Raw genomic sequence first — 57,671 nt, 5'->3', positions numbered from 1 at the left:
ATGGAATATAAAATCCCGTACACATCGCCGAAGTCATCGACGACCACTGAGGAATTGGCGCCCGGAGGTAAGTTACCTTGAGCATCGCCAACTTTTCTTCGTAATTCATCCCACACCTGAGGCAGGGTTTCTTTGTCATAACTGTCTTTAATTTCGACAGTAATAATGGATTTTCCCGGAATAGATACAGATGTAACTTTATCGAGCTGTCCAAGCTGCTGAATAGAACTTTCCAGTCTATCTGTGACTTCTTCAGTGACTTCTTCTGCTGTAGCGCCCGGGTATGTGGTAATTACCAGAGCCTGTTTGATAGTAAATTCCGGATCTTCTAATCGCCCCATGGACTGGTATGCGAAAAGCCCCCCAACAATCAGTATTGCAGTGATAGTAAGCGTAGTTACGCGCTTACTAATCGCCCATTCTCCAAGACTCATGACAGCTATTCTCCAATCTCGCCCTGCAGCACTCGCACAGGTTGTCCTTCTTTAAGGTAGTGCACACCTGCGGTCACAACCTGCATACCGAAATCAAGACCCGACTTCAGAATATACTGCTCCTGCAACATGTCTCCAAGTTCAATAGAAACACGTTTTACGGTGCTATCCTTCTGAACAACCCATACAAACGGCGTATTGTCTTTATCTACAGCAACGGCATTAACCGGTACGCGGACACCTTCAATTTTGCTGTTTGTATTACCCGGCAAGTACCCGATAACTTCTGCGGTCATGCCGGAATAGATGCTCACACCATCGGGCTGTGGCAAGGAAACTGTCACTGTGTAGGTACGTGTCTGTTCGTTAGCAGTAGTTTCAAATTCTTTAAGTTCACCTTGGAACAGTTTGTTAGGCATTGCTGCAAAACGAACAGAAGGCTTTTTGAGCATTGAAGAATTTGCCCGAATAATAGCGATAACCAATTCGGGAACCTCAACTTCTACGTCAAGGCTTTTAACATCGTCCAAGCGCGCAATACGTTGCTGCGCCTGCACGTTTTCAAAGTTCTTTACATATGTCTGTGCAACCACACCATCAAACGGCGCACGCAGCACTGTATATTCTAAATTAAGACGAGCCTGTTCCCGCTGCTGCTCAAGGTTTTTCACTTGTGCACGTGCATTTTCAAAAACACTACTGGCGCTGTCATATGTTGCCTTGGAAACAATATCGTCCTTCAGCAACACAGAGTTACGTTTAAAGTTGAGAACAGCCTCCTGCAACGATGCACGGGCACCGAGCAACTGTGAGTCCAACCCTCTCAACTGAGTCTGAAAATCGCTGGTATCTAATGTAGCGATCACCTGTCCACGTTTCACGCGCTCACCGGCTTTTACTATAATTTCACTGAGCTGACCTGCAACGCGAAAGCCTATTTCAGCTTTCTCACCGGCAACTACGGTTCCCGGGAAGGCTCGTTCTACAAACTCAGCTCCCCCGCTTACAACTACAGCTTTTACTGGTTTTATAACGACTGCTTCTTTTGTCATTTCTTCGGCATTACAGCCTGAAGAACCAACAATGCGAGTCCAACAAGGACAAAAATTAAACTTCTAATTCTAAACTTTTCCATGAAATGCTCCCCAGCAAATGCAGAATAATGCTCCTCGAAAGAATTACTCTGAAGTCATGAATTTATAAGGCTAAACCAACGAATGATATAGATTGGTCATTCCATAACATCTTGGTTCGTAATAATTAAACACTGCCGAAGGTCTTTTTACTGGTTGTTTCTGCCTCAATGACCATTAGCTTTTTAAAATATTGCTTCGTAGAGGCATTAGATAAAAAACCAACATTAAGCAGTCATTACGGTGAAACAAGTTTGGTGATAATGTGCAGATTTATTTGGTTCGGCAGCATATTTATTTAGCAAGCTGCGTGCCAAGAAAATAACTTTGAAAAAACAGCAAGTTACTTCTTAAAGTTATTTTATATCATCTATAACTGTTGTATTTGACAGTACGCCTGTTATATTTAACAGAACAGAAGAAAACTATCACATACGATAGATAAAAAGGGGCTCCTATGCCACCACCAGACTTTTTTAGAAGTGTGACGAATATCATTTGTTCAACGCTTGATCTGCAAAATGCAATTTCCAACCTCTACCAATACCTTCAAGAAAATTTACCTGTAAACACGATCGGTTTTGACATCTACGATGATGAAAATCGTATCCTGCATAACATTATTTCATTACATGAAGGCAAAACACGCCCTATTGCAGACCTTGTTATCAGTAAAGAAGTCCATGATCGAATCATGGTTGAGGCTGCAGATGAGACTATTCTTTCTGGATATACTGCAAACTCTTCCGACGAAGAGATCACACAACAAGTCAGCAAGCGTATAGGGCATAAACATTTTTCCGGTGTCATTTGTTATCTACGTATTGATGGAGAACTCCTTGGTGTAGCTACTTTCCTACGCTCCAAGCCGTATGCTTTTTCTGAAAAAGAAATAGAAGCCCTATCTTCCCTTGGCGACCCACTCGCCATTGCCATGGTCAACGCGCTTAAATTCGATGAATTAAAAGCCGTTAAGGACCAACTTCAGGACGACAACAAATTCCTGCAACGAGAGCTCGCCAAAAAAGCTGGTGAGACCATTATCGGCGCACGCACAGGCTTGAAAACGACCATGAATATGATCTCTCAAGTCGCAAACACAGATGTGCCGGTTATGCTGTTAGGAGAAACCGGTGTTGGTAAAGAAGTACTGGCAAACGCCCTGCATCGCATGTCTCCCCGACGCGACAAACCGTTCATCACGGTCAACTGTGGAGCTATTCCGGATTCTCTCGTAGACAGCGTCCTTTTCGGACATGAAAAAGGTGCATTCACTGGTGCGGCACAGCAGCGCAAAGGTCGCTTTGAGCGAGCCAACGGTGGCACATTACTTCTTGATGAAATCGGCGAACTACCGCCGGATGCTCAGGTTCGACTCCTTCGGGTTTTGCAAGAAAAAACCATTGAACGCGTTGGCGGTGACACTGAAATACCCATTGATGCCCGAATCGTTGCAGCCACACACAGAGATTTAAAAAAGCTGGTGAACGAAGGAAAATTCCGCGAAGATTTATGGTTCCGACTCAGCACATTTCCAGTTGTTATTCCGCCGTTACGTGAACGCCAAGTGGATATTCCATTACTGCTTGCCCACTTCCTGAACAGCTGTTCTGCAAAGCTTGGGGTACAGCAACCAGCTGTCACTCCCGAAGGAATAGAAAATTTGACCAATTACCGTTGGCCGGGGAACGTGCGTGAGATGCATAACGTTGTTGAGCGCCAGATAATTTTAGGACAAGGCGCTCCCCTAACCTTCTCAACGTTGACCTCACCAGAAACCACCATAGGGTCCTTTCCTCAAACCACGTACAACATCGCGCCCACAGCACTTCCCGCCGCAACGTCCGTGACTCTAGAGACACAGGGAACATTTCCTACGTTGGATGAGGTGACGCGCATGTACATTGAAAAAGCACTGCGTCATTGTAAGGGTAAGATTGAAGGAACTGAAGGAGCCGCCCAGATTTTGGGAATCAACGCCTCCACCCTGCGCCATAGGATGCGTAAGCTTGACATTTCGTTCGGTAAAAAAAGATAACTCAAAGCATCCCCGCTTATACATCAGCACAAGCGGGGATGTTTTTTATTACAAAAACTTTCGTATTATTGTCTTGATGGACAGGATATCCATCTCTGCGTTCCCGATTAAGTGACAAAAAGGCATGTCACTACCAAATCCAGCCTAAGGAACGGTTCAATCAAAGTTGTGCCTTATGACTAAAGCTCGTTATAGCTGTTGGCCTATCGAGAGACTTTTCAGACAACGGCTCTGCTAGAGAGTATCAAGCAGAGACAAAATTTCAGATGGTTCGAGTCGGACGGTGTAATCCGTATCTAAGAATGTGTACAAAATGCTTCCGTCCGTATCTATAATATAGACAGCCGGAATCGGCAGTTCCCATTTGTCGTTGCCGTTCGCTTTTTCAAGATCAAGATTAAAGCTCTTGTATGTATCGCGTAACGCATCATCTAAAGAAAAAACAATCCCGAACTGACGGGCAATGCCGTTATCTGGGTCAGTCAATACTTCAAACGGGATCGCAAGCTTGTCTTCATCGGAAAGCGAGTTGTCAGGCAACTCAGGTGAGATGGCTATCAAGGTTGCGCCGCGGGCTTCGATATCTTTTTGAACATCACGCAATGCCTTCAACTGAAGGTTGCAGTATGGTCACCAACCGCCTCTATAGAAGCAGATCACCACGCGTCTGTCTTTGCGCAGTGTTGCAAAGTCCACAGAGTCACCCTGAATATTTTTTAATACAAAATCAGGAGCCCGATCTCCAACATGCTTAGCACCATCAAGAAGACCTGAATCCTTGAGGTGTTGTGCAGACTTTTTCATCACTTCCTGAGCTGAAGGAGGAGCCATCTTTGTGAACTCTTCTCTTCGAGCGTCAAGTTTCTCTGATAATCTTTCAACCATGTCTATGTCCCTTCTTCACTGTGTGTTTCACTACATTGGGATAATAACATTCCGGTATCGCAACACGTCATAAAGCTCTGTCAGATTAGCAACAGTAATGGTCGGCTCAACGCCCCATGGGTCAAAAACACTTGAGGCTGAACGACGAATCCACACTGACTGTAATCCGGCAACTTTTGCGCCGATAACATCAAACGGGTTAGAAGAAATGAGCCAGACCGTATTCAAGTCTGGTAATGACAAAGAGCTCCCCTGAGAATGGGTATCTGATTCGTCCTCGTCGTCCATACCGGATTCTACATAATGCAAACAACCACGTTCTGGAGCATTCAAATCTGATATTTGCGAAGGAGAGTCTGCCGCCTCATTTCCTTGCTTTTTAACTACGTCTGGATTCTCAAGACCGGCCTTATAGCGTGCAATACTTTCGACCAGATACATATACGCAATACGCGATGGCTTGAACATTTTGATCGGGTCTACGCTTATTACATCCTGCAAATAAGGGTGAATATCGGCATACGTCAGCACGGCATTCACATCCGCTGCTGTACCATTACTAAAAGCAAAACAATCTGCATCGGTCAGAGCAAACTTAGGCATAGCGGTCGACACATCATCAAATGCCGGAAGCGACAGGTTACGAAGGAATAAAGCTTCCTTTTCTTCGGCTGTAAACGAAACGCAGAATTCTTCACACGTATACTCAAAAGCATACCGCATACACTGCGAAAAAGGCTTATACCATCGCATCAATCCCATTCGATACGAATACTCCAGCTGTTTATTCCGCCATTGTTTGGCAAAAAAAGCAGCACGCTCGCCCAATTTTACTTCAAGCAGCGTAATGATATCCGTTGTATCGACAAGGGTTCCGTATACATCAAAAACAAGGGTGTGCATTGCTACTCCTGTCATCTCGCTATCTTCTAAATCAGCTCTCACAATACCACAGCCAACTATCGCCAGCGATGTTTTTTTGATTGCGCGGCTCGATTTCATACTATCTTCGTAGTAAGATCTGCACCGTTCTAGCTAATTCTCTTAACTCAAAAGGTTTTAATAGTACCTTCCAAATTCCACTCTTTCCTTCGGTGATGGAATCAATGGCATCAGAATAGCCGGAACATAAAACAATTGGCACTTCAGGTCGCAGTGCATGGATTGCAGCTGCCAATTTATCACCTGTGAGGTTTGGCATTGTCTGATCAGTAATAAGAAGGTCATATGCATACGGGTCTGTCTGAAATGCTTCGAGGGCTGCGGATGGATCGCTAAACGAACGGACATCGTATCCTAAATCGTTCAGTGCCTCGGAATAGACATTAACAAGATCAACCTCATCATCAACAAGCATTATGCTTCCGTCACCGTCAGTAATAAGTGCAGCTGTTGTTCCTTTTTCTGCCTGCTCCCCTTTGCTGTACGGAAGAAGGATGACAAAGCTTGTTCCTTTGCCTTCAGTACTCTCCACTGCAATATGACCACGCATACTGGTGATAATACCGTGTACCATAGAAAGCCCCATTCCTGTACCCTCACCCTTAGGCTTGGTGGTAAAGAACGGATCAAAAATACGCCGTACATTCTGCGTTGAAATCCCCTCGCCTGTGTCTTCCACAGTCAGAGAAACATACTGCCCAGTTGGTAATCCCATCAGGCGAGCTTTTTCGGAGAATAGCTGCATATTGGATGTTGTAATATTGAGAGCGCCACCGTTTCTACGCATGGCATATCCGGCATTTGTTCCAAGGTTCATTACAACCTGATGTAACTGACTGGCATCTGCCATGACCGTGCAGTCATCGGAAAGTGTACTCTTTATTTCAATGGTAGAAGGTAATGAGGAACGAAGAAGCTGTAAGACCTCTTCTGCCATTGCAGAGACATTTACAAGTACACGCTCCGCTTTTCGACGACGGGAAAAGACAAGAATCTGATGCACCATTGCCCGCGCCCTTTCAGCCACCTGCTGAATCCGCTCAAGATTTATGTGCGCACGGCTTCCCTCATCTGTTGAAGGTAACGCAAGCTCTGCATAACCGGAGATTGCTGCAATAATATTGTTAAAGTCGTGCGCAATACCGCCAGCCAAAGTGCCCAATTCCTCAAGCTTCTGACTCTGCTTCAGATGTTCTTCCATCTTCCGCTTTTCTGTGACATCACGAATAAGCTCAATAATGTTTATTAGCTTTCCTGCTTCATCAAAAACAGGGGTCGCTGTAACTTCCGCAGCAATTTCCTCACCGGTTTTCTTTACATAGACAGTTTCACCACGCCATACAGCACCGCTACGCAAGACAGTCCACAAATCTTCAAAAAATTCCTGCGGGTGTTTTTTCCCTCGTAACAAAGAGATATGCCGTCCAAGCATTTCTTCTTCTGTATACTCAGTAAGGTGCAGTAAGGACGCATTCACATATTCTAAGATGCCTTCTGTATCCAAAATAAAAATGCCGTCTTCTGCCTGATCCAATGCCGCCAGAAAACGAGTTCTATCTTGCAATTCCCGTTTCAGCTCTTTCGTTCGTTCATTCACGCGCAGGCGCAATGTTCTGTTCCAGAGGATAATTCCCACAAAGGCAAGAATGGTAAAAGATGCGACACTGACGATAATGTACCAGAGAAAACGACTGGACATGAACGCGGAGAGATAATCCTGCTGTAGGTGAACCCAGCGTTTTAAAATACGCTGTCGTTCAACTGGCGTGATGCTATCCAAAGCCTTCTGAAGTATGTCCGCAAGAATAGGCAGATCGGAACGCACACCCATTCGATAATACAAGCGATAGTCGGTATATCCCGCCACACGCAGGTTTGTGATTCCTTTATCTTCAATAAAGTAACTCGCCTGAGGAAGGGAGATGATGGTTGCATCAATTTCATTAAACGAAACGTGCAATAATGCGGCAAGATAGTTGTATGTGGTTTGAACATGGATATTAGGATAAAATTTTTCCACATAAGAAAGAACATCATACCCTTTAGGAAGTGCCAAATCCATTTTCTTTTCACTTATGAGGGAAAGCGTAAGTGGATCTTTCTCGCTTCTGTTCGCAAGAATAGCTGTGGACAGTTCAAGATATGGGTTCGTAAACAGCATAAAGTCAGTATTGGCAGGATTACCCGCAAACGCCGCAATCACATCGACTTTTCGTTCTTTCGCAAGCTTCAGCAGTTCCTGCATATTCGCAGTCTCTACCACTTCAAACTCTATGTTTAGATCTTCAGCAACTCGGTGCATGTAATCTGCAACCATCCCCTGATACTCGCCCCTGGCATTTACAAACTCCAGCGGGCGCGTATCCGGTGTCACCGCGAGTACGATAGGACGGTCGAGTTCTGCCAACCAGTTTCGTTCTGTGTCGGACAACGGATCAGTAAGACGTGTATTTTCATATAAATACAAATACACCGGAAACGTCGCACATAGTGCCAACACTAACATGAGCACCAAATACACCGGATTTGCTTTTCGCAAAGAAGAGAAGAGTTTACTAATCATAACAATATATTTTGTAAAAAGGTTACTGGTATTGCATACTAACTATCTATACTACTTCTATAACAGTCTGCGTTACCGTTCTATTTTTCATTTTTGTACATTTGCATCGTATGACGTATTATATTCAGATAGCTTGATTAATACAGTACTGTCGTTTACTAAAGCTTGCCTTACAGATTGCATATTCCATATAAAAGCTAATGTAGAGTCTACAGTACTTCTATATGTTTTCGCATCGCACAGAGTTTGAGAAACGCTGGAGCCGTGATGTTTCGTATATTGATCATTGATGATGACCCCAACATTTCCGACATAATATCACAACTGGCTGAAGACAGCGGATATGCACCATCCACCGCCAGTAATCTTACTGACGGTCTTATGGTACTGCAAAGCGAGTCATTCGACCTTGTGTTTCTTGATGTACGTCTGCCAGACGGTAGCGGGCTGGACGCCCTACCGCGTATTCGTTCCTCTAAAGGACAGCCGGACGTAATCATTATCACTGGTGCAGGCGACCCTGACGGCGCAGAACTTGCGATTCAAAACGGAGCTTGGGACTATATAGAAAAGGGAAGCAGCTTAAAGCAGATTACTTTTTCTATGGAACGCGCGCTTAGATTCCGCGAGCGTAACAAAGAATGGTCTGAACGCATTATCAAACGAAAATCGCTCATTGGTGACAGCCCCGCCCTACATTCTGTTCTGGAAAACCTTTCCGTAGCTGCCACTGGTGACGCCAGCGTCCTTATCACTGGTGAAACTGGCACCGGTAAGGAAGTTGTTGCTCGCACTGTTCACGAAAATAGCAATCGCGTAGAAGGCCCCTTTGTGGTTCTCGACTGTGCATCTATTCCTGAAAATCTTGTGGAAGGCGAACTCTTCGGACACATCAAAGGGTCATTTACAGGAGCTACCACATCCCAGAAGGGTGTTATCGAACAAGCAGACGGGGGAACTCTCTTCTTAGATGAAGTTGGCGAGCTGCCTCTTCCTACTCAGTCTGCTTTCCTGCGCGTGTTGCAAGAAAAACGCTACCGTCCGATCGGGTCTACTTCTGAAAAAACAAGTAATTTCCGCCTTGTTGCAGCAACAAACCGTAATCTTGAAAAAATGTGCGAAGATGGCACATTCAGAACAGACCTGTATTACAGACTAAAATCCTGTTCCATGGAAATCCCGCCTCTACGGAATCGTCTTGAAGATGTTCCGGCACTTGCAGAATTCCACACGGCGCGGCTATGCGCTAAATACAGCACTTCCACCAAAACGCTCTCAAATGAGCTCATCGCCATACTTATGCATTACGAGTGGCCGGGCAATGTTCGTGAACTAGTGCAGACACTTGAACGTACTATTATGCGTGCAAAAGGCGAACCAACGCTCTATCCTGAGCATCTTCCTGTAGACATCCGTGCACGTGCTGCCGGTAAAATGCTACGCCCTGCGGAACAAAAAACACCTTTCCAAGAGAAGAACGATTCCAGCATGCTGGAACCAGTGCCTGCAGATGTTATTTCATCCCTCTTCAGTGATGAGTTCCCTGCATTCAAAGCTTTTCGTACTACCTGCATCGCACAGATTGAAAAGGTATACCTTGAAAATCTTATCCGTCAGGCCAATGGTTCCATTAAAGAAGCGTGTAAACTTTCCGGCCTGTCACGCACCCGCCTTTATGTTCTGATGAAAGAACACGATATCTCCAAATAGTCCTACATTACGACCTGTCCCTACCAAAGAGTGAGCGAGAAACAGCTAACTGTTCACTTTTACGGAACATTTTGTTTGTTTAATCAAACAGAATTCTCTCAAAAACTTACTCTCCCACCATTTTGAAAGCAGAAATACCTACTTTCAACCCACTAACAACACACTGCATCACCCTACATACAGCCTCATTACAGACCATAGACAGCAAATTATCACATATAACAAATTCTAAATCTCCTAAGATCGAACTCAGTGTTCCGTTTTTGTGAACACAAAGGACAGACTGTCCCGCTTTTGTGAACATTTAATTCTATATTTCATGTTACTTTTCCAAAGGTAATACCTCACATTTAAACCAACTGGCTAGAAACATGAGGATTTGTAAACATGGCACACTCCAAGCAAAGAAAGAGTCCGTGAGGAGACACACTCACTTGAGAGGAGTGCTCTGAGAGAGCTCAGAGTCTTATCAAAATTTTTCAGGAGTTACTGTAATGAAACGTATTGCTGCACTTATGCTTTGTTTTGCAGCTGCACTTGGTCTTACCGCATGTACCGGCGGCGATGATCAGGCAGCACCTACAGGTAAGAAAACCGAAAAAGTTGTTCTTAAGTTTGCTACCCAGCATCCAACAGAACACATGGCTCAGAAATCAGCTGAGCGCATTAAAGCTCGTATCGAAAAAGAAACTGATGGCCGCATCGAAGTTAAAATTTACCCAGCTAACCAGCTTGGTGATGCAAGCCAGCTTTATGAAGAAATTATCCGTGGCTCCATTGACATCGCCCACATCACCGTACCTGACCAGTTTGACGCTCGTCTCGGTGTAGGCTTCCTTCCTTATATTGCTCGAGACTATGAACAGGCTCGTAAGGTATACGATAAGGATGCGTTTCTCCCGAAAGAAATGGCAAAAATGCATGACGCTCTCGGCGTAAAATTCCTTGGTTACTACGGTGAAGGTTTCATCGGCGTAGGTACTGTTAAGCCGCTTGAAAATGCTAGCAAACCTGGCGTAGAAAAAGGCTTCATGATCCGTGTACCTGGTCTCGACGTATTTAAATTCGGCGCAGAAGAACTCGGCTTCCGTACTTCTTCCCTGCCTTACACCGACACCTACTCTGCATTGCAGACCGGCGTTGTTGACGGCTGGCTCGGTGGCCCTCCAAACCTTAACTACCTCGGCTTCCGCGATGTAATTAAGGAGTACTACCAGTACAACGTTAACTTTGAGTCTACTCAGTACGTAATGAACAAAAAACTCTTCGAAGGCATGAGCCCAGAAGATCAGAAAATCGTTGCAACTGCATTTGGTGATGAATCACAGAATTCATTCCTTATGGCTGAAAGCGAAGACGAAATGTACCGTAAAAAGCTTTCTGAAGCAGGCATCGAAGTTATTATGTTCACCACCCAGGAGCTTGAGCAGATGGCAGACTACGTTCGTGCAAAAGCATGGCCGCGTCTTGAAAAGAACCTCACTCCTGAACTCCTCAACGGTATTAAAGCTTCTTACTAGTAAGACAGCACTACTAACTAAGCTCTAACCTTACACGGCGGTGCGGTATACCGCACCGCCGAATTTTTCTGAGTAGTTCAAGGGACACACAAGATGAATAAAACTCTTCTAAATGCTCTAAGCATTCCGTGGAAAGGACTTGGCCTTTTCCAAAAATTTGTAATGGCAAGCACCAGCATCATTATTGTTTGCATGATCTGTTACACCATTATGATTCGCTATATTTTCGGCTCTGACTTTTACGGTTCTGAAGAACTTATCTCTATGCTGGCCTTCTGGCTCTACTTTATGGGTGCCGCACAGGGGAGTCGCGAAAAAAGCCAAATTTCAGCAGACCTGCTCTCCTGCTATATCCGAAACCCGCACCTTAGAGGTGCAGTTCTTCTCCTAAAAGATGCCATCACCTGTGCTGTGTGCATACTCTTTACCGTCTGGGCACTACAATTTGTATCCTGGGCACTGGTAATGAACCCAAGATCCCCTGTATTCCGCCTGCCAATGCTTATTCCACAAGCTGCAGTTGGTCTGGGTTTTGTTCTCATGTCTCTGTACCATGTCACATATTTCGTACAGGATCTTATCGCATTTATTAAAGGCGACAGATTCGGCTGCTCGGGGGATTTTTAAATGTCTATTCCTATCGCAATAGCAATCGCTATTTTGGTATTTACACTGTTCATCGGCGTGCCAATTCCGTTTGCGTTCTTTAGCTCTGCTGCATACTTAATTTTTCAGGGTGGCTACGATCCTAGCTTCCTGCTGCCATACGGCTTTGCAAAAATGAACTCTGTTGTTCTACTAACCATCCCGCTCTTTATTATGGCAGGTGGTGTTATGGACAAGGGGGGCATCGGGGACAAGCTTATTGATGTTGTCGATGTTATTGCCGGTCGTATTCGCGGTGGGCTTGGCGTAGTATGCGTTATCACTTGTGCTATCTTTGGTGCAGTATCCGGTTCTTCTTCCGCAACCGTATCCTGTATCGGCTCCATCATGATGCCTAAGCTCAAGCGTGCAGGCTACCCTACCGGACATGCTGCGGCGCTCCTCGCAAGCTCCGGCGTACTTGGTATCCTTATTCCACCTTCCATGCTTATGATTTTATACGCGTGGATGGGTAACCAGTCCGTTCTGGCCTGCTTCCTCGCAGCATTTGTTCCGGGTCTTATCCTTACTACTCTGCTCAGCCTTGTTAACTTGTACATGCTGCGTAACAACAAAAATATTCAAGTTGCAGATCACGGTGACCTTGCAACCACAAGTAAACTCTTTGTAAAAAAGAGTGTTAAGGCTTCTCCAGCACTCATGATGCCTGTCATCATCCTCGGTGGTATCTACGGCGGTATCATGACTCCTACAGAAGCTGCTGCGGTTGCTGTACTGTATGCTATCCCTGTTGCTATGTTTGTATACCGCGGGCTTAAAGCACGCGACCTCATGAAGACTCTTATTGAATCAGCAACAACCACAGGCGTTATTATGGCTATGACCTTTGCGGTTATGATCCTTTCCCGCCTGTACATTATGGAAGATCTACCTTCTCAGGTAATGTCTGTCCTTACTTCTGTATCCGAAAACAAATATGTCATCCTTATGATGATCAACGTGTTCATGCTCATCATGGGTATGCTCATGGACGACGTTTCCGGTATTCTGCTCGGTACTCCACTGCTGTTGCCACTCGTAACTCAACTTGGTGTTGACCCAGTTCACTTTGCTGCCATCATGGGTGTTAACCTCGGTATGGGGAACGTTACACCACCAACGGCACCATTGCTTTACCTTTCCGGTCGAATATCCGGTGCCCGTGTAAACACAATGCTTAAACCGACCATTATTCTGATTCTATTTGCATGGCTGCCTACACTGATTATTACCACTTACATTCCAGAAGTATCACTCTGGCTTGTTAAACTGGCCATGGGTTAAGGAGTAGTCCTTATGCAGAGCATCAAAGAATTATATCGTATCGGCCTTGGTCCTTCCTCTTCACACACAATGGGACCAAAGTTTGCTGCAGAACGCTTTTTAGCCGCTCATCCACAGGCTGCAAGTTACAGAGTACATTTGTTTGAAAGCATGGGTGCCACAGGCAAAGGCCACCTTACAGACTGGGCCATCCTACAAGTTCTCGGTGAAGAACGTACCGAGATAGTATGGCGTCCAGAGGACAAACTTCCTGACCATCCGAACGGAATGATTTTTGAGGCTTTGGATGCTGATGGGAACATAACCGCCGACTACACCGTTTACTCAGTAGGGGGTGGCGCGTTATGCGAACCGGGCTCTGAAGGAGAAACCACTCCGGCAGTCTACGATCTCACGGATATGGCTTCCATCATGGAGCATTGCTCTGATGCTGGCCTTACCTACTGGGAATACGTCGAGAACTGTGAAGGAAAGGAAATTTGGGACTTCCTCAAAGAGATTTGGGAAGTTATGTCCACCTCTATTGAGAATGGACTCTCCAATCAGGGAGTACTTCCGGGTTCCATCGGTTTACGCCGTCAAGCATGGAACTACCTCAAGAAAAGTAAACTTGCCGGAAGCGTATTACAGCAGACAGGGCTTGTGACAGCGTATGCCTTAGCAGTTTCAGAAGAAAATGCTGGTGGCGGAACCATTGTTACAGCACCGACGTGCGGATCATGCGGTATCGTCCCTGCCGTTTTGCGGTATCTTAAAGAACATCATGACTCCACGGAAAAAGATATACTGCGCGCTCTTGCCACTGCCGGACTCTTCGGTAATGTCATCAAGCACAACGGTTCTATTTCCGGCGCCGAAGTCGGCTGTCAGGGTGAAGTCGGTTCTGCATGTTCCATGGCTGCTGCGGCTGCCACCCAGCTTTTAGGTGGCACCATCAAGCAAATTGAATATGCCGCAGAAATGGGTCTTGAGCATCACTTAGGACTCACCTGCGACCCAGTTGACGGGCTAGTACAGATTCCCTGCATTGAACGTAATGCCTGTGCGGCAACCCGTGCACTTTCTCTCGCGGAGATGACCCTTTTCTCAGACGGCTCCCATCATATTCCGTTTGATGAAGTAGTGGCTGTTATGACCAAAACCGGTCATGACCTCCCGAGTCTCTACCGTGAAACCTCTACCGGCGGGCTTGCTGTTGCCTATGCTGACAGAAAGTCCTGTCGTGGCTGCAAAGGCTGCGACTAATAAAAGATACACTTCTTAGGTTACCTAAGACATATAGAGCACGCAAAGGCGCCATCGGGATCATCCGCCCGTTGGCGCTTTTGCACGTGAATTGGATATGACCAAGAGAGATTGCGACGTCTGATAAAAGACTGCGAGGAATATGACAGGAATGACAAACTTGAAAAGTACTCAGAAATGAACTTCTAAAAGCTTTCATGAAAGTCCATAAAACACGAATGAGACCGGTGATGGTTCACCGGTCTCCCCCATTGGCTCACTCAACGTTGCGAGAAGAGTTAGCTTTCAGCCCCTTGCATGGGCATGATTTGGCATTAATACAAGTCTGCTGAACTTGTACTAACTATTATTCGTGCAGCCTGTAGATGTTTGCTTCTACCGTCCGTTATTGCTGAGAACTAATCAGCCACGTCGTATTCAGATTCCACCACATAGAAAGGGCAAACAACTAAAGGCAACAAATTTGTCTAAAAAATTAGCGCAGGAATAAAACAAAACATGAATTTTATTCAAAAATGTCATTTCTGCTGTAAATCCTGTTTAGCCCTATCTTTTCAAAATAGTCAACACCTGCAAAAGCACATTTGACACCGATAATGAGTACTTATTAACCTGCAAACCATTACCCGAAATACAACCCTCTGACTATTCTACACTTTTTACCCAAAAACCTTCCTCGTACGCTTTTAACTTTTTTGTAATTTATTTTATAACAAACAAGAAAAGCCCACTGTAACCAGTGGGCTTTTCATTTTTTTCATGGCAACTAAACGGCATAACCACTCGTTAAAACAAGCGGTGATCTTAGCTACTTCACATTATTCTTTAGTTCAAACAGAACACCGGCGAAAACGTCCGATATATTCTTTTCATCAAGCCAGCGAACATCGCCAGTATGCAAGTCATACACACCACCAGCAATCTTCACATCACCATTAGTATACTTATCGCGAATAAGCTGACTCTGCATGAATAAGTCATGCAATCCCTGCCAAATATTCTGCTCAACAGAAGCATCAAGGACGCTCTGTCCTTTCAGTTCAGTTTCTCTATTAAGAACATTAACAACAGCAGGTTTAATTCTTGCGAGAATCGCATGGATGCTCGGAGTAAGCTCGGCTTTATCGCCAGCCAACTTATCAATAGTCGCCTGTACAGCACCACATTTCGTATGCCCGAGAATGACGAGTAGTGGAGTTTCTACAACCCCGACACCGTATTCTACTGATCCTGTTTGATCGATACCGATAACGTTACCGGCAGCACGGACAACAAAAGTGTCCATTATACCGACATCGAATATACGTTCGACAGGCACACGGGAATCAGAACAAGCTACCACAGTCGCAATCGCGTGGAAGTTCTGATCAAGCTCCTTAGCCATAATTGTATGCTCATAGCTCGAGCGCGGGTGTGCCGATTCGTTTGAAACGAATCGCTTATTCCCCTCTTGCAAGGCCTTGAGCGCGCTTTCTGGAGTTCTATCGCGCATATTCGCCCTCGCTTCATTTATTGTGAAACACATCATACAACAAATTGCCAATGTATAGCACAGTACTTTTTGCATACGATCCTCTTGTTATTGCGGCAGGATATTAAAAAGTTTCCCAACCCTCATTGGGGAACAAAATCTCTACTCAACGCAAGTTTCAGTATGCAAAAGTTCGTTGTGATACCCTTATGATTAACAGTAGACAACCACCAAATACTAATCTGGCTAATTTGTTGTATGCCTTCAGACACAAAAAAAGCGTCCTTCATTTGAAGGACGCTCTGCTAAGTTCAAATCTTAGAAAGTGAGTCCCGGTAATTCAAGGTACATTTTGTAGCTGTCATCAAACGGCGTGAATTTTGCCTTGAAGATCAACCTAAAGCATTGATGATTATAAATCAAAGAATAACTTTGCTCATATGTCTCATTATTTTCAAAATCATATTCATAGTACGCTACAAAATTGAAAGGATTAAAATAGCTTACAGCCAAAGTATTTTTCCAAACATTAAGATCTTCTAAATCTGTTCCGGCAAAATCTTTGTTTGTCTCAAGATTATTTCTAAAATCAACGCCGGTTGAAACTTCGCCATAGTCAGGCGCAGTCAAAGTCAGTGTATGATCATGACGATTCAACTGGTTATCGTAGTATGAATAGAATGTTCGGGAAGAAAATGTAACATAACGCCAAGGGTAAAAGCGAAGTTCAGCTTCTAAGTCATTCCAAGGGCGGCGTTCATATTTTGAATCATAAATAAGGACTTCTTCATCACGCTTTGCTTCTTCAAAGTCATAAGATTGAAGCAGGCGGAACCATAACAGTTCATCAAAAGAAGTTGAGACAGAAGGATCAAGACCCTTCTCTTCGTTTCCGGATACAATAGCGGCTTGTTTTCTCGTGATAAGGTTTACGAGCGAAACGATAAGTTCTTCTTCATTACCAAGTCTATCTACGAAATCATACATAGGGGTATCACTCAAGTTGCTACCAGAAACATGTCGGTACTCAAAGCGAGGCTGAATAGCGTGCTTAAGGCCAATAATTTCTGATTTGCCTGCATTTTCCTGAGTAATAGCCAAAGTTCGATCATAGCTATAAACTCGAGCAAGCTCTGTGTAACCAGTGACGCCATATTTCATAAGAGTACGGTTAGTCCTACTATCATCACCGTTGGCACTTGGTAGAGGATCACGCTCTCCAGTGTTATACCAAAGCTGTTGCATTCCGACTTCAGGAGTAATTGTACCGTAGGAAGTAACAATTGGCAGACCAATCATCGGCATAACATCAATACGGTTACCGTCAGTACCCTCTTCGCGGGCAAACTGTACGGACTGAAAATCTGCAGTTAATGTAAGCGGCACCGCTTCTAAGCCAGGCACTCTGTTCTTGAAAAGATATGTATCAAATTCTGGTAAACGCTGAAGAGTGGTATCAGTAGAATGCTTATCATTCCCATGCCCCAATGCGGAGTTCTGGTTATATTCACCAAGCAACGCAGCACCAAAACGGTTCCAGTCACGAGTAAACAACAATCTACTTGTACGAATTGGGTCACTAATATCGTTCAACGAACGACCAAAACGCTCTTCCAATGCACTTTGTGAGTCATCAAACCCAGCGGTTGTTGAGTTAAACTCTCTAAGCATATCCTGATCAGAAACAATATCTAGATCTGCTTTGAATTTCCATCGTGGATCAGCAAATTCACCGCCAAACATACCACGAACCCAGTATCGGTTCTCATTGGTACGCAACAGTCCATCATACCCGAAGTCGCTTGCGTCAGCAGCATCATCAACTGTGATGGCATCATTCAGCCAATCAGCACGCATCCAAACTTGATTCTCTTTAGAAGTACGCGAGCGATATTCAACACCCGGCATAAAACCACGTTTACTCATGTACTGCGAATAGACAGTCAAGTCGCGTTCTTGATCAATAGCTAAGAAATATGGAAGAGTTGCCCAGAATCCTAATCGGCTTGTGCTGCCGAAGTCTGGACGAAGAAATCCGGATTCACGACGGGTTTTTACAGGAAGAACAAAATACGGAATACCAAAGACGGGATAGTCACGAATCTGAACATCCGCGCCTTTAATGACAGCGTACCCTTCTAATTCAAGAGTAGCTTCTGATGTATCTAAGGACCATGCTGCTTGTCGCCATCACAGACTGTAATTGTTGCATTATTAAAGGTGTACGAGTCACCCAGGTTTTTCTGAATTTTTTCACCGGTGAAATAAACGTGAGGTCCTTGCATGAAGACCTTGCCGTTTTTCATCCAGCCAACCTTCTTACCTAAATCAAATTCGGCTGTTTCAGCAGTCAAATTATCATTATTCATAAAAATCTTAACATTACCGGATAAATATACCCAGTTTGTAGCGGCATAGTATCTAGCAAAGTCGGCCTTAAGGTAATCATTACCTTGCTTAAGAACGACATCCCCTTCGGCTTCGACGACTTCCGCGTCATTCAGCGTTGATACCTTCTGTGCGGACAACTGCCATTCGACAGCTTCCTGATCTTCATTGGTCGCGGTTAGCGTTGCACTCTCCCCGACTGTAACAGTCAATATAGTAAAGGCACACAAAAAAAGGACAACAACTGCTCTGCGAAGCGATACTAACATACATTTTTCCCAGCGATTTCAGATAGAAAACCCAATCTATTACCCACTATCAAGGTAACCACGTACAACAGCGTCAAAGCTATACCACAGCTTAACAAGCAGGGAAAGCATATAAAGCATGCGCTATAACCAGAAAAAACTTGCACAGCAAGGCTCATCACGCCTTCATACATACTTGGTCAGTTTCTAGAGCTACACGGTGTTTTCTACTTAGAATTTTTTTGCTGTTTTGATGCATTTTCTCATGCTCATAAGGTGACAAATTTATAGCCATCTGCTATCTTTTCGCTCACAGAATTGGGTTGACAGAATTCACCCTCTGCTTTATTAACCCTCGTTCTGCCTTGCTCCCCTATTGTAGAGGGCGGGCCAACAGTCCATAAGGAGATTGGAATGAGAAAATTCGAAACACTTTTGCTGCTCTCCCCTGAGTTAGCAAGTGATGCTCGCGAAACTTTGCTGAGCACTCTTACTGGTGTTATCGAGCGCGTTGAAGGCAACGTACTCGAAGCTGACCACTGGGGCATGCGTGATCTCGCATATCCAGTACAGAAATTTATGCGCGGCTACTACGTTCGTCTTGAGTTTGAAGCTCCTGGCACCGCTGTTGCCGAACTTGAGCGTATCATCCGTATTACAGATGGTATCTTCAAGTACGTAACTGTTAAGCTTGAGGAGGCAAAATAAGATGGCTTTTAAAAGACGTTTTACTCCACGCCGTAAATTCTGCCGCTTCTGTGCAGACAAAGATCTTCCGTTGAACTACAAGCGCGCGGACATCCTCCGCGACTTTATCACCGAACGTGGTAAAATCATCGCTCGTCGTATCACTGGCACATGTGCTTTCCACCAGCGTGCTCTCACCCGTGAGATCAAACGCTCCCGTCAGATGGCACTTCTCGTGTTTACGTCCACTCACGCTAGTGACGTGAAAAAGAAAAGTACTTTATAGGAGATTTGTAATGAAACTTATTCTCCGCGCTGACGTAGAGAACCTTGGCGTTCTCGGCGATGTTGTAGAAGTTAAAGCTGGCTACGGTCGTAACTACCTCGTACCTCAGGGTCTTGCTATGGTTGCGACTGCATCTAACATGAAAGTTTTTGAGCTCGATCGCAAAAAACTTACAGACCAGATGGAAAAAGTACGTGGCGCAGCTCAGTCTCTGGCAGAAAAACTGGAAGCAGCTGAAGTTGTCATCGAAGTTCGTGTCGGTGAAAACGACAAGCTTTACGGTTCTGTTACCGCAAGCAACATCGCTGATGCTCTTGCAGTACTCGATCTCGAAGTAGATCGTCGCCGTATCCTTCTTGATGCTCCAATCCGCGTTCTCGGCGATTACACTATCCGTGTACGTCTCCACGCTGGTGTTGTTGCTGATGTTAAGGTTACAGTTAAAGCTGAAGGCCGTTTCATCGAAGAAGAAGCTCCAGTTGAAGCTCCTGTAGAAGAAAATGATGCAGAATCCTCCCTGGAATCCGCAGAATAGTTCGCAGAACAGCTTTCATACCGATACCTTCGCCCAACAGGGCGAAGGTTCGGTTTCCGATGCGTTTGAAAATGTATCGGATGAATTGCTGCGCAACGTCCCTCCCCACAGCATCGAAGCCGAACAGGCTGTGCTCGGGGGTATTTTCTTACGTGCGGACGCTCTTAACACCCTCGTAGATATCGTCACCGAAGACGACTTCTATGCCCCTGCCCACAAAATACTCTTTGGCGCCATGATGGAGCTACACAGACAGAGTGTTGCTGTCGACCCCGTAACCGTGGGTCAGTATCTGCGTGACAAAAGCTTACTCGAACAAGTTGGTGGCGCAGTTTACATTGGCGAGCTCGTCAACTCCATCATCAGTGCAGCAAACGCTGAACACTACGCTAAAATTGTTCGTGACAAATCCCTGCAACGCAGCCTTATCGAATCTTGCTCTGATATCATCGGCAAGTGTTACGATCAGGGAACAGAAGTAGATAAACTTCTGGATGAATCCGAACAGTCTATTTTCGCAATTTCTGAAAGAACCTCCGGTCAAACATTTATTGATTCAAAAACACTCATCAACAGAGTGTTCGACCAGCTTTCTATCCGTATCGATAGTAAAGATCTCGTAACTGGTGTTACGACTGGTTTCTATAACCTCGACAAAATGACCGCAGGTTTACAGCCTACTGACCTCATTATTATCGCAGCCCGCCCATCCATGGGTAAAACCGCGTTTACGCTTAACCTTGCCGTTAACGCTGCACTTGAAAGCGATACTCCTGTTGTGTTCTATTCCTTGGAAATGGGTATGGATCAACTCATGGTTCGTATGCTGGCAACCGTTGCCGGCGTTGATATGAACAAACTGAGAACAGGCCGCGGGATTGATAATGACGACTGGGGACGTTTGCACTACGCAGCAGACGTACTTGGAAAGGCACCAATTTACATTGATGACAGCCCGTCCCTTTCTACGCTTGACCTTCGTGCTCGTACACGTCGTTTGAAAGCAGACAAGAATATTGGAATGGTTGTTGTCGACTACCTTCAGCTCATGCGCTCAAGCCGTAAGACAGATTCTCGAGAACTGGAAATTTCAGATATTTCCCGTAACCTCAAAGCTCTTGCTAAAGAATTGCATATTCCTGTGGTGGCACTTTCACAGCTTAACCGTAAGGTTGAAGAACGTGCGGATAAACGCCCTATGCTTTCTGACCTCCGTGAATCCGGAGCGATTGAACAGGATGCTGACGTTATTATGTTCATCTACCGTGACGCTGTGTACAACAAAAAAGAAGACCGAGCAGACATCCACTCCGCTGAAATCATTATTGGTAAACAGCGTAACGGTTCTGTAGGTACTGCACAGCTCCAGTACAATGGTCAGTTTACACGATTCGAAAACCCTACAGATCTCTACCCTTCTGAAGAAATTCCTGAAGACGCAGGTATGTAGCGTTCTAAGATGTTGAAGGTACCTCCCTTCACACACTCAAAAAAAAGAATAAAAAGCCAGCATGTTTATACATGCTGGCTTTTCTCATATGCATAATAATAAGTAATTACTTATAAAATTTCTCAAAAACTTATTCTTCACACTCTATAACTCGACTATTTTTCCAATTGCTTTTACTTAGTGCAAAAGGAAAATATGTTTCATTTTTGACGTGCTCAATGTAACCGCTCAATTCATCAGCCCAACTACCTCGTTATGCAGCACAACCCTACGCATCATACCTACCTGTAACCCCAATAAATCAAATTTATGTTTGCAATACGAGAACTATACGTAGTGTTAGCCATTACGACTTTTCTATCTTCAGCAGTACTGTTTCGGCTTCATAACAGTACGTACTCCACGCACGGTATCCTGCACTGCGCCCTAGGAATGTCTGCATGCAGCATCGGTGAATTACTCATCATATTGAGGGGGTATGTCCCGTTCTATGTCTCGGTTATTGGAGGGAATGGATTGGGACTTTTGGGCTTACTCTTGCTCTGGATTGGTATTAGAAATTTTTTCAATCTTTCTGTTGGCTGGCGGATATATTTATTTGGGCTATTAAACCTGCTTACCGCCTCTTTGCTTCTTTACTGGTTCTCGGTAATTGAATTCAATGTCGCTATCCGAATCGGTGCCTTTAACGCGTTAGTGTTACCATATACAATTTTCATTGCACATAACGCCCTCACCAGCCAAAGCTCTTACCGTGGTGCGCGAGCTTTGGGTATCCTTAACATACTAGGCTCCATCGTCTGTTTTTTGCGCATTGTTACTTCGCTGTCTGCTCCTCTCTACAAAAGCTTTTTTGCATCCGGCTTGGGAACTGCTGTATATATAATATGGCTTATGCTCTATGTCATACTTATGGCGGCAAGCATTACTATGCTTGCTATTGAAAAAAAACGTAGTCACCACTCCCATGCGGGTGCTCTTATTCTCTAAAAAGTTTTATTTCTCATATCCGTGGTGAAGAATGTCTTCTTCACTTACAAGCGTTCAATCGCTTAGAGAACGTATTCGAAAGCATATAGAACTGACTCCACCCGCCACATTTCCGAACGCAATCCACCATACTGTAAGCATTGGCTGCTTTTTTCCTGCCTAAACGACTCCTGTTTAGTTATCTGTTACTGAACGCGCCGACACAGCTTTTTACTGAGCAAAGGATCATGGTCGAAACAAGGTCGAGCTAACTGACGTAGCGATATAATTAATTCATAAAAAAACGCCCCGAATTACTTCGGGGCGTTTTTTTATGATCAATGTAAAAGCTCTTATTGCGTCGGTGTTTCTTCATCAAGAAGCAACGCCAGAGGTACAAATGGTCCAAGAGGGATTAATTCAAAATCGATCAACCCTGCCTGCACCATAGGCATTCTATCAATAAGGCTGCGTGCATCTTCCATAGAAGGCGCTTCAAGTACTAAAATGGTACCGGAACGATCCTGACGGAAGTACATTTCACGAACCACATCAGCAAGATACATCTTAACTGTATGGTTCACTTCTTTCATAAACGTGTCTTTAACTTTATCCGGAGTTGCTTCCGGCAGTACTTTATCAATTGCAAGAATCTTCATTTACTTCTCCTTTCTAACACGCTGTAGGACAGCCCCGTTCACTAACGGTCACAGTTTTGTAAGCATTCTGCCAAAGTGCTCATCCTGCAACAGGACTGTTTTTTGCGAAGCCTGACAAGATACACTATCTGTCAACAATTGCGCTACATCGCAAAAAAATCAGCACACAAGGAGTACGAAATTTTCTACCGTACCTCAATATATTTATGAGGATGTACCTGCTGCGGCTGATTCGGCTAATTCGGATTGTGCAACCGGACAAAAATATCCTTCATTATTATACAGAACACCAAAGCATTTATTACAGCTAATGCACTCTGCTCTTCTCAAATCACCTGCTGCCCAACGTTTCAGCAGGTCAGGCTCTCTCAAAAGCGGTCTGCTCATAGAAACAAAATCGATCAGCCCTTCGGCAAGCAGTCCCTCAACAACACTAAAGCTACGGATACCACCCACAAGGATTATCGGCAGCTTGGTGCGCTCTCTAACTACACGCGCAGCCTCTCGATACCATGCTTCTTTTGCCGGAGTATCAAAACGACCTACACGCACAGACGATTTAGACGGACTGTTAGTAAGCAATCCACCGCTAATTTCAACGGCGTCCAAACCAATCATTTCAAGACCTTGAATAACACTCGCACTGTCTTCCAGTTCAAGACCGCCTTCCGCATAATCTTCACAGTTTATTTTTAACGTAACAGGGTACTTATCTCCCACTTCGCGCCGGATAGCTTCGTACACACGCACTAGAGGACGCATGCGGTTTTCGAAAGAACCGCCATACATATCTTTCCGCTTATTTATGTGTGGAGAAAGAAACTGGCTCAAACCATAGCCGTGCGCTGCATGAATCTGTACGCCATCAAACCCTGCTGCTACAGCCCGCGAAGCAGCCTGCTGAAAGGCATTCACCATGTTATCAATATCGTTTTCTGTCATTTCCTGACAGAATTCACCATCTTTTCGAGCAAAGGGGCTTGGTCCCAATGCAGGCATTCCGGTAATTGCCTGAGCAGCCTGACCACCAGCATGGGCAAGCTGTGCGACGATAACACTTCCACGTTCGTGAACTTTTTTCACCATAGAACGCAGACCGCTAATATACTCGTCTGCATAAACAGCAAGCTGACGCTCTCCGGCGCGACCCTGTTCTGCTACAAACATATGACCGGTAATAATCATGCCCACACCGCCGTCAGCAAGTTCAAGCATTGCGTCTTCAAGTGCAGGAGTCACAAAACCTTCAGCAGAGGCAAGTCCTTCCCACGTGGCAGAACGAACCAACCGGTTCGGCACGGTCATTCCATTAATTGTCATTTTATCGTAAAGCATCATGTCATTCCCCAATATTCATTAGTGTACGTGCAGCCGAGTACCTCACTCTATAGCCGAAGACAGCCTATAGAAGCAACAGTTCGGATCATTGATTATAAAAAAGCCGCAGGCACTAAATTATAGTGTCTGCGGCCTCTATACATCAACGTTATGTCGGAAATGATATACTACATTTCTTCTGCATGCAGAAGTTTTCGAGAACGCTGTAACCAGCTTTCACCGGAATATAACGCAATAGCGCTCCAGATAAACATAAATGAAAGCATGTGCCCCATCGTAAATGGTTCATTAAAAAGAAAAACGCCCTGCATAAATGCAAGACTTGGAGCAATATATTGAATTAAGCCAAGAGTGGTCAGACGCAACCTGCACGCTGCAAATGCAAACCACATAAGTGGCAAAGATGTAATGATACCTGCACCGATAAGATACATATCTGTCATACGGTCAACATGCAAAAACGAGGCTGTACCCTGCAACTCAAGACTGCCTAGATAGATGAGGACAAAAGGTATAAGTAGTACAGTTTCAAACATCAGTCCTGCCATAGACTCAACATGCGCAAGCTTTCTAAGCAATCCGTAGAGACCGAAAGAAAAAGCCAGCACCATAGAAACCCACGGCAGTTCACCGACAATTATCAACTGAACAACTACCCCACCCACAGCAAGAAATACCGCACAAAGCTGAATAGGACGAATTTTGTCCTTAAAAACAGCCACGCCGAGCATCATGCTTACTAAAGGAGTAACGTAGTACCCAAGGCTTGTCTGCAAAACCATATTATGGTTCACAGCCCATATATACAATCCCCAGTTACCGCCAACAATAAGCCCGCTTAATGTAAGAAGCAGCATTGTTTTTTTCGAAGAAAAAATCGCTTTGAACGTGCCCCATCCGGAACGCAAGGAAAGCAGAAGTCCTACAAAAAATAATGACCATAAAATCCTATGACACAACACTTCAAATGCAGGAACGTGTGCTAGCTGCTTCCAATAAACGGGTGCCATTCCCCAAAAAACAAATGCGCAGATTGCAGCAATTGCCCCTGCTCTGGCCTGGTCATCTTCGTACACAGTGTTTTCCTTTATGCTGCACGCCAGCAGCCATAAAAAAAGCGGGAGCAACAGCTCCCGCAAAATTTTGTGTTAAATCCTAACCAAAGGATTTTTCAAAAAGTTCAGCGATTGCCTTTTTACCGTTTTCTTCAAGGAAGCGGGTACCGGTTGCTGTAAAATGACGATGAGAAATAGTTGGTGTTTCTACTTCAAGCCATTCATTTTTTTCCCAGCGGAACCAAGCATTCTTAGCCTGTCCGAACACGAACAGAGGCTTATTACAAATCTTAGCAAACTCTGCACCCCAACCAGTGCCACCTTTGACAGTGTTGTCATCCTGAATAACACCTACCACATACACTTCATGTCCGCTGGAAACCTGCCAGCAAATGGACTGAAGAACTCTGCGGAACAATGGTGCAACAGAATAAGAACGACTCATCAAACGGGACACATAGGTAAGACTCACGTCTTTAAGTGCCAGTTCATCAGCAGTCAGCACGCGTAAGCCTCGGGAACGCTCAAGCTTGTGACCATCAAAGCTGTAGTTAACTTCCTGAAGCCCGTACTTTTCTGCAAGTTCACCGAAGTATGTTTCCGTGCCTCGTGCACCACCGCTATACAGAATATGTTCTGAAGGATTCGCCATTATGAGACCTCTCAGTGTTGGATTAAATAAACTGCGCACCTCACGCTGAAAGAACAGTGAGATACGCTATGCAAAAACAGGTGCTTCGTACTTAGATACCTATCTAAGAGCGTTCTTTTTTACAAGCAATTTCGAATATTGAAGCACGCAGGATGAATACAATCACACCGCCGCAGGCACTGCCATCTGCTGCCGCATATAGCGACTTAACCAATGCAAATCGCCAGTAGTTAACGGAGCAAGAGGAGAAGAAACATCCAGCGTTTTAAAAACAGCGCCTGAAGCCTGAACAATCTCCACACGCCCTTTTCCTGCTCGTGGGACTGCAATGCGGACTGTTTTAACGTCTCGCAATTCGAGCATGACAGAGGCGTATTCTTTTCCAAAAATTGAAGCACCAAAGCGCACGGTTTCATCATCCCAGACTACAAACCCTTTTCCTGCCACCGAGCGAATAAGCCGCCAGAGGATCAAATAAGCAAAAAAACCGCATACAAAAAGTATTATGCCTCCCGCTATCAGGCTTCCTTCACCCTTAGAAGCTTTCCACACACCATATCCGCCGCCATACAGCAGTCCGGCTGTGGCAAACATCATCAAAGCAATGTACAGGCGCCCGGGAGAAAGCGACCATGAGAACCCCTTTTTGCTATCTATAGAAATCGGCTTAAGGGCAGAATACGGTGGAACCTTTTCCGTAACGTCTGCAGAAACAGGTGGATACTCTGAGCGGGCTGTGCGGGAAAAACCCACTCCTGCGTGATCTTCAATTCCAAAGCCCGTCACTTCCGCAATTTTTAATGCTGTTGCGGCAAGGTCCGGCCCCATGACGGACCTATCCAAAGTTTCATAACCGGACGTACGTAATACCACATCCAAATGAATGGGGTAACGTCCGTGACTGCCTTCCTCAGGCACAAAGTCTGACGAGACAAGTTCCCCTTGAGCATTACGACGTGTAAGCCTGAGCGCGGTAATCATTCCGAAAGGAATGGCATACACATCTGTTTTTCGTCTGCCCAGAAAGTATATACAACTATCAGGCAAACTTATTTCAATAACCCGCTGCTGTCTCCGCAAGATCATTCCAACGGTCATAAATATTAAGCAAAGATATAGCACTGCAAAACGTACCAGCGTAATGCCATTCATCAATGCTCCAATAAAGCCAAGACAAATTGCACACCCGACGAGTGCACCGACAGCTGTTTGCTGTTCTGCCGATGGTACTAAACGCAGGGTGGACGAGGATTTTCTTTCTACAGTTGTTAGACTCATACCACACTAGTAACCTGTCGCAATACATACAGCAATTACATTATGACCTCTTTGCAGCAGGACGCCACACACAGCAAGAGCGGCTCTGCCTAAACAGAACCGCCCCATGTATGTGGTCATACCGCACACGTTGCCCTCAACTGCGCCGGATAAAATTCCGGCTTTCAGCCCCCTGATAAGCTGGCATTCGTCTCGCTACGATACCAAAGTACGGAGAGTACGGAGGCTTTTTCCCCCTCGGAAAAATCACAACTAGATTGAGTGCTACATTTTTATGAACATTGCTTGATGAAACATTGCAGGAAAACTCTTTCGCTCGTGTTTTGTTATTTGATACGAATATTCCAACACGAAATTTTTCTGTCACACTTTCAGTAATGCCCTTTTTCTTTTTCAACGTTTTTCTATATTCAACTGCAAAAAGGAAAAAAGATAGTGTGTTTTTCTTATTATCGCATAACTAAAATAGTAAATAAGACATATATGCTGTTTTCACCTTTTAGAATAACCAAGAAAACAACTCTACATACATTAAATCCTGCTTATACAACATGTAAAAGCAATCTATTGCAGTCAGATTAATTGATATCACACAAAAAAGCGCTTTTATGAATCATATGTGTAACCACATGATTCATAAAAGCGCTTTAAATGCTAAACAATAGTCTGTGCTAGTAACTGCTTCAGCGGCTTGAATATATCTCACGATATACATTCCGCAGTGCTTTTGCCCACAAAGCTAAATCAAACCCTTTCGGGCCACCCATAAAAACAGGTGCTTGACCATATTTGTTTAATTGCGCCGCATACGCCGGAATCAACCAGCGCCCTGCTCTGCTGGATGCAACAACATACACTTGTGCCAACTTTCTATACTGCTCTTTAGTGTATGCAGGCTCCGGAATTAGCGAGGAGGAAGTCGTCTTGGCATCGTCTACATTCGTTCGAACTGGCTGAATAAGACCGACATGCAAAAAACGCCCTTTTGCTTTTGCACCCGCATCACGAGTTTCAAAATACGTAGAGCGCAGCGGCTGAAAGAAATCAATCAGAGTTGTTGAAGCTCCGCCACGACCAATCAGAACATGCCAACGCCTGCCAAACTGATGCAGGTCATTAATATGGGTAGAAACATTAATATCTGGAGAAAAGGTTCGAGTTCCAAAATCTGGACCGGCAGAATCATGCAATACAAAAAAGAGAGCTGACTCGCCATGAGCACGTGAAACCCTAAGACTCAACGCGCCGCCCAACTCTCCTTCATTCAATCCATGCTCTGCAACATACGCCTCAACAGCTTCGCGGGTAAAATCAAATTCCCGCCCCACAAGCTCGTCCAGCGTTGACGGCAAACCTTCTTCAAACTTTTCCACAACACCATTAGCGCGGACTGCCGGAGTTAAGCACAACGCCTGTTGAATGGAATCACCACTAAACTGCATTGTCCCGCTATCCCAGTAACATTTTGTAGCAGACAACGCTGCCACGGGCATAAGCATCAAACAAACGCTTATCCATATACTCACCGTACTGTTTTTCATACCTCGATGTTCCCGTTCAAAATTCAACAGAGGTGACACAATTCCAAATACCATACAGATACAGCTACACACAATGCGAGAGCGACGTATAGCTACATACTCTTCACACAACAGATTAAATAAATCAATTAAACCGCTTAGATGTTTTCTCCAGAAACCGCTTATCGTAAGGCTTTTTCCGTGCTACATATGGCCTGCAGGAGAAATGATGGATAAATATATTGGATACTTACAAATAATAGCAGCTGCCACCCTGTGGGGTTTACTCGGGCCTATTTCAAAATACGGTTTACAGGATGGCATCACACCTCACGAACTTGCGTTCTGGCGTGCATCACTCGGAGCTGTCTTCTTTATTCTACATTCAGCCAAGCACAACTCTCTTACCGTGCAACGTAAAGATATTCCAATATTTATTATATTCGGCGTTCTTGGCATTGCTGTATTCTTTGGCTCATACCAGATTGCTATCAAACATGCAGGTGCGGCTGTTTCTGCAATTCTTCTTTACACTGCTCCAATCTGGGTAGCCATTTTTTCTCGTATTCTTTTTAAGGAAGAACTCTCCCCTGCCAAAATTCTTGCGCTCGGTGTAGCTCTTACAGGCACAGGACTTGTCTGCTTCAGTGGGCAAAGTGGTGATTTTTCACTGCCGCTGACCGGTATATTCTTCGGGCTGCTTTCCGGCTTCACCTATTCGCTGCACTACATCTTCGGTAAAACATTTCTCAAAAACTATCAGGCTGCGACACTCTATGCATGGTGCCTACCGGCCGGTGCTATAGCTCTGCTGCCGTGGGTAACATTCACCGCCTATTCACCGGTAAAACTCGCAGTAGTAGTATCTATCGCCTTTCTTTGCACGTATCTCGCCTATTACTTCTATTGCGCTGGACTTAAGCGCCTGGAAGCTACTCAGGCTGCCATTGTGGCTAATATTGAACCGGTTGTTGCCGCAGCCATTGCTGTACTCTGGTGGAATGAGCAGCTTTCAGCTTCTGCCTACATTGGCGGCACCCTCGTTATCAGTGCTGTTATAATTATCGCGCGCATACCTGCAAAGCCGAAGAATGCCGCACAGCCAATTATCGACAATTAATTTTTTTCGCCTCCAACGTGCAGAAATCCTAGAATTCTCTGACGCCGAGACCAACACCATCGACCTCAGTCTCCAATTCGCTTTGTCATTATTTCAGCATGTTACAGAGCCAACTGTTTGTTTTATGGAAAGAATAACACTTCACAACGCCTATCCTTAATGCTACCAAGGCTAAATATACCATTCTCGATATGGTGTTTGGACACCTGTCATACGATCATTGTACTCTCGTAGCATCATAATAGGGTGAACGGTTTTTTCGGGGATAACCAATATAATGATTCCCAAGGGGGGCATCATGTCCGATAAAGAAGCGCCAAAAAAAAATACTACTAATCTCAAACGGGCACTCTGGGTCGCGCTTGTCATACTCGCAATAGTTCTTACAGGTCTTTGGACATTTGAACCCGAAATTGTTGAGACAGAAGAGCAAGTCGTTCCTACCGGTGAAGTCACAACACAAGTACGTATTCCATTACGCACCGCCGCTGGCTCCCAGCCTTCAGAAGGCACTTCTGGAACGTTATCCGAAGCTTTATCTGGAGTTTTATCCACAACTACATCCAGTACAACAAACGTTGAACCAGTAATTCCTGAGCACAAAAAAGTTACTGAAGATACAGTCATACTGCCTAGTTTCATTACAGATTTATCACATTTACTAGTTAATTCGTATCATCCGAAAGGTAGCCATCCGGCTGCAAAAAAAGAATCAAAACTTTTGCTCGATGCAAAAGTAATTAATGTTCATTACGGTATTGAAATGACCGGCCTCTCATGGAGTGGAGACGATCTTGCCATCGGCAGACGTTCAGTTATGCGCTACGCATTGCGTCCAACCATGATCAACGCTCTTTACGCGCTCTACAAACAGCGTTTAGTTGATGCTATTAATACAGAAATCAGCACAGTAGAACGTTCCTTTAATGGAATAGAGAGAACTCTGACACCGGAAGAACGCAAGACCTTCTATGCTCTTACTGCCAAGCAGTTACGATCCACTGCCGGCGTAATTAAAAGCTGTGCAAAGGTTAACTCTTCCTTGTCTGACATTTCTACATGGCTGCAGTCTGAACGCGATGTACTGGCAGCAAACCAACGATTCCAGTCTGCACTGCACGACTATCAGGTTTCTACAGATATGGACGCCACACAGTCCGTGACAGATGCAGCAGAAAATAAAATGAAAGCCAAAGGCGCTGATTACGAAAAAGCAATCCGCGACCGTGAGGCATACAAAGTGGCTCTGACCAAAATGATCCGCAAATACAAGTGGACCAAGGATCAGGACGACGAAACAAACCTGTACATTGCATCGTGGGTTTTCCGTCGCAGCAAAGACTTGTCGAATCCTAAAGAAGTTATGATGACTATTCAGGACAGACTGCTCGACCTTGCAAACACGATGGACGCTCAGGACAGCTTATAGCTTACAAATAAAAAGCCGCACCGAGTGCGGCTTTTTTTACACACAAAATTTGATATCGCGCGCCTCTTCAGGCACAACATATTTTTTTATTCAACAGGAAAATAGCAATCATGGCAAAAAACTACGTCCCTCATATGCATACTGCTGAACATATTCTTAACGGAACCATGGTCAGTATGTTCGGCTGCGATCGCTGCTACTCTGCTCACATCAATACAAAAAAATCTAAATGCGATTACAAATTCGAACGTCCGATAAATGAACACGAAGCCATCGCGTTACAGTCCACTGTCAACGAACAGCTTCAGCGTAACCTTGAAGTGACCGAAGAAATTATGCCTCTGGCACAGGCTCAAGAACGCTACAATCTTTCCAGACTCCCGTCTGACGATATTACAACTATCCGTATCGTCCACGTTGGAGACTACGACAGCTGTCCATGTATCGGTGAACACGTACAGAACACCTCAGAAATCGGCGAATTCATCATTAACTCTTTCGACTTTGAAGACGGACGCTTACGTATTCGCTTCAAATGCAAATCTGAGGATTAAACGAAGACGTCATGACTCAAAAAAATTTAAAAAAACACACTCTTCTTTTCTTTGCATTGCTCCTCACAATGACCACAGGCTGCTTTCGAACTCCAGACTTCCTTCAGAGCACAGGCTTCTTTAACGAGCCAGCCATCATAGTCTCCTCCAGCTACTACTCTGCAATCAAGAAACTACCGCAAGAGCTGCAACAAAAATTACCAACAGAAGTTGTATTCTACACCTCACAACAGGCAACAGATGCAAGCATATCTCCACAGCAGTTCAGCAACATAGCATACAACAAGCTATCACTGAATTTCCTCTGGACCGGTGCTCAGCACGACCTGTCCGTAGTAGGAACGACATATTCCAATATGCCGTCAGCAGGGCAAACGGCCACGCACAACGGTACAGAACTCATAATTACAAGTGAATTCAGTCAGGAAAATCTCTCGCTCCTCGCAGTCCTCGATTGGGATGAAACAGGCAGCACAGACTGGTTAGTCTCCTATTCGTACAAATCTCTCGTGCAGGAAGAAACGTCCTCAAGACTCTTGCTTATTCGAAATGTACGACCGAACGCAATATTAACGGCAACAGTACTCTCCGCCTCCGAATGCTACGGCAACAACTGTAAGGACTTTACTGGTAGCTCGCTCTCTGAATTCCTTGAGTATCAGCCTAAATATTAGATTTTTTCCTTTTCATTTTTCTTTTATTGCCTCCGGCAGGTCTTCGACGAGCCTCCGGCGGCACTTATCAGCGAATGTTTTTGGCTACCCTGCGGGGCTTGCCTCCGGCGGCCAAAGAACCTTGTTGCACTGTCCGCATCCGTAATCTCTCATTCTTCGAGAACGGCTAAGGCTCTGTAGAAAGGCTTCTCTGGACTCTCCAAAGACTTTTAACTGCGAGGTAAGCTTTTTGTTTACTACTCCTCGCGGCTTATGCACCACTACCTTTTAGAACTAAAAAAGGGCTGTCCTACATAAATAGGACAGCCCTTTTCTCATTATTCAAGTCAGTGAAATTAAGCCGCGTGAAAAATATATCTACGAGCGTTCTTCGCAAAATAAAAGTCTTTGGAAAGGGGTCTGGGGAATACCTTTCTACAGAAAGGTGTTCCCCAGCCGTCGGAGACAAAAAAAGCGTCGCAGACATCCCGCAGACGTCCCGCTGACAAGCGCCGCCAAAGGCTCGTCGCAAAACCAGCAGAGGCAAAAAAAACTATTATGACTTTTCGAACTTGTCCTTTTCATGCTGCGGCATGGCAAAGGAGTGCTCTGGCGCAGGAAAACTTCCGTCTTCCACTTCACGCTTGTAATCACTTATTGCTGACGCTGCGGTTTCACGCAGATTTGCATACTGCTTCACAAATTTTGGTACGAATCGATCAAACAAGCCAAGAAGATCGTGAAACACAAGGACTTGCCCGTCACATTCTGCTCCGGCACCAATGCCAATTGTCGGGATAGATAACTCTTGAGTAATGCGTGCGGCTATTGGAGCGGGGATCGCTTCGAGAACTATGCAGAATACACCTGCCGCTTCGAGAGCTTTTGCTTCTTCGAGCAATGTGTTGGCAGCTTCTGCGGTTTTGCCTTGTACTTTAAACCCACCAAGGCTCGCCACTCGCTGAGGCGTCAAACCTATGTGCCCGACTACAGGGATTCCTGCATTAACGAGAGCTTTTACTTGAGGCACAACTGTATGACCGCCTTCAAGTTTAACGGCACGCGCTCCGCCTTCCTGAAATAGTCGTGCTGCGTTGCGCATGGCATCTTCTGTGCTGACTTCGTAGGACATAAAAGGCATATCTGCTATGACGAGAGATCGCGTTGTTCCACGCACTACCGCTTTAGTGTGGTGCACCATTTCGTCCATTGTTACGCTGATGGTATCGTCTCTACCCAGCATGACCATTCCGAGAGAATCACCTACAAGGGTCATATCGATGTCGCATTCATCAACAAGCGTTGCAGATGAATAGTCGTATGCGGTCAGCATGGTAAGTTTACGGTCACCTTTGCTCTGACGAATATCTAAAGAAGTAACAGGCGTTACACCTGTTGCAGCTGTCTGCTTGCTCATTGTCGCTCCTTTTTTATGCACTCTGTAACTACGGGGATCCGTAAGAAACTGTTCTTACAGTGAGTTACGTATTTTTTCTACGCTGGTATTATCTCACTAACCATTGATATAAAAATCGATGAAGCAAAATTTTTAGTATAAACAGCCAGTATTATATATGGGAATACCCATTGCGTCGAACTCAAATTATAACGGCTAAAAGCTGCTGGCTTTCAATACTTTTCACTGTTTTTCGTATTCAGCCTTGACCTTGGCGAATTCCGATTTATTATTGCCGTAGTATTTTATTTCAACTTTTATGACATCTCATAGGAGCCTCTTCGTATGTCACAATCATATGAATTTAAGACTGAAGTTCGAAAACTTCTTCATATCATCACACATTCCCTCTACACCAACCGCGAAATCTTCCTTCGTGAGCTTGTTTCAAACGCATCTGATGCTCTCGACAAGCTTCGTTTTGCTGAAGCAAAAGGCGAAGAAATTGCTGCTGCTGAGCTAGAGCCTTCCATCTCTATCACACTTGATAAAGACGCTAAGATCATTACCATTACCGACACCGGCATTGGTATGAACAAAGAAGAGCTCGTGGACAACCTCGGCACCATTGCCCGTTCCGGCTCTGAGCGTTTTCTTGCTGAATTGTCAGAAAGCAAAGACTCCGCAAGCAACATTATTGGTCGCTTCGGTGTTGGTTTCTATTCTGTATTTATGATCTCTGAAGATGTGACTGTGACTACCCGCAGCTACAAACCAGATTCCGAAGGTTTCACTTGGAAATCTGATGGACTAGGCTCTTTTGATATCACCCCTGCTGAAGATGCACCGGAACGCGGTACCGTCATTACTATCAACGTAAAAGACGATGCTGTAGAATTTCTCGAAAAATTCCGTCTAGAACAGGCTCTGAAGCAGCACTCCAGCTTTATTCCTTTCCCGATCTACCTTGATGGTGACCACCAGAACACCACCCCTGCATTATGGCGTGAGCCTAAGAGTTCCATCTCTAAAGAGCAGTACAAGGAATTCTACAACTACCTTACCTTTGACGATAAAGAGCCGCTTGCAACCATACACAGCGCAGTTGATGCACCTGTACAGTTTACAAGCCTTTCCTTTATCCCAACTTTCGGTCGCGATTTAAACAGCATGGGCCGTGAAGATTACGGTCTTGACCTGTATGTGCGTCGTGTTCTTATCCAGCACGAATGCAAAGATTTGCTTCCGGACTACCTTTCTTTCATCAAAGGCGTTGTAGATACAGAAGATCTTCCACTGAACATTTCCCGCGAAACTTTGCAGGAAAACGTTCTTATCCGTAAAATCAATCAGACTGTAACAAAACAGATTCTTTCTCACCTTGACCGCATGGCTAAAAACGATGCTGATGCGTACAAAGAATTCTGGAATGTTCACGGTAAGATCTTCCGTCTCGGCTACAGCGACTATGCTAACCGTGATCGCTATGCAAAACTTCTTCGCTTCAACACCTCAACACATGAGGCTGTCGAAGAGCTTACTTCTTTTGATGAGTACATTGAGCGCGCAAAAGAAGGCCAGAAATCTGTTTACTACATTTCTGCAACTAGCCGCGAAGCAGCTAAGCTTAACCCGCATCTTGAAATCTTCACCCGTAAAGGTCTTGAAGTTCTCTTCCTTTACGAGCCTGTAGATGAATTTGTAATGGATAACCTTGGTAAGTACGGCGAATTTGATCTCGTATCTGTTGAGACCGTTAGCCCGGATAGCCTGAAAGACTTTGATGACGTAGTGAAAAAAGAGAAAACAGAAGAGCTTTCTGAAGAAGAAACCGCTACTCTGAGCGATCTTTTAGCACACATCAAAACACTGCTTGGTGACAAAGTAACCGACGTACGCTTGTCTGAACGTCTTTCCGGTTCCCCTGCGGTTCTTAGCAGCCCTGATGGCGCGACCTCTTCCATGGAAAAGATCATGCGTATGATGAATCAGGACGAATCTATTCCGCAGAAAGTATTCGAACTGAACTCTGACCACCCGATCGTCCGCAACCTGCTGCGTATCTACAAATCAGATAAAGACGATGCTCTTGTTAAAGAAACTGTTGAGCAGTTGTTCGAATCTTCCCTGTTGCTGGAAGGCTACCTGAAAGATCCTCATGCTATGGTTTCCCGTATCAATGACATCTTAGAAAAAGCTGGCAACTGGTACTCTGAAATTAAAAAGATCTAGTACTACCATTCGTAGGCGGCAGGCTTTGCTTGCCGCCTATTTTTTCGTCTTGTCACCACTCTTCACGGGTTGGAAAAAGGCAAAAAAAAACGGCGTTTCACATACCATTGTGAATCGCCGATTTTTTTCAACCGATGCCATATCGGTGTGCAGATTGCTCTGCGCAAAGCGAGAGAAATATTCGCCAGAAATTTCTCCCAAGACCTGAAGCACTACCAACAGATCAATCTCTTAAAAAAAATGCCGGTCTTTTTTAAGAGCCGATGACATTTGAACTGCAAGCAGAACAAAGACATCAAAGACAACACGATTTCCTTCCACAAAGGAAGAGACTTGCCGTATTAGTTGCCACAACAAGTAACGCCAACCTACACAGCCAGTTTTTTTACGTCCATAAATCAGAATATTAAGTGCAGTCTTTTTTTTATCTTCGTTGTCTCAGCAGTATCTAATTTATAATATTATTCAATATTATCAGAGTAATAACATTACCATTTTTTATTTCCGGATAGCAGACTAGTTAACACTGTTTGCGCTGATCAAGCAAAATTGGTTGTACCAATAAATCGACATCTTCAACAAATTCAAAAGAAAGAGCTGAAAAAAAGGCGATAAAAAGCCCGCCACTGCGGGGGCAGCGACGGGCACCAAACATGCTACAAAGTCACATAGTCGTAGAAAAGATTTCTAGCCCAAAGCCTTCTCTGCGATCATCCGAAAGTGCTTAAGTCCTATAGAGTCACTCTTAAATTCACAGCTCGGGCAAACATGACATTCATCCCCATAACGGCGATAAATGGCGGCAACTTTACCCTTGGAAATGTTCTTTCCCCCATTGGTATGTATATTACCAGATTGGGTGAACTTAACGCCTAAAAATCTCGGCAGTATCAAAAAAGTGATCTGCGTACTGTTCAGGCTTTGCGAATTTCACTGGTCTCATGACAACCTCCGTTTGACTCTAAAGGATTCAGCAATCAGCATGATGGCCACCTCTCACGGTGGGAGCGTACTCATTGCCTCAACCTAACGATGCGCTTCGACCCACAAAGCAACATCTATAGAGAAAGAGGACTTCTCCAGCGACGCTATAAGCACATAAAACCAATATCAGGTCAAGCATTTAAAACTGTTTGACTATTCAGTTTGCTCTATGCTGATTGTACTGATCCGTGCATCTCCATCATGTAAAAACTACCACACCAGAACCGATATCTAGGTACCGGAAATTTCTCTCTATTATAGTTAGTTCCAAAATAACTTTTATTACATCCTATGCAGTCATTTAGAGACGGAGGCGAACGGGTCTGCAAGCGAAAATGAGCAATGCTGCAACTCAATCTGTATTTCACCATACATCTATTACGTAAGGTGCAATCAGCATAAAGCATTTCATACAAAACGCCCCAGCTATACGGATTATTCGTATTTCCTACTTAGCGCAGCAAAATCGAAAAGTGCATTATTTTATACTTATGTGCTGCATCTCGTCACAATTCTGCTTTTTACACTTTGGTTGATGCATGCGCTTACATCCAATTTTTTGCCTTCCCACCTGCTCAGAATCCTTATCTTTTATTTTACATATAAACCTATCCTACTAACAACACATACTAAAATTAAAAAATGTGAGATTCGAGCAATTTTACTCCATTTTTTCGCTTGACTCTTAGATAGTAATAGTTACTATTTACTCAACACAACGAAAAAGCATTCCTTACCTACACAGGCAAAAATATGGCGGGAGGAGTGTGGCAGTTCTTCCCGCCACTTTATTCAGGACAGGATCACATAGCGTTTGATAATATTGGAGGAAAAATGAGCAACCTTTCACAATTCAGTGATTTACAAATTGATTGGAACATGAGTCCCGAACATGCTGTAACAATGTACCTTGAGTGGGGGAATAACGACTACCACGCTGAATACCCTCCAGTACGTTCGAAATCAGATTACTCAACATATTTTGTAGTGGACACTTGGGGAGATCAACCTGTTGTTCGACTAGTCCGTCGTAACTCCGAAGCAGCAATAGATCTTATTGAAGTACCTTTACCACCACGTGTCGCAAATACCTTCCTCGCCGAATTCGGTGACTTGAAAGGATTATTTGAACCTACACCCGATATTAAAAAGTGGCTCAAAAAAGAGCTCTATCAAGAATAAATCGACCTCCTTACCCCTCATTCATTAGATGTGAATATTGGCGGTAATTCCCTGGACCGGTAGCATCATCGGGGCTGCTACCGGTCCTTTTTTATTTTCTCTTTTTTTATTCAAAAATTTTTTGAGACTTTATTCATTTTATACTCATTATTCTGATGATAAAATCACAAGTCTCACCCATTCCTCCCAAACGCACCGCTCTCATTGACTTTACAGGCGCAGCCTCAATATGTACTCTAGGAAAAAATAAAACGCCTAGAGGATATACGCGCTATGAATGAATTCCCAAGAATCGACAGATTACCACCCTATGTATTTGCAGTTGTTAACGATTTAAAAATGGAACTGCGACATCAGAATATCGACGTCATCGATATGGGCATGGGAAACCCTGATCTTCCCACACCCGATCACATCGTGGAGAAGCTTACAGAAGCGGCACACAAAGGCGTTAACCATCGTTACTCAGCTTCCAAGGGCATTCCGAACTTGCGTAAAGCTATTTGTGACTGGTATCAAAGAAAATATGATGTCTATCTTGATCCGGATACTGAAGCTATTGCAACGATGGGAGCCAAGGAAGGCCTTGCGCATCTCGCTCTTGCTATGCTCTCACCGGGTGATGTAGTCTTTGCCCCGGACCCGACCTATCCTATCCATACATACGCCGCTATTATTGCGGGAGCAGATGTCCGTAGGATTCCAATAGGTAAGGGACGAGATTTTTTTGAGGATTTGACAACCGCCACACAACAAACGTGGCCGCAGCCTAAAGTGCTTATGCTCAGTTATCCGCACAATCCGACAACTGAGCTGGCTACCCCTGAATTTTTTCAAAAAGTCGTAGACTGGGCTAAAAAGTATAATGTGTATGTCATTCATGACATGGCGTACGCAGATCTTACTTTTGACGGTTACGTTCCTCCAAGCTTCCTTCAGGCAGAAGGTGCTAAGGACGTAGGAGTAGAATTCTACTCAATGTCAAAAAGCTATTCTATGGCTGGTTGGAGAGTCGGCTTTTGTGCTGGCAACAAAAAACTGGTTCACGCACTTACCAGAATCAAGTCTTATCTTGATTACGGTATCTTCCAACCAATTCAAATTGCTGCGACGGTTGCATTAAACGGTCCTGATGATTGCGTGCATGAAATAGTCGAAGTATACCAAAAACGCCGCGATGCATTAATCGATGGCCTTGGGCGTGCAGGATGGGATGTTCCTTCACCAAAGGCTACCATGTTTGTATGGGCAGAGATTCCTGAACCATTCAAGAAATTGGGTTCAGTAGAATTTGCAAAAACCCTGCTGCTTGAAGCTAAAGTTGCAGTTTCACCGGGGCTTGGTTTTGGTCACTTCGGAGACGATTATGTTCGCTTCTCACTTATTGAAAATGAGCACCGCATTAATCAGGCGTGTCGTGGAATAAAAAAGTTTTTCCAGAAAGAAGGATGTATTTGTGCCAAGGAATAAACCCCTCGTTTTAGCCATTGCCGGTTTCGGTACTGTTGGCAGTGGTCTTCTAAAAGTTATTAAAGAAAACCGTGATTCTATTGTTGCACGTACCGGTAGAGAGATTGTTGTAAAATCTGTTCTCGTACGCGACTTATCCAAGCCACGTGCTGCTGACCTTCCAGAAGGGACAGTTCTTACGGACAATCCGGACATCCTTGTTAACGATCCGGAAGTTGATGTTCTTGTTGAGCTGATCGGCGGCCTTACCGCTGCAAAAATGCTTATCACCGCTGCTATTAAAGCAGGTAAGCATATTGTTACTGCTAACAAAGCACTGCTTGCAGAAGACGGTCATGACCTCTTTGCACTTGCAGAAGAACACAACGTACATCTTACATACGAAGCAAGTGTATGCGGTGCTATCCCTATTCTGGATAGCTTGAAGCAAAACCTTGCCGGTAATCAGGTACAGAGCCTTGTGGGCATTCTTAACGGTACAGCGAACTATATCCTGTCCGAGATGACCACTAAAAAGCTCGATTTCGACACCGCCCTTAAAGCGGCTCAGGAACTTGGTTTTGCAGAAGCAGACCCGACTCTGGACATTGAAGGGTTTGATGCTGCACACAAATTGTGTCTGCTCACCCGTCTTGCCTTCGGTGTTGAATATCCGTTTACCAAGCTGCCTGTTGTGGGTGTTTCCAATATTCACCCTCAGGATATCGAATTTGCCCGTGAATTCGGCTACCGTGTGAAACTGCTGGGTCAAGTTCGCAACGTAGATGGCAAAATCGAAGCTGGTGTGTTCCCTATGCTGGTGCATCACACCCTGCTTATTGCCCGTGTTGGCGGCGCGTACAACGCAGTCCGTCTTGAAGGCAACGCGTGTGGTCCTATATTCATGCATGGTCAGGGTGCTGGGGATCTTGCAACCGCGAGTGCAGTTATTGGTGACATCCTCACCATTGCCCGTGATGCAAATCCTAACAACACCGGCTACGTGAAACAGGTTCCGCCACTTGCAGATATCCTTGCTCCGGAAGACGCTACTTCACAGTACTACTTCCGCGTAATGGTACAGGATGTACCGGGCGTATTGCGTGATCTGGCAGGTACCCTTGCTGAACAGGAAATTTCTATAGCTCAGGCTATTCAGAAAGACGGTACTGAAACCACTGCTTCTGTTGTATTCCTTACACACGAAGCACGCGCAGAAGCTGTTCACAAGGCAGTGGAAGGAATGAAAGAAAAAGGGCTTGTTCTCGAAGAGCCTGTATTCTACCGGATTCTGTAATGCAAAAATTCATAGTCTGCATAGCTGACGGCGCAGCAGACGACCCGTCTTTGTGTCCCGAAGGTACGCCTTTGGAACTAGCAGAGACTCCTGTTTTAGATTCTATGACCCGCCACAGTGTGGCGGGTCTTTGCTATACTATTCCTGAGGGATACAGCCCAGATTCCGACGTGGGCAATATGTCCCTGTTCGGATATTCTCCTACCCTGTACCATAACGGACGTGCCCCCATTGAAGCCGCAGCCCTTGGCCTCTCTGTTTCTACAGATGACCTCATCTGGCGCGTTACCTTCTGCCGTACAGAGCACGAAACCATTACTGCACCTTGTGCTTCTTCCATCACACAAGAGGAAGGAGAAGCTCTGATACAGGCATTGAATGCGGAATGCAGCGACACATCCTTTACCTTTGTCTCAAACAAAACGTACCGTCATTTGTTGATTCAAAAAAACGGTCGTCTACTTCTTGAAGAGCACAACCATAACAATGGTGAACAAGGACTTCCTGCATTTGCAACCTCCGGCCCTCATATGTTGCAAGGTATCCCGCTGGAAACAAAGCTCTGTTGCTATCCGGTTCCGTTGCAGATTATTATCAAAAAAGCTTCAGCACTTCTTGCAGAACACTCCACTAAAACGAATGCCTTATGGCTTTGGGGACAAGGTAGCCCATACTCTTTGCCCGACTTTGCTACCCTGTACCAAACAAACGGTTGCGTCGTTTCCGGCATTCCCCTCCTCCACGGTCTTGGATATATGGCTGAAATGGAAGTTATATCGCACCCTTCTTTCACCGGACTTCCAGACACAGACCTTAAAGCAAAAGCACAGGCTGCACTTACCTTCCTTCAAGAGCCAGACAACAACATCGCGTTTATCCATGTTGAAGCACCAGATCATTGCGGGCACCTTGGCGATGCCACCGGTAAGAAAAATGCCATAGAGCGAATTGATCGAGAGCTGTTGCCGATTCTCCTGCAGGAAATGCCGGATGCGTGCATTACGGTCACAACTGATCATCTCACACCTGCCGCCACAAAAGCCCATGCTCATGGAGCTGTTCCATTCATTACCTACCACCCTGAGCTCCCGCTACAGACATCCGTACATAGATTCACAGAGGCAGAATGCAACAAAGGAGTGCATCTAGCTAAAGACACACTCCTTCTCGACACACTTCAAGACCTTACTATCTAGAAATTTCTATTGCTATGATGGCAACATACATAGACTTGAATCTGAAAATGTAAGTTCAAACTCTGTCCCTCTGTCGGTTGTAATAACAAGGTCAGCAGATAATTGCTCAACAAGAGCATGAACAACCTGCATCCCTAATGAGTTGGATTCCTCTATATCAAATTGAGAAGGAAACCCAACGCCATCATCAACAACCTTAAGAACAATTGAGCTGTCACGCAGCCCAGCTGATAAATACAGCCTTCCGTGTGATCTACCGATGAACGCATGTTTGTACACGTTGGAAATAAGTTCATTGAGAATCAGACCACACGGCACTGCGGTATCAACTGACAAATGAATTCGTTCTAAATCCACAACCAATTCCACCGGAACAACTGCAGAAAAAGCCTGTTCAATACGTCGTGCCAACTGTTCTACATAATAGCTAAAATCAATACAGGAAAGATCATCTGTACGATAAAGCTCCTCATGCACCAAGGTCATGGATTGAATACGCCGTTGTGAATCAAGAAAACGCTCACGGTCTTCTATAGTAGAAATACGCTGCGCCTGAAGACTCAGCAGGCTGGAAACAAGTTGTAGATTATTCTTAACCCGATGATGCACTTCTTTGAATAAAATTTCCTTCTCTCTTAGTGAGGCACATAACGCGTCATGTGCACGCCTTCGTTCCGTAATATCTTCGGCTACACCTACATGTCTGTAAATTTCACCTTTAAAATCCCTTACGGGGAAGATACGAAAACCAATCCACTTTAATTTTTGCTCTTCACCCACCAAAAAACGATATTCAAAATTTCCAGGCGACTGCCCTTCGAATACTTGTAAAATGTTCTCTGTCGCTTCTTCACGATCATCAGGATGAAGCAACTCCAGCACCAAACGGGCATTCAAAGCAAACTGATCAGGGGTAAAGCCAAACATTTCTGTTGCCGCCGGACTAACGTATGTAAGTTCTTTGGTCTTCGCATTACGTACAAAGAATGCCTCACGTACTGTCTCCACAAGCTGCCTGAAACGAGCTTCACTCTCTGTTAAAGCAGCGGCATATTCCTGCCGCTCTTTTGCTTCGCGCCTCAACAAAGCGTTTGCTCGCTCCAGCTCTTCTGTGCGGCTGTGTACAAGCTCTTTTAGATGCTCTCCTTCCAAAGCAGCTTCCCGTAAAAGCTGTGCTCTGGTGAGATTACGTTCAATCGCATCTATAAGTATATCCATATTTTTAAGCGGCTTACGCAGGTAATCCCATGCACCACGCTTTAACGCTTCAATAACTTCACCGACTTCATCAGTTCCGGATACAACAATAATCGGTAGTGTAGGGTTTACACTACCAAGTTTTGAAAGCACTTCTCCACCTGAGATGTCCGGAAGACGCCAATCAAGTAAAACTGCATCAATCTTTTTTTCTCGAACCAGAGAAAGTCCCTGTAGTCCGCTTTCAGCCTGTGTTACCGTATATCCTTCATCCGCAAGATATGCCGCAATGGTTTCACGCACTACAGGATCATCTTCCATTGTCAGCACATTGGTTGAAACAGTCACGCTATACTCCCGCTGTTTTTCGGTGCCCCACCAGACGACAGACATCCCCGCACTGTTCATCTTTTCTATGCTAATTTTTCGTACCATAGCCGTCAGTTTAGCGCGCTGTAAAGATCTCAAATTTCATTATAAAAAAATCTCTCTGACTATTTTGATAATCAGAGAGATTGATATTCTCTAGGTTGCGCCCACCGGTGGCAGCGATTTGGACTAGTGAAACAAAGTCAACACAGTCCCAATAAGAAGCTACTGCAAAAACTCACTCAACCGCATGGCAAGATACGTAAAACGCTTTTGCATTTTGTTATTCTTAATTGCTATAGTAAGCGCCTTTGAAGCACCTACAAGAATAACAAGTTTTTTACCGCGAGTTACGCCAGTATAAATCAGGTTACGCTGTAGCAATACATAGTGCTGGGTAAGCACAGGAATAACCACAGCCTGATATTCAGAGCCCTGCGATTTATGAATTGAGATTGCGTATGCCGGAACCAGTTCATCCAATTCGTTAAAATCGTAGATGACGTTCTTTTCATCATCAAATCGAACTGTAAGCTTTTTGTCCTCTGTATTCACCACGCAGATACGCCCGATGTCGCCGTTGAACACGTCTTTATCGTAGTTGTTACGCAGTTGCATAACTTTGTCATCAAGACGGTATTCACGATCGCCGCGTTTCAGACACAATGGCTGCGGGTTCAATGCTTCCTGCAACAGATGGTTCAGGTTGCCGGAGCCAGCTGAACCTTTGTGCATTGGTGTCAGTACCTGAATTTGATCAATTGCATCAAAACCGAAACGACGCGGAATATGATTCTTTACTAAATCCACAATCATTGCTGCGCAACGTTCCGGATCATCCTGTCGAATGAAATAGAAGTCAGACAACCGCTCTTTGGAAGATTCCAGAAATGGTACTTCACCAGCGTTAATTTTATGTGCGTTGGTAATAATATCTGATTCCTGCGCCTGACGGAAAACTTCATGCAGTTCAACCACATCCACAACGCCGGATAAGATAACGTCCTTAAGAACGTTACCAGGGCCAACAGATGGCAGCTGATGTACATCACCGACAAATATTACGGTTGCGCCAAGCGGAATAGCCTTGAGCAGATGGAACATCAACATGGTGTCCATCATGGAAGATTCATCGATAACAATAAGACTGCACGCAAGCGGGTTGTTTTCGTTACGTTGAAAGCCATCTTCGCGTGGAGAATATTCCAGCAGGCGGTGAATAGTTTTTGCTTCCACCCCGATGGTCTCAAACATGCGCTTAGCCGCACGTCCCGTTGGAGCACACAGCAAAATTTTTGCTTTGAGCTTCTTGTACGATTGTACAATGGCCTTGGTAATTGTTGTTTTACCAGTACCCGGCCCACCTGTGAGCACCATCATTTTACTACGGACAGCAGTATGCACCGCTTCGAGTTGTTCTTCAGCCAAATTGATTCCAAGGTTTGCTACAACCTCTTCAACAATTTCATTCGGATTTTTGATAAGCACAGTCTTCGGCGAACCAAGAATCTTTTTTATGTATGTTGAAATACCGGATTCATATGCATGAAATCGCGAACGGTAGACAGCAACCTGTCCGTTGGAAAGTTCTTCGATTACAACCCGATCTTCACGTTCAAGAATTTCGATGGCATTTTCAACAAGATCAGCTCGAATATTCAAATTATCGGATGTCTTAGTCACCAGTGCATCAAACGGAAAATATACATGCCCTTCGTCTGATGTTTTAGTGAGCATGTACAAGGTGCCCGCCTCTGCACGCAAAGGAGAATCCACCTCAAACCCGATTTTCTGAGCAATGATGTCGGCTGTTACAAACCCGATCCCGCTAATATCCATAGCAAGACGGTATGGGTTTTCTTGAACAACACTCAGCGCGTGTTTTCCGTAGAACTTATAGATACGTACTGCATACGCTGTGGAAACCCCGTGCGGTTGCAGAAACATAATGAGATCGCGGATGCCACGGTGCTCTGACCATGCTTCTTGAATACCTATCGCTGTACGCTTACCAATACCTTTTACCGCTGAAAGCCTTTCGGGTTCATTATCCAAAATTGCGAAGGTTTCATCGCCGAAGGCTTCAACAATGCGTTCAGCAGTCTTAGGGCCAACGCCCTTGATAAGACCTGATGCAAGATAATGGCGGATGCCTACAAGACCAGCCGGAAGACTGGTTTCATACGTAAGCATTTTAAACTGCCGTCCAAATTTTGCGTTATCCACCCATTCGCCGGTAAGTTTTAATGAACTCCCGACTTGTGGATCTGCAATATTTCCCACAACAGTGTAGTTATCCCCTGCTGCGGTTTTAAACCTGAGCACAGAATAGCCATTCTCTTCATTATGAAAGACTATACGTTCCAGAATGCCATCAAGGTTTGCGGCACTCTGGGGATTATTATCGATTGGTAAGGTAGGTTGCATGTAGCTCATGTACTGGCAGTTATATTATTCGTCAAACCCTCTAGGTTCTACAACGCCCGAAACAGGCGAAAAAAATTGCTTACTTTGCTGTAGCAGTAAATCTGCAAGCACAAGCGCGACCATAGATTTTAAAACAGGCACAACACGCGGAATAGCGCAGATATCGTGACGCCCTTTTATCTGCATAGTGCAAGGATCACCACTGCGTGTGACTGTATGCTGTTCTTTTGCAATGGATGGAATCGGCTTAATTGCGGCACGGGCAATAATAGGCATACCGTTTGAAATGCCGCCAAGNTACCGCCGCAATTGTTTGAGGTGAATCCTTCAGCGTTCATGCCGTCGTTGTTTTCACTTCCCAACATACGTGCAGCTTCAAAGCCCTGTCCAATCTCAACACCTTTCACAGCTCCTACACTCATGAGAGCATGAGCAAGCAAGGCATCAAGCTTATCGAAAACAGGTTCACCGAGTCCGGCTGGCACGCCTACAGCTTCAATCTGTACAATACCACCAAGGGTATCGCCATCTTTTTTCACTGCTTTTACTCGTTCATTCCATGCATCAACAATTGCGTCATCCGCTGCAAAGTAGGGGCGTTTCTGTGCTCCTGTTGCATCAATTGTAGAAGCAGCAATGCCGCCAACTTCCACTGTGTATGCGTTCACGCTAATGCCCTGCGTTGCAAGAAGCTGCAGTGCAACAGCACCGCCAGCAACACGGCTTACGGTTTCACGTCCGGAAGAACGTCCGCCACCGCGATAGTCACGAAATCCATATTTTTGATCGAATCCGAAATCTGCATGACCCGGTCGCCACTTTTCTATGATGTCACCATAGTCGCGTGACCGTTGGTCTGTATTCTCAATAATAAACCCTATAGGTGTGCCGGTTGTTCTACCCTCAAACACACCGGAAAGAATGCGCACAGCGTCTGCTTCTTTACGTGCTGTAGCTGCAATGCCACCCTGACCGGGTTTGCGTAAATCCAGTTCACGCTGAATATCTGCCTCTGTTAATGCAATACCGGATGGGCAACCTTCAATAGTGCCGCCCAAAGCCGCACCGTGGGATTCGCCAAACGTACTTAAGCGAAACAGTGTGCCGAACGTATTACCGCTCATATCAGGCTCCTTACTAAAAAATCGTCAATGGTTGCCGTTCAAACAAAAGAAAGGGGAATCTTTCATTATGAAAAATTCCCCGATATATACTGAAAAATTATTTCTTAACGAATCACTGTTACAGGACACTCTGCAAGTTGCAGCACTCTATGCGTTGTGCTGCCAAGGAACAAGCCTTTAATGTCTGAATAGCCACGAGAACCCATAATAATTATGTCACAATTCTCGCCCTTTGCTACTTGCATAATAGTATCTTCAGGAATTCCTCCCAGAACCATCTCCGTAACCGACACATGTGCTTTAGCAAATATGTCTTTGTATGGTCCTAAAAGTTCTTCTGCATGTGCATCAAGATCGGTAATTGCTTTTTCATACAATTCCTTACTCAACAGCGATGTTACTTCTAAACGACACGTGAGCAATACAACAGAAGCTCCGACCATTGATGCAAAATCTGCAGCATATTCAACAGCCCTTCGGGAATATTCTGAACCATCCACCGGAACAAGAACCTTTTCGATCTTCATATTGTTCTCCTCGCATCGTGTTAGGAAGATATTTTTTTTGATTATGGATTATCTAACTATGAAACCGGGTTAGTTTCAAGTAGTTCCATGATGTTATCAATAATTTCCTGAACAGACTGCGTACCATCAACCGTTATATGTGATGATTCGTCATATAAATGCATCCGAGCCGCGAGTATTTCCTTAATTTCATCGACAAGAGATTTTCCTGTTAATGAAGGACGCTGAGCATCCAAAGGATCTGCATTCAAACGTCGAGCAAGTTCGGTTGGCGGCACATCAATAAAAATAACGACACCGTGTTCACGCATGAACGTACGGTTCTGCTCTCTCAGTACCATGCCGCCACCTGTAGCAATTACCTGTGCATTGTCCCCAGTAGCAGCAATTAGCGCGGCAGATTCACAATCTCTGAATGCATCCCAGCCTTCAGAATCAACAATTTCACTGACACTTTTGCCCTGCATTTCGCACAAAAACGCATCGGTATCTATAAAACTGCATCCTAAGCGCTTTGCCAGCCCCACTCCCACAGAGGTTTTACCACATCCTCGTGAACCGATGAGATATATCCGCTTTGAACATTCCACGTCGCTTACCTGCTATAGGTTAAATGTTTAGCAATCGCATGCTTCAATAACTCTGCGCCGTTTCCTTCCACAGAATTGTAGGCAAGAGGCAGTGTTGTCCAGCCGCCCGCTGCTAACGGAATTTCAAATGACGTGGCAATATGCAGCAACACACGGTTGTACGCGTCGTGCACTGTATCCTGACATTTCAGGGTATATTTTATGTTGGATGGATTCATTCTGCACAGAAATTTGAATTTTTTTGAAACCCACGTACGACACACCATCGGGCGTGCTTCGTAGCATGAACATTCATCATTCAATAAAAAAGGACAGGGCGCAGTCAATTTATTTGTCAGCACTCCCAACTCATCCCATTTATCTTCCTGTAACGCTTTCCATAACACTGGCTGTTGTGGTGTAAAATTCTCCTGCCATGCTGGAAAACCCTCCGCAAATGCCGTCGCTATCTCTTCGCCTTCCATACATTGAATACATGCTACAGCCTCAAAAATATCCATAAAAATAGGCTGAGAACAGCAGTAGCTGCACCCCTTGGCACAGGTTTGTGTATGGTGCGGCACTTCGCGCTCAACACTGTCATCCACAAATTTCCAAAAACCGCGCATAAGGGCAGCAATGCTGCCCGCTGCTTCTTCCGGAGTCTCAAACAACAGCTCAGGCAATGTTTCCGACTCATTGAACAAAGCGGTAAATGCTTCCTTACGAATAACTCGTTCTTGTTTTGTTTCTGAAACCAAAATGTATCCTTATCCGTTATATCAAAAGAAAATTATCACATCTATTTTTTTGCAACAAAGCCACATTATAACCATTACTGTCAATAATCAGAGCCGCAACTTTCTATATTGGATAAAAAAGGTGTTTGCGGTTCGGGCTTTGAACTCAAAATATTCCATGCTACAGAAGCTAACCACATACTGTACTGGAGGACGAAATTGACTGTCGGACATATTACTCGAATTTTATCTGCACTACTTATTATCAGTACTATTTTCTTTGCCGGGTGCAGCCAGTCTCCCCCACCGACCGAATCAGTTGATCCGGTTATAGAACAACCCGAAGGGGAGCGATTCATAAAACTTAGTGATTCGGAAGCCGATACTGTGATTCAAACTCTCACAATTGGCAAACAGGGAATGCAATCATGGATGGATTTTGCCCCCGCTCTTGAACGCTCCGCTCTTTACGTCTCAAAAAAACCACAGTCTAAACTTGCGCTTAATAAATACGGATTAAAAGTTACGTGGAAAACTCTTGCGGCAGCTATTAAACGTATGCAGTTGCTTTTGCCAAAACTTGATGCAAATCCTGAATTGCTGGCAAAGAATTTTACGTTTTACAGGCTTGATGCAGATCCACAGTTCACTGGATACTATGAGCCAGCCTTACAGGCGAGCCTTACCAAAAACCGGGATATGCATATCCACTGTACGCAAAGCCTTCCGATCTTCAGGTACTGAACCTTGGAGATATTCATCCACGATGGAAAGGCCAGCGTGCAATCTACCGCATAGATTCCGGCAAAGCCGTTCCGTACTATGACAGAAACGCAATCGACCTTAAGGGTGCACTAGGCTCACGTGGTCTTGAAATCGCATGGGCAAAAGATCCGCTGGATATTTTTTTCTTACAGATTCAAGGCTCCGGCCGACTCCTTCTGGAAGATGGATCAACCACACATATTCTGTATGACGGAAAAAACGGTCGACCATATGTTTCTTTAGGTGGCGTCATGCTTCGTAAAGGCTTACTGCCTAAAGATGGTGTGTCTATGCAGGCCATTCGAAAATACTTTGATGACAATCCAGAAGACACATATAAGCTTCTGGGCACTAATCCAAGCTATGTGTTCTTCAGACTCTCAGACAGCGGTCCGTACGGTGCAATGGGGCAAACCCTTACACCACGCGTTTCACTGGCAACAGATCCATCATTCATTCCTCTGGGAAGTATGTTCCTTTTTGATGTACCAATGCCCGAAAAAAATGAAAAAGGTGCATTCCAGTACGGAGATAATATGAAAGGATTAGGACTCGCACAGGATACTGGTGGCGCTATCAAAAAACACCATTTAGATCTCTTCAGCGGCTACGGTGAAGATGCTACATGGATTGCTGGCCACATGAACGCAGACGGCGCCGTTTGGCTGTTGTTACCTAAATAGTTCGGCCAAGCATTGTTAACGACAAAAGGAGAGCATAAGCTCTCCTTTTTTTATGTAGGTTGTTGTATTTGCAACGGACTCTTGTGTTTGTTTATTGCAGGGTTGGCTCTCGTTATAGTACGTAATGAAATGTTTATGTACTATTGGGGTGAAAAAAGAGGAGGAATGGAGCGAGATTGGGAGTACCGCTTCTTATTATTCCTAGTCTGGTAAAGCGCATTACCATACTCCCTGCTATTAGGAGTCACTATGAGCTCTGAAAGAAGAAAGCCATCACTCTTGTGGGCTCTTCTAACCTTTTCCCTTCCCGTTGCCGTTATTCTCTACGGCACAGTTATTCTCGGCGTACGTCCTCCTGTTCTGCCACTATTAGTTGCCGTGGTACTTGCTGGCGTCATGTCACTACGAATCGGATATTCATGGGAAGAATTACAGGAAGGCATGCTGTCTGCCGTTGGAAGAATCCAGCTGGCTGTTGCCATCTTAATGATTGTCGGAATGATTATTCCGGCATGGATGGCTTCCGGTACCATCCCAGCGATTATTTATTGGGGATTAAAATTTATTTCTCCCGAACATTTTCTTGTTTCAACCTTTATCCTCTGCTCAGTGGCTTCGCTGGCCACAGGCACATCTTTCGGCACAATGGGCACCATCGGTGTAGCACTGCTTGGGGTGGGCGGCGCTATGCAATTTGATCCTGCATGGACAGTAGGTGCGATTGTTTCCGGTGCGTACTTCGGAGATAAAATGTCTCCAGTATCTGATTCTACGAACATTACAGCGACGGTATGTGGGGTTCCGCTGTTCACACACATATCTTCAATGCTCTGGACAACTGTTCCAGCAGCAATCATCACTTTGATTGGCTACTGGCTGCTCGGCTCAATGCATACTGGAGACTCCGGTAGTGTCGCCAATATCAATGTGATTCTTTCTAACCTTGAAGCATCATTCAACCTGTCACCTATCGTATTTATTCCACCGGCATTAATGATCATTCTTGCGTACAAACGATTCCCTGTACTGCCGGTAATGATTGTCTGCCTCGTAAGTGCGCTTGCAATTGCAGTCTTCGAAGGCTCTACCATTGCAGAACTCGCAGGACAAATGACTCGTGGCTACAAAGCTGCCACAGCTTCACCGGAACTGAACAAACTTCTTTCCCGTGGTGGTCTTATGAGCATCATGGTTACAATTCTCCTGCTCACAAGCGGTATGGCTTTTGGCGGCATTCTTGAAAAAGCACGCGTTCTTGAAGTATTGCTTGAAGCTATGCTCCGTGGAGCCAAGTCTGCCACTAGCCTTGTAGGTGCAACACTGGTTGCTGCATACATTATCCTTCTCGGTACAGGTAGCCAGATTCTGGCTGTTGTTGTTCCGGGACGTGCATTCAGCGACTCATATAAGGATGCTGATATCGCCCCGCAGGTTCTCTCCCGAACATGTGAAGACGCCGGAACTCTCGGTTGCCCTCTTGTCCCATGGAGTGTGCATGCTTTCTATATTCTAGGAGTTCTCGGTGTGAGTGCTGTCGACTTTATGCCGTACGCATTCTTTAACTTCACAATACCACTCATTTCCATGGCATGTGCTGTCACAGGATTTGGGATTTTTAATACGAAAGGTGAGCCGGTTCGCCCACTCGCCCTGAGCAAAGAAAGTAGCACAGCATAATTGTTGAAGGATTTACTATGCCTCGGAAAAACATCAAAAACGTTTTATTCATCATGCTTGACACGTTGCAGTTCAACTATCTTGGCTGCTACGGAAACAAAGAAGTAAAAACTCCAAACCTCGATAAATTCGCGGATAAGGGGTTTCTCTTTGAGAATGCATACAGTGAAGGGCTGCCTACCATTCCTGTACGCAGAGCATTAATGACAGGACGTTTTACTTTACCATACAGTGGCTGGCGTCCTCTTACGACAGAAGACACCACAATTACAGACATGCTCTGGTGTCGTGAAGTTCAGACTGCATTAGTCTACGACACACCACCAATGCGCTTGCCTAAATATGGATATTCACGCGGTTTCGATTATGTCCGTTTTTGTAACGGGCATGAGCTGGATCACGAAACATTCAGCAACGTCCATCTTAATGATAAGTTTAAAGGAGAAGATTTTCTTTCTCCTGAATGGCTCAAAAAGAATGCAAACGGCGAATACGATGATTCAAGTAAATCATTAATTCGTGAAACCGAATGTTATCTCCGTCAACGTCAGGACTGGCAGTCTGATGCAGATAACTATGCATCGGTAGTTATTTCTGAAGCTGACAACTGGATTAAAGAAAAACGCGATCCAAACCGTCCGTTCTTCTTATGGCTCGATTCGTTTGATCCGCATGAGCCTTGGGATCCACCTTCCGTATGGGAAGAAAGACCATGCCCATACAACCCTGATTACAAAGGGAACCCGCTTCTCATTGCACCTTGGACAGAAATCGAAGGCGTAATGACCGAAGAAGAATGTGAGCACATCCGCGCATTGTATGCTGAAAAAGTGACTCTGGTGGATAAGTGGCTCGGCAAGCTATTCGATTCTCTGAAAGCTCAAGGTCTGTGGGAAAAAACAATGGTAGTTGTTACCTCCGACCATGGACAGCCTATGGGTAATGATGAGCACGGCCACGGTCTCATGCGTAAATGTCGCCCTTGGCCTTACGAAGAACTTGTACACGTACCACTGCTCGCACATGTACCGGGTCTGGAGGGTGGCAAACGTATCGACAGCTTTGTTCAAAACGTCGATATTACAGCCACAATTCTTGATGCACTTGGTCTTGATGATTCAAATGCTCTGGAAGAAACCGGACACGAAGGCATCAACACGTTTGATGCTGATGAACTTCAGGGAATCAGTTTACTCCCCGTAATGCGGGGCGAAATTGAAAAGGTTCGTGACTTTGCGATTGCTGGATACTACGGTATGTCCTGGTCTATAATCACTCATAATTATAGCTATATCCATTGGTTGCAAAAAGAGATCGACACAGATTCCATGAACAAAATCTTCTACGATGGTTCAGGCTCAGGCGGTAACGCTGGTGAACAGTCTGCAAAGCTAGAAGTAAAAGAAGAAATGTGGACATGTGTTCCCGGGGCAGAAGTTTCTGTACCTCAATCTGATGAGCTTTTTGACCGACGGGTTGACCAGTTCCAATTAAAGAACATAATTAATGACAATCCGGAGAAAGCCAAAGAACTGCTACAGCAATTAAAGCTGTTCATTGGTGAACTCCGCACCACATAAGTAAAGATAACGAGAACTGAATAGGCTCTCTTGTATTGAGAAGGACGAATCATGATCACACACGATGTAGACGAATTCTGGCGGGTTCACGTTGATAGCCACGCCTGGGAACAGGTGTTGCACCTCGGACGCAAAAAAGAATTCAAGCATGGTGAAGTCATCATCAATGCAGGAGAGCTGGTTCAGGAACTCTGCTACTTGCAGTCCGGTATTGTGCGTATGCAACGCACGGCATGGGATGGTGCGGAAAAAATTATTATGCATATCGAGCAGAACTCGTTATTCAGCGAAGCTCCGTTCTTTATTAATAGACCTATCCGCAGCTATTTTTCCTGTTATCAAGATGCTACAGTATATTTCTTTTCCCGAAAAACTGTGGAAGAAATGTTACCCAAGTATCCGGAAATTGCAAAAGACATCATTCGTACACTCTCTGAGAAAATAAGCGTCCTCAGCAACCAGTCAGCTTCTTTAGGCTTAGACTCGTTGGATCAGCGGATAATTAAATTTATTCTTCTACGCTATAACTCAGCACCGCTTCACGCAAACGAAGTTATCTCTTTAGGTTCATTACGAATGAAAGACATAGCCAGCATACTTGGTGCACACAGGGCTACGCTATACAAATCACTCAAGGAACTAGAGAAGGCAGAGCTTATTAAAATGCTGCCGAAGAACAAGATACACATCCTCGACATTGAAGGTCTCTCTTCTCTTGTTTATGAATAAAATTTTTTGGAGATATTTCTATGAGTACCATTACCTCGATTCCAAAAGAACACCTCGATAATTTCTTTGCATCTCTTTCTGACGCAATTCTCTTTTTCCATAAAGAGTTGTGTCCGCATTGCAAAAATATGGAAAAAGTTCTGATTAAATTTTCAGCAAAAGCGCCATCTGTAGAAATTTTCAGCATAGATAGCGAAATTCATCCTGAATTAATGAAAAAGCTTTCATTTGAACGTGTCCCTACACTCGTGTTTGTTCGCAACGGTGAAGTTGTAAAAGTTCACTCCGGTTTAATGAACCCGCGTGAACTAAAAACTCTCCACGCCTCCCTGTAACTCGTAAAGTTAGGGATAACGACAATGAACACAACATACGATTTAATCATCTTAGGCGGCGGAGTTGCAGGCATGACGTCTGCCATTTACGGAGCGCGGGCAAACCTACGTGTTCTCATCCTTGACGAGAATGCGTGCGGCGGGCTTGTTAACTGGACAAAAGTCGTTGAAAACATGCCGTCCTACACCAGCATAGGTGGGATGGAATTAGTTGAACGCATTCAAGAACAGGTGGAAGCTCTTGGTGTAGACATTGAAGAAGCAGCTTGTATTGATGCTATCGACTTCTCGGGCGAAGAAAAAATTATCGAAGCCGACGACACTGTTTACAAAGCAAAAGCGGTAATCGTAGCAACAGGACGCAAGCCTGTTCCACTGGAAGTAGCTGGAGAATGCGATAACGTCCATTTTTGTGCCATCTGTGATGGCGCTGCGTATAAAGGGAAAAAAGTTCTTGTGGTAGGTGGCGGTAATAGTGGTTTTGATGAAGCCATCGCCCTGCTCGATCAAGGAATTGAAGAACTCATGCTTGTGGAGAAAATGGATACATTCTTTGCAGCTCAAAGCGCACAAGACGAATTACAATCGCGCCCTAATTCAACGATCTCACACTCAACAGAAGTGACCGATGTTGTTTATGGTGAAAAGCTCCAGTCCGTTACATTGCGTAATGTCGCAACAAACGAGACTATAGAACATGAATGTGACGGCATATTTGTATTCATGGGACAAGAGCCGGGTACAGAAGTTTTTGAGGGGCAACTCTCACTCGATAAACAGGGATACATAGATACTGATGATCTGATGAAAACATCCGTTGCCGGTGTCTTCGCAGCAGGCGACGTTCGACAAAAAAAATATCGTCAAATCACCACAGCAATGGCAGATGGAACTATCGCTGCACTCGAAGCTGAACGTTTCATTCACAGCATTACTGAGTAGCCTATGGAAACGCTCCAGATAATCATTCTGGATCCGAACACGAACAATGCACAACATGCAGCAACCCGACTTAGAACCTTACTGAAAAAGAAAGATCTGTCTGCTTTTGTTCAAGAGGTAACTTGCTATTTAGAAATTTCCCGTCAGGGTCTGAACGGTAAAACTCCTGTGATTGCAGTGAATGGTAAAAACTTTCAATGTAAAAACTTAAGCTTTGAATTGCTCGAACAATTCGCGCAATGGCTAGCATCAAATATAAATGACTAAAAATGCACCTCCAGAATATCCCAACCATATTCTGATCAAGCTCTTCGTATGGTGAACTAGTTCCTATTCGATTGTCTTGCAGTAAAAAGGCGCTTATCCGAGGATAAGCGCCTTTTTCAGTACTTTCTATTCATAGCGTGGGTAGATATCAATCAGTGTCATGAACATCAGTTAAAAGCATTCTAGTATGTCCAAGAGCAAGGATTCAAACGCAGAAGAAATGAAGTGGTAGACACAATCGTTTGCAAGGAAATAACCATTGCGGATGGCTCTTCATCTGGAGCTTGCTGACCCCGTCCCCCCGCGGGAGCGTGGAAAGAGAAAGCTTGGGACTTGGTATCAGTCAAAGCAACTGGAAAACCTTATGCACCAAGAACAGCAAACTGCACTCACCACAGAAAAACAACGAAAGCCGTCTATCCAAGGATAGTAGGCAGTTCTAACATACAAACAACACTACGCTGTTCTTAATCTATTGAACGAACAAGTAACAGTTAGCACTACGGTCATGATTCCGTCAGAGCTGACAGCCAGTGGAGGCAATAAGAATGGAAACAATGTCAGCGGATGAATGAACCTACGGTTGAAGCGAAGAAGAATTGAAGAGAAAGGCCAAGACGAGAATAAAAAAAGACAAAGACAAAGAATCAACCAAGCCCCGCTCAGCAGGCATCAACGCTTTCTGATTTCATAGAATAGTTTGGCTGGCGGCGTAACGCCTTAGACCATAATTACTTAAACAGCTATCTGCTTCGGTACGGCCTCAGACAGAGCCTCGGCATGCGTGTAGAAGCATTTTTCGCTTGCCTCCCCCTTTTACGGACGCTCACGGCTTTGCCGCAACTCTTTAGCGCCTGTGGGAAAGCAAGTCGCAATGAAAAGCTATTAAACAAAAAAAGACCGCGTTTCAAAAGAAACGCGGTCTTAAAATATATCTTGGCAGCGACCTACTTTCCCACAGGCTCCCCTGCAGTATCATCGGCGATGGTTGGCTTGACTTCCGAGTTCGGAATGGGATCGGGTATACCCCAACCTCCATGGCCACCAAGAAAAATCTCAGCTTACTTTACAAATACGGAAAGAAGTAAATCACATCGTACTCATTAGTAATAAATATCTTCTAGCAACGACCTACTTTCCCACAGGCTCCCCTGCAGTATCATCGGCGATGGTTGGCTTGACTTCCGAGTTCGGAATGGGATCGGGTATACCCCAACCTCCGTGGTCACTAGAAAAAAAAATCGGGTCAGTCAGATATCCGGAAAGGCAAACAATATATACCTTGTTGCGCACATCGAATGGCTAACCCTAAA

49 protein-coding genes, 2 rRNA genes and 2 pseudogenes (1 of these 53 running past the window's edge) are annotated in these 57,671 nt (G+C 44.8%); 28 read left to right on the top strand and 25 right to left on the bottom strand.

Annotated elements, in window-relative coordinates; translation table 11 throughout:
- On the bottom strand, window positions 1–434 hold the beginning of the coding sequence (locus tag MKHDV_RS07960; protein WP_160714048.1) for an efflux RND transporter permease subunit. The gene continues 2,608 nt to the left of window position 1, outside the view; 434 of the gene's 3,042 nt are visible here — the first part of the coding sequence; the start codon lies at window positions 432–434; the stop codon falls past the left edge of the window.
- A 5-nt stretch (window positions 435–439) separates the two neighbouring features.
- Window positions 440–1,486: an efflux RND transporter periplasmic adaptor subunit gene (locus MKHDV_RS07955; protein ID WP_160714046.1), complete on the bottom strand. Its 1,047-nt coding sequence runs from the start codon at window positions 1,484–1,486 to the stop codon at window positions 440–442.
- Window positions 1,487–2,024: 538 nt separating this feature from the next.
- On the opposite strand from MKHDV_RS07955, the gene MKHDV_RS07950 reads away from it, so the two are divergent.
- Window positions 2,025–3,605, top strand: a complete 1,581-nt coding sequence (locus tag MKHDV_RS07950; RefSeq protein WP_160714044.1) for a sigma 54-interacting transcriptional regulator — start codon at window positions 2,025–2,027, stop codon at window positions 3,603–3,605.
- Window positions 3,606–3,839: 234 nt separating this feature from the next.
- Here the strand turns inward: MKHDV_RS07950 and MKHDV_RS18905 are convergent.
- The 4 genes and pseudogenes from MKHDV_RS18905 to MKHDV_RS07930 form a co-directional block, all read right to left on the bottom strand.
- A pseudogene (locus tag MKHDV_RS18905) lies at window positions 3,840–4,223 on the bottom strand (peroxiredoxin-like family protein); the annotation flags it as partial.
- A 12-nt stretch (window positions 4,224–4,235) separates the two neighbouring features.
- A complete protein-coding gene (locus MKHDV_RS19180; RefSeq protein WP_160714040.1) occupies window positions 4,236–4,490 on the bottom strand; it encodes a redoxin domain-containing protein in 255 nt (84 codons plus the stop codon).
- Window positions 4,491–4,520: 30 nt separating this feature from the next.
- Window positions 4,521–5,492, bottom strand: coding sequence for an HAD-IA family hydrolase (locus MKHDV_RS07935; RefSeq protein ID WP_160714038.1), 972 nt, complete (start codon window positions 5,490–5,492; stop codon window positions 4,521–4,523).
- Window position 5,493: 1 nt separating this feature from the next.
- Window positions 5,494–7,938, bottom strand: coding sequence for a response regulator (locus MKHDV_RS07930; protein ID WP_254060437.1), 2,445 nt, complete (start codon window positions 7,936–7,938; stop codon window positions 5,494–5,496).
- 324 nt (window positions 7,939–8,262) lie between these two features.
- Between MKHDV_RS07930 and MKHDV_RS07925 the strand changes: the two genes are divergently transcribed.
- From MKHDV_RS07925 to MKHDV_RS07905, 5 genes are all read left to right on the top strand, one after another.
- Window positions 8,263–9,705, top strand: a complete 1,443-nt coding sequence (locus MKHDV_RS07925) for a sigma-54 dependent transcriptional regulator (RefSeq protein ID WP_160714036.1) — start codon at window positions 8,263–8,265, stop codon at window positions 9,703–9,705.
- Between the two features lie 494 nt (window positions 9,706–10,199).
- A complete protein-coding gene (dctP, locus tag MKHDV_RS07920) occupies window positions 10,200–11,225 on the top strand; it encodes a TRAP transporter substrate-binding protein DctP (protein WP_160714034.1) in 1,026 nt (341 codons plus the stop codon).
- A gap of 93 nt (window positions 11,226–11,318) precedes the next feature.
- Window positions 11,319–11,852, top strand: a complete 534-nt coding sequence (locus tag MKHDV_RS07915) for a TRAP transporter small permease (RefSeq protein ID WP_160714032.1) — start codon at window positions 11,319–11,321, stop codon at window positions 11,850–11,852.
- Window positions 11,853–13,154 (top strand): TRAP transporter large permease, encoded by a 1,302-nt coding sequence (locus tag MKHDV_RS07910; RefSeq protein ID WP_160714030.1) that lies wholly within the window; start codon window positions 11,853–11,855, stop codon window positions 13,152–13,154.
- 12 nt (window positions 13,155–13,166) lie between these two features.
- The gene (locus MKHDV_RS07905) at window positions 13,167–14,399 is read left to right on the top strand and encodes an L-serine ammonia-lyase (RefSeq protein ID WP_160714028.1); all 1,233 of its coding nucleotides are present in this window, start codon (window positions 13,167–13,169) and stop codon (window positions 14,397–14,399) included.
- Between the two features lie 808 nt (window positions 14,400–15,207).
- Here the strand turns inward: MKHDV_RS07905 and MKHDV_RS07900 are convergent.
- From MKHDV_RS07900 to MKHDV_RS07890, 3 genes are all read right to left on the bottom strand, one after another.
- Window positions 15,208–15,891 carry a carbonic anhydrase gene (locus tag MKHDV_RS07900; RefSeq protein ID WP_160714026.1) on the bottom strand — a complete coding sequence of 228 codons (684 nt, stop codon included), beginning with the start codon at window positions 15,889–15,891 and terminating at the stop codon, window positions 15,208–15,210.
- A 297-nt stretch (window positions 15,892–16,188) separates the two neighbouring features.
- Window positions 16,189–17,796, bottom strand: a complete 1,608-nt coding sequence (lptD, locus tag MKHDV_RS07895) for an LPS assembly protein LptD (RefSeq protein WP_160714024.1) — start codon at window positions 17,794–17,796, stop codon at window positions 16,189–16,191.
- A 239-nt stretch (window positions 17,797–18,035) separates the two neighbouring features.
- A complete protein-coding gene (locus MKHDV_RS07890) occupies window positions 18,036–18,527 on the bottom strand; it encodes an LPS-assembly protein LptD (RefSeq protein ID WP_160714022.1) in 492 nt (163 codons plus the stop codon).
- 393 nt (window positions 18,528–18,920) lie between these two features.
- Here MKHDV_RS07890 and rpsF point away from each other — a divergent pair, with 393 nt between their 5' ends.
- From rpsF to MKHDV_RS07865, 5 genes are all read left to right on the top strand, one after another.
- Window positions 18,921–19,214, top strand: a complete 294-nt coding sequence (rpsF, locus tag MKHDV_RS07885; protein ID WP_160714020.1) for a 30S ribosomal protein S6 — start codon at window positions 18,921–18,923, stop codon at window positions 19,212–19,214.
- Between the two features lies 1 nt (window position 19,215).
- The gene (gene rpsR, locus MKHDV_RS07880; protein WP_160714018.1) at window positions 19,216–19,479 is read left to right on the top strand and encodes a 30S ribosomal protein S18; all 264 of its coding nucleotides are present in this window, start codon (window positions 19,216–19,218) and stop codon (window positions 19,477–19,479) included.
- Window positions 19,480–19,489: 10 nt separating this feature from the next.
- Window positions 19,490–20,014: a 50S ribosomal protein L9 gene (gene rplI / locus MKHDV_RS07875; protein WP_160714016.1), complete on the top strand. Its 525-nt coding sequence runs from the start codon at window positions 19,490–19,492 to the stop codon at window positions 20,012–20,014.
- Window positions 19,980–21,464, top strand: coding sequence for a replicative DNA helicase (dnaB, locus tag MKHDV_RS07870; protein ID WP_160714014.1), 1,485 nt, complete (start codon window positions 19,980–19,982; stop codon window positions 21,462–21,464). Before rplI ends, dnaB begins: the two co-directional genes overlap by 35 nt.
- Window positions 21,465–21,980: 516 nt before the next feature.
- Complete coding sequence (locus MKHDV_RS07865) at window positions 21,981–22,454, top strand: hypothetical protein (RefSeq protein ID WP_216846888.1); 474 nt, start codon at window positions 21,981–21,983, stop codon at window positions 22,452–22,454.
- A gap of 332 nt (window positions 22,455–22,786) precedes the next feature.
- Here MKHDV_RS07865 and MKHDV_RS07860 read toward each other — a convergent pair whose 3' ends face one another.
- The 6 genes from MKHDV_RS07860 to MKHDV_RS07835 all read right to left on the bottom strand — a co-directional run bounded on the left by MKHDV_RS07860 (window position 22,787) and on the right by MKHDV_RS07835 (window position 28,956).
- Window positions 22,787–23,092 carry a hypothetical protein gene (locus MKHDV_RS07860; protein WP_160714010.1) on the bottom strand — a complete coding sequence of 102 codons (306 nt, stop codon included), beginning with the start codon at window positions 23,090–23,092 and terminating at the stop codon, window positions 22,787–22,789.
- 204 nt (window positions 23,093–23,296) lie between these two features.
- On the bottom strand, window positions 23,297–24,430 hold the full coding sequence (locus MKHDV_RS07855) for an NADH:flavin oxidoreductase (RefSeq protein WP_254060431.1): 1,134 nt from the start codon (window positions 24,428–24,430) through the stop codon (window positions 23,297–23,299).
- Between the two features lie 167 nt (window positions 24,431–24,597).
- Complete coding sequence (gene rarD, locus MKHDV_RS07850; RefSeq protein WP_160714008.1) at window positions 24,598–25,506, bottom strand: EamA family transporter RarD; 909 nt, start codon at window positions 25,504–25,506, stop codon at window positions 24,598–24,600.
- A gap of 79 nt (window positions 25,507–25,585) precedes the next feature.
- Entirely contained in the window at window positions 25,586–26,137 is a 552-nt protein-coding gene (locus MKHDV_RS07845) for a hypothetical protein (RefSeq protein WP_160714006.1), read from the bottom strand.
- A gap of 162 nt (window positions 26,138–26,299) precedes the next feature.
- Window positions 26,300–27,415, bottom strand: coding sequence for a hypothetical protein (locus tag MKHDV_RS07840; RefSeq protein WP_160714004.1), 1,116 nt, complete (start codon window positions 27,413–27,415; stop codon window positions 26,300–26,302).
- 683 nt (window positions 27,416–28,098) lie between these two features.
- Window positions 28,099–28,956, bottom strand: coding sequence for a hypothetical protein (locus tag MKHDV_RS07835; protein ID WP_160714002.1), 858 nt, complete (start codon window positions 28,954–28,956; stop codon window positions 28,099–28,101).
- A gap of 208 nt (window positions 28,957–29,164) precedes the next feature.
- Between MKHDV_RS07835 and MKHDV_RS07830 the strand changes: the two genes are divergently transcribed.
- From MKHDV_RS07830 to MKHDV_RS07815, 4 genes are all read left to right on the top strand, one after another.
- On the top strand, window positions 29,165–30,055 hold the full coding sequence (locus MKHDV_RS07830; RefSeq protein ID WP_160714000.1) for a DMT family transporter: 891 nt from the start codon (window positions 29,165–29,167) through the stop codon (window positions 30,053–30,055).
- 298 nt (window positions 30,056–30,353) lie between these two features.
- Window positions 30,354–31,484, top strand: a complete 1,131-nt coding sequence (locus MKHDV_RS07825; RefSeq protein WP_160713998.1) for a hypothetical protein — start codon at window positions 30,354–30,356, stop codon at window positions 31,482–31,484.
- Between the two features lie 110 nt (window positions 31,485–31,594).
- On the top strand, window positions 31,595–32,038 hold the full coding sequence (locus tag MKHDV_RS07820; protein ID WP_160713996.1) for a hypothetical protein: 444 nt from the start codon (window positions 31,595–31,597) through the stop codon (window positions 32,036–32,038).
- 11 nt (window positions 32,039–32,049) lie between these two features.
- Entirely contained in the window at window positions 32,050–32,712 is a 663-nt protein-coding gene (locus tag MKHDV_RS07815) for a hypothetical protein (RefSeq protein WP_160713994.1), read from the top strand.
- Window positions 32,713–33,247: 535 nt separating this feature from the next.
- On the opposite strand, the gene panB is transcribed toward MKHDV_RS07815, so the two are convergent.
- Window positions 33,248–34,108 carry a 3-methyl-2-oxobutanoate hydroxymethyltransferase gene (panB, locus tag MKHDV_RS07810; RefSeq protein ID WP_160713992.1) on the bottom strand — a complete coding sequence of 287 codons (861 nt, stop codon included), beginning with the start codon at window positions 34,106–34,108 and terminating at the stop codon, window positions 33,248–33,250.
- A gap of 324 nt (window positions 34,109–34,432) precedes the next feature.
- Between panB and htpG the strand changes: the two genes are divergently transcribed.
- From htpG to apgM, 5 genes are all read left to right on the top strand, one after another.
- Window positions 34,433–36,319 carry a molecular chaperone HtpG gene (gene htpG / locus MKHDV_RS07805; RefSeq protein ID WP_160713990.1) on the top strand — a complete coding sequence of 629 codons (1,887 nt, stop codon included), beginning with the start codon at window positions 34,433–34,435 and terminating at the stop codon, window positions 36,317–36,319.
- Window positions 36,320–38,137: 1,818 nt separating this feature from the next.
- A complete protein-coding gene (locus tag MKHDV_RS07800) occupies window positions 38,138–38,485 on the top strand; it encodes a DVU0772 family protein (RefSeq protein WP_160714242.1) in 348 nt (115 codons plus the stop codon).
- Window positions 38,486–38,758: 273 nt separating this feature from the next.
- A complete protein-coding gene (locus MKHDV_RS07795; RefSeq protein WP_160713988.1) occupies window positions 38,759–39,955 on the top strand; it encodes an aminotransferase class I/II-fold pyridoxal phosphate-dependent enzyme in 1,197 nt (398 codons plus the stop codon).
- Entirely contained in the window at window positions 39,942–41,231 is a 1,290-nt protein-coding gene (locus MKHDV_RS07790; RefSeq protein ID WP_160713986.1) for a homoserine dehydrogenase, read from the top strand. Before MKHDV_RS07795 ends, MKHDV_RS07790 begins: the two co-directional genes overlap by 14 nt.
- Entirely contained in the window at window positions 41,231–42,427 is a 1,197-nt protein-coding gene (gene apgM, locus MKHDV_RS07785; protein ID WP_160713984.1) for an alkaline phosphatase family protein, read from the top strand. The genes MKHDV_RS07790 and apgM overlap by 1 nt, the downstream gene beginning before the upstream one ends.
- Window positions 42,428–42,439: 12 nt before the next feature.
- Here the strand turns inward: apgM and MKHDV_RS07780 are convergent, their stop codons facing one another.
- The 7 genes and pseudogenes from MKHDV_RS07780 to MKHDV_RS07755 form a co-directional block, all read right to left on the bottom strand.
- Entirely contained in the window at window positions 42,440–43,972 is a 1,533-nt protein-coding gene (locus MKHDV_RS07780) for a response regulator (RefSeq protein ID WP_216846887.1), read from the bottom strand.
- A 246-nt stretch (window positions 43,973–44,218) separates the two neighbouring features.
- Window positions 44,219–46,420 (bottom strand): ATP-dependent RecD-like DNA helicase, encoded by a 2,202-nt coding sequence (locus MKHDV_RS07775; RefSeq protein ID WP_160714240.1) that lies wholly within the window; start codon window positions 46,418–46,420, stop codon window positions 44,219–44,221.
- A 24-nt stretch (window positions 46,421–46,444) separates the two neighbouring features.
- Window positions 46,445–46,717: pseudogene (locus MKHDV_RS18900) on the bottom strand (chorismate synthase); the annotation flags it as partial.
- A gap of 1 nt (window position 46,718) precedes the next feature.
- Window positions 46,719–47,544 (bottom strand): chorismate synthase (aroC, locus tag MKHDV_RS07770; RefSeq protein WP_371416022.1); only part of this gene is annotated, 826 nt, incomplete at its 3' end.
- Window positions 47,545–47,648: 104 nt separating this feature from the next.
- Window positions 47,649–48,071, bottom strand: a complete 423-nt coding sequence (locus tag MKHDV_RS07765; protein WP_160713980.1) for a universal stress protein — start codon at window positions 48,069–48,071, stop codon at window positions 47,649–47,651.
- Window positions 48,072–48,127: 56 nt separating this feature from the next.
- Window positions 48,128–48,661, bottom strand: coding sequence for a shikimate kinase AroL (aroL, locus tag MKHDV_RS07760; RefSeq protein WP_160713978.1), 534 nt, complete (start codon window positions 48,659–48,661; stop codon window positions 48,128–48,130).
- Between the two features lie 5 nt (window positions 48,662–48,666).
- Window positions 48,667–49,401, bottom strand: a complete 735-nt coding sequence (locus tag MKHDV_RS07755) for a YkgJ family cysteine cluster protein (RefSeq protein WP_160713976.1) — start codon at window positions 49,399–49,401, stop codon at window positions 48,667–48,669.
- A 198-nt stretch (window positions 49,402–49,599) separates the two neighbouring features.
- Between MKHDV_RS07755 and MKHDV_RS18895 the strand changes: the two genes are divergently transcribed.
- The 8 genes from MKHDV_RS18895 to MKHDV_RS07720 all read left to right on the top strand — a co-directional run bounded on the left by MKHDV_RS18895 (window position 49,600) and on the right by MKHDV_RS07720 (window position 56,358).
- Complete coding sequence (locus MKHDV_RS18895) at window positions 49,600–50,124, top strand: MltA domain-containing protein (RefSeq protein WP_254060430.1); 525 nt, start codon at window positions 49,600–49,602, stop codon at window positions 50,122–50,124.
- Entirely contained in the window at window positions 50,091–50,828 is a 738-nt protein-coding gene (locus MKHDV_RS18890) for an MltA domain-containing protein (RefSeq protein WP_254060436.1), read from the top strand. The genes MKHDV_RS18895 and MKHDV_RS18890 overlap by 34 nt, the downstream gene beginning before the upstream one ends.
- A 249-nt stretch (window positions 50,829–51,077) precedes the next feature.
- On the top strand, window positions 51,078–52,505 hold the full coding sequence (gene nhaC, locus MKHDV_RS07745) for a Na+/H+ antiporter NhaC (RefSeq protein WP_160713974.1): 1,428 nt from the start codon (window positions 51,078–51,080) through the stop codon (window positions 52,503–52,505).
- A 17-nt stretch (window positions 52,506–52,522) separates the two neighbouring features.
- The gene (locus tag MKHDV_RS07740) at window positions 52,523–54,085 is read left to right on the top strand and encodes a sulfatase (RefSeq protein WP_160713972.1); all 1,563 of its coding nucleotides are present in this window, start codon (window positions 52,523–52,525) and stop codon (window positions 54,083–54,085) included.
- Window positions 54,086–54,136: 51 nt separating this feature from the next.
- Window positions 54,137–54,814, top strand: a complete 678-nt coding sequence (locus tag MKHDV_RS07735; RefSeq protein ID WP_160713970.1) for a Crp/Fnr family transcriptional regulator — start codon at window positions 54,137–54,139, stop codon at window positions 54,812–54,814.
- Between the two features lie 20 nt (window positions 54,815–54,834).
- Window positions 54,835–55,149: a thioredoxin family protein gene (locus MKHDV_RS07730; protein WP_160713968.1), complete on the top strand. Its 315-nt coding sequence runs from the start codon at window positions 54,835–54,837 to the stop codon at window positions 55,147–55,149.
- Between the two features lie 24 nt (window positions 55,150–55,173).
- Window positions 55,174–56,091 carry an NAD(P)/FAD-dependent oxidoreductase gene (locus MKHDV_RS07725; protein ID WP_160713966.1) on the top strand — a complete coding sequence of 306 codons (918 nt, stop codon included), beginning with the start codon at window positions 55,174–55,176 and terminating at the stop codon, window positions 56,089–56,091.
- 3 nt (window positions 56,092–56,094) lie between these two features.
- Window positions 56,095–56,358 (top strand): hypothetical protein, encoded by a 264-nt coding sequence (locus MKHDV_RS07720; protein WP_160713964.1) that lies wholly within the window; start codon window positions 56,095–56,097, stop codon window positions 56,356–56,358.
- Between the two features lie 934 nt (window positions 56,359–57,292).
- Here the strand turns inward: MKHDV_RS07720 and rrf (MKHDV_RS07715) are convergent.
- Window positions 57,293–57,407, bottom strand: a 5S ribosomal RNA gene (rrf, locus tag MKHDV_RS07715).
- Between the two features lie 69 nt (window positions 57,408–57,476).
- A 5S ribosomal RNA gene (gene rrf / locus MKHDV_RS07710) occupies window positions 57,477–57,591 on the bottom strand.
- Between the last annotated feature and the right edge of the window lie 80 nt (window positions 57,592–57,671).

Origin of the sequence: Halodesulfovibrio sp. MK-HDV (assembly GCF_009914765.1) — a bacterium.
Classification (GTDB): Bacteria; Desulfobacterota; Desulfovibrionia; order Desulfovibrionales; family Desulfovibrionaceae; genus Halodesulfovibrio.
This window is presented reverse-complemented; position numbering and strand designations above follow the sequence as displayed.

What these genes read in the sequence shown, in the direction of transcription:
- MKHDV_RS07955 (WP_160714046.1), bottom strand. Translation starts at nt 1,486, where the DNA reads ATGACAAAAGAAGCAGTCGTTATAAAACCAGTAAAAGCTGTAGTTGTA.
- MKHDV_RS07950 (WP_160714044.1), top strand. Translation starts at nt 2,025, where the DNA reads ATGCCACCACCAGACTTTTTTAGAAGTGTGACGAATATCATTTGTTCA.
- MKHDV_RS19180 (WP_160714040.1), bottom strand. Translation starts at nt 4,490, where the DNA reads ATGGTTGAAAGATTATCAGAGAAACTTGACGCTCGAAGAGAAGAGTTC.
- MKHDV_RS07935 (WP_160714038.1), bottom strand. Translation starts at nt 5,492, where the DNA reads ATGAAATCGAGCCGCGCAATCAAAAAAACATCGCTGGCGATAGTTGGC.
- MKHDV_RS07930 (WP_254060437.1), bottom strand. Translation starts at nt 7,938, where the DNA reads ATGTTAGTGTTGGCACTATGTGCGACGTTTCCGGTGTATTTGTATTTA.
- MKHDV_RS07925 (WP_160714036.1), top strand. Translation starts at nt 8,263, where the DNA reads ATGTTTCGTATATTGATCATTGATGATGACCCCAACATTTCCGACATA.
- dctP (WP_160714034.1), top strand. Translation starts at nt 10,200, where the DNA reads ATGAAACGTATTGCTGCACTTATGCTTTGTTTTGCAGCTGCACTTGGT.
- MKHDV_RS07915 (WP_160714032.1), top strand. Translation starts at nt 11,319, where the DNA reads ATGAATAAAACTCTTCTAAATGCTCTAAGCATTCCGTGGAAAGGACTT.
- MKHDV_RS07910 (WP_160714030.1), top strand. Translation starts at nt 11,853, where the DNA reads ATGTCTATTCCTATCGCAATAGCAATCGCTATTTTGGTATTTACACTG.
- MKHDV_RS07905 (WP_160714028.1), top strand. Translation starts at nt 13,167, where the DNA reads ATGCAGAGCATCAAAGAATTATATCGTATCGGCCTTGGTCCTTCCTCT.
- MKHDV_RS07900 (WP_160714026.1), bottom strand. Translation starts at nt 15,891, where the DNA reads ATGCGCGATAGAACTCCAGAAAGCGCGCTCAAGGCCTTGCAAGAGGGG.
- lptD (WP_160714024.1), bottom strand. Translation starts at nt 17,796, where the DNA reads ATGAGTAAACGTGGTTTTATGCCGGGTGTTGAATATCGCTCGCGTACT.
- MKHDV_RS07890 (WP_160714022.1), bottom strand. Translation starts at nt 18,527, where the DNA reads ATGTTAGTATCGCTTCGCAGAGCAGTTGTTGTCCTTTTTTTGTGTGCC.
- rpsF (WP_160714020.1), top strand. Translation starts at nt 18,921, where the DNA reads ATGAGAAAATTCGAAACACTTTTGCTGCTCTCCCCTGAGTTAGCAAGT.
- rpsR (WP_160714018.1), top strand. Translation starts at nt 19,216, where the DNA reads ATGGCTTTTAAAAGACGTTTTACTCCACGCCGTAAATTCTGCCGCTTC.
- rplI (WP_160714016.1), top strand. Translation starts at nt 19,490, where the DNA reads ATGAAACTTATTCTCCGCGCTGACGTAGAGAACCTTGGCGTTCTCGGC.
- dnaB (WP_160714014.1), top strand. Translation starts at nt 19,980, where the DNA reads ATGATGCAGAATCCTCCCTGGAATCCGCAGAATAGTTCGCAGAACAGC.
- MKHDV_RS07860 (WP_160714010.1), bottom strand. Translation starts at nt 23,092, where the DNA reads ATGAAGATTCTTGCAATTGATAAAGTACTGCCGGAAGCAACTCCGGAT.
- MKHDV_RS07855 (WP_254060431.1), bottom strand. Translation starts at nt 24,430, where the DNA reads ATGATGCTTTACGATAAAATGACAATTAATGGAATGACCGTGCCGAAC.
- MKHDV_RS07845 (WP_160714006.1), bottom strand. Translation starts at nt 26,137, where the DNA reads ATGGCGAATCCTTCAGAACATATTCTGTATAGCGGTGGTGCACGAGGC.
- MKHDV_RS07840 (WP_160714004.1), bottom strand. Translation starts at nt 27,415, where the DNA reads ATGAGTCTAACAACTGTAGAAAGAAAATCCTCGTCCACCCTGCGTTTA.
- MKHDV_RS07835 (WP_160714002.1), bottom strand. Translation starts at nt 28,956, where the DNA reads ATGAAAAACAGTACGGTGAGTATATGGATAAGCGTTTGTTTGATGCTT.
- MKHDV_RS07830 (WP_160714000.1), top strand. Translation starts at nt 29,165, where the DNA reads ATGGATAAATATATTGGATACTTACAAATAATAGCAGCTGCCACCCTG.
- MKHDV_RS07825 (WP_160713998.1), top strand. Translation starts at nt 30,354, where the DNA reads ATGTCCGATAAAGAAGCGCCAAAAAAAAATACTACTAATCTCAAACGG.
- MKHDV_RS07820 (WP_160713996.1), top strand. Translation starts at nt 31,595, where the DNA reads ATGGCAAAAAACTACGTCCCTCATATGCATACTGCTGAACATATTCTT.
- MKHDV_RS07815 (WP_160713994.1), top strand. Translation starts at nt 32,050, where the DNA reads ATGACTCAAAAAAATTTAAAAAAACACACTCTTCTTTTCTTTGCATTG.
- panB (WP_160713992.1), bottom strand. Translation starts at nt 34,108, where the DNA reads ATGAGCAAGCAGACAGCTGCAACAGGTGTAACGCCTGTTACTTCTTTA.
- htpG (WP_160713990.1), top strand. Translation starts at nt 34,433, where the DNA reads ATGTCACAATCATATGAATTTAAGACTGAAGTTCGAAAACTTCTTCAT.
- MKHDV_RS07800 (WP_160714242.1), top strand. Translation starts at nt 38,138, where the DNA reads ATGAGCAACCTTTCACAATTCAGTGATTTACAAATTGATTGGAACATG.
- MKHDV_RS07795 (WP_160713988.1), top strand. Translation starts at nt 38,759, where the DNA reads ATGAATGAATTCCCAAGAATCGACAGATTACCACCCTATGTATTTGCA.
- apgM (WP_160713984.1), top strand. Translation starts at nt 41,231, where the DNA reads ATGCAAAAATTCATAGTCTGCATAGCTGACGGCGCAGCAGACGACCCG.
- MKHDV_RS07775 (WP_160714240.1), bottom strand. Translation starts at nt 46,420, where the DNA reads ATGCAACCTACCTTACCAATCGATAATAATCCCCAGAGTGCCGCAAAC.
- MKHDV_RS07765 (WP_160713980.1), bottom strand. Translation starts at nt 48,071, where the DNA reads ATGAAGATCGAAAAGGTTCTTGTTCCGGTGGATGGTTCAGAATATTCC.
- nhaC (WP_160713974.1), top strand. Translation starts at nt 51,078, where the DNA reads ATGAGCTCTGAAAGAAGAAAGCCATCACTCTTGTGGGCTCTTCTAACC.
- MKHDV_RS07740 (WP_160713972.1), top strand. Translation starts at nt 52,523, where the DNA reads ATGCCTCGGAAAAACATCAAAAACGTTTTATTCATCATGCTTGACACG.
- MKHDV_RS07735 (WP_160713970.1), top strand. Translation starts at nt 54,137, where the DNA reads ATGATCACACACGATGTAGACGAATTCTGGCGGGTTCACGTTGATAGC.
- MKHDV_RS07730 (WP_160713968.1), top strand. Translation starts at nt 54,835, where the DNA reads ATGAGTACCATTACCTCGATTCCAAAAGAACACCTCGATAATTTCTTT.
- MKHDV_RS07725 (WP_160713966.1), top strand. Translation starts at nt 55,174, where the DNA reads ATGAACACAACATACGATTTAATCATCTTAGGCGGCGGAGTTGCAGGC.
- MKHDV_RS07720 (WP_160713964.1), top strand. Translation starts at nt 56,095, where the DNA reads ATGGAAACGCTCCAGATAATCATTCTGGATCCGAACACGAACAATGCA.